The sequence below is a fragment of the Campylobacter majalis genome (assembly GCF_905120465.1).
GTDB classification, from domain to species: Bacteria; Campylobacterota; Campylobacteria; order Campylobacterales; family Campylobacteraceae; genus Campylobacter_A; species Campylobacter_A majalis.
In genome coordinates this window covers 57,672-115,342 of the sequence record NZ_CAJHOF010000006.1, presented here as the reverse complement: position 1 = coordinate 115,342, position 57,671 = coordinate 57,672, and the positions used below count along the sequence as shown (strand labels likewise).

51 protein-coding genes, 6 tRNA genes, 1 other RNA gene and 1 pseudogene (2 of these 59 cut by a window edge) are annotated in these 57,671 nt (G+C 34.2%); 28 read left to right on the top strand and 31 right to left on the bottom strand.

What is annotated here, in order from left to right; translation table 11 throughout:
* The 18 genes and pseudogenes from dapB to LQU93_RS04500 form a co-directional block, all read right to left on the bottom strand.
* On the bottom strand, window positions 1-460 hold the 5' portion of the coding sequence (gene dapB / locus LQU93_RS04585; protein WP_229932704.1) for a 4-hydroxy-tetrahydrodipicolinate reductase. The gene continues 308 nt to the left of window position 1, outside the view; 460 of the gene's 768 nt are visible here — the first part of the coding sequence; the start codon lies at window positions 458-460; its stop codon lies beyond the left edge, outside the window.
* A complete protein-coding gene (gene ubiE / locus LQU93_RS04580; RefSeq protein ID WP_229932703.1) occupies window positions 457-1,176 on the bottom strand; it encodes a bifunctional demethylmenaquinone methyltransferase/2-methoxy-6-polyprenyl-1,4-benzoquinol methylase UbiE in 720 nt (239 codons plus the stop codon). The genes dapB and ubiE overlap by 4 nt, the downstream gene beginning before the upstream one ends.
* 3 nt (window positions 1,177-1,179) lie before the next feature.
* Entirely contained in the window at window positions 1,180-2,514 is a 1,335-nt protein-coding gene (locus LQU93_RS04575) for a CYTH domain-containing protein (protein ID WP_229932702.1), read from the bottom strand.
* Window positions 2,515-2,604: 90 nt separating this feature from the next.
* The gene (locus LQU93_RS04570) at window positions 2,605-3,015 is read right to left on the bottom strand and encodes a Fur family transcriptional regulator (protein ID WP_229932701.1); all 411 of its coding nucleotides are present in this window, start codon (window positions 3,013-3,015) and stop codon (window positions 2,605-2,607) included.
* Window positions 3,016-3,088: 73 nt separating this feature from the next.
* Window positions 3,089-4,915, bottom strand: coding sequence for a 1-deoxy-D-xylulose-5-phosphate synthase (gene dxs, locus LQU93_RS04565; protein ID WP_229932715.1), 1,827 nt, complete (start codon window positions 4,913-4,915; stop codon window positions 3,089-3,091).
* Window positions 4,915-5,748 carry a flagellar assembly protein FliH gene (gene fliH, locus LQU93_RS04560; protein ID WP_229932700.1) on the bottom strand — a complete coding sequence of 278 codons (834 nt, stop codon included), beginning with the start codon at window positions 5,746-5,748 and terminating at the stop codon, window positions 4,915-4,917. Before fliH ends, dxs begins: the two co-directional genes overlap by 1 nt.
* The gene (fliG, locus tag LQU93_RS04555) at window positions 5,745-6,746 is read right to left on the bottom strand and encodes a flagellar motor switch protein FliG (RefSeq protein ID WP_229932714.1); all 1,002 of its coding nucleotides are present in this window, start codon (window positions 6,744-6,746) and stop codon (window positions 5,745-5,747) included. The genes fliH and fliG overlap by 4 nt, the downstream gene beginning before the upstream one ends.
* Before the next feature lie 29 nt (window positions 6,747-6,775).
* Window positions 6,776-8,476, bottom strand: a complete 1,701-nt coding sequence (gene fliF / locus LQU93_RS04550) for a flagellar basal-body MS-ring/collar protein FliF (RefSeq protein WP_229932699.1) — start codon at window positions 8,474-8,476, stop codon at window positions 6,776-6,778.
* Window positions 8,477-8,480: 4 nt separating this feature from the next.
* Window positions 8,481-9,581, bottom strand: a complete 1,101-nt coding sequence (gene hisC, locus LQU93_RS04545; RefSeq protein ID WP_229932698.1) for a histidinol-phosphate transaminase — start codon at window positions 9,579-9,581, stop codon at window positions 8,481-8,483.
* Window positions 9,581-10,657, bottom strand: a complete 1,077-nt coding sequence (gene pheA, locus LQU93_RS04540) for a prephenate dehydratase (protein ID WP_229932697.1) — start codon at window positions 10,655-10,657, stop codon at window positions 9,581-9,583. Before pheA ends, hisC begins: the two co-directional genes overlap by 1 nt.
* Entirely contained in the window at window positions 10,657-11,853 is a 1,197-nt protein-coding gene (lysA, locus tag LQU93_RS04535) for a diaminopimelate decarboxylase (protein ID WP_229932696.1), read from the bottom strand. Before lysA ends, pheA begins: the two co-directional genes overlap by 1 nt.
* A gap of 55 nt (window positions 11,854-11,908) precedes the next feature.
* Entirely contained in the window at window positions 11,909-12,973 is a 1,065-nt protein-coding gene (locus tag LQU93_RS04530) for an LptF/LptG family permease (RefSeq protein WP_229932713.1), read from the bottom strand.
* Window positions 12,974-13,021: 48 nt separating this feature from the next.
* Window positions 13,022-13,570 carry an aminoacyl-tRNA hydrolase gene (pth, locus tag LQU93_RS04525; protein ID WP_229932695.1) on the bottom strand — a complete coding sequence of 183 codons (549 nt, stop codon included), beginning with the start codon at window positions 13,568-13,570 and terminating at the stop codon, window positions 13,022-13,024.
* Window positions 13,571-13,580: 10 nt separating this feature from the next.
* Window positions 13,581-14,117 carry a 50S ribosomal protein L25/general stress protein Ctc gene (locus tag LQU93_RS04520; protein ID WP_229932694.1) on the bottom strand — a complete coding sequence of 179 codons (537 nt, stop codon included), beginning with the start codon at window positions 14,115-14,117 and terminating at the stop codon, window positions 13,581-13,583.
* Between the two features lie 83 nt (window positions 14,118-14,200).
* Window positions 14,201-15,352: a type IV pilus twitching motility protein PilT gene (locus LQU93_RS04515; protein ID WP_229932693.1), complete on the bottom strand. Its 1,152-nt coding sequence runs from the start codon at window positions 15,350-15,352 to the stop codon at window positions 14,201-14,203.
* Window positions 15,353-15,354: 2 nt separating this feature from the next.
* Window positions 15,355-16,350 carry a transaldolase gene (locus tag LQU93_RS04510; RefSeq protein ID WP_229932692.1) on the bottom strand — a complete coding sequence of 332 codons (996 nt, stop codon included), beginning with the start codon at window positions 16,348-16,350 and terminating at the stop codon, window positions 15,355-15,357.
* 207 nt (window positions 16,351-16,557) lie between these two features.
* Entirely contained in the window at window positions 16,558-17,238 is a 681-nt protein-coding gene (locus tag LQU93_RS04505; RefSeq protein ID WP_229932691.1) for an anaerobic ribonucleoside-triphosphate reductase activating protein, read from the bottom strand.
* 52 nt (window positions 17,239-17,290) lie between these two features.
* A pseudogene (locus tag LQU93_RS04500) lies at window positions 17,291-19,552 on the bottom strand (ribonucleoside triphosphate reductase); the annotation flags it as partial.
* Window positions 19,553-19,913: 361 nt separating this feature from the next.
* Between LQU93_RS04500 and LQU93_RS04495 the strand changes: the two are divergent.
* From LQU93_RS04495 to LQU93_RS04455, 9 genes are all read left to right on the top strand, one after another.
* Window positions 19,914-19,989 (top strand) — tRNA-Val (locus LQU93_RS04495).
* A 559-nt stretch (window positions 19,990-20,548) separates the two neighbouring features.
* Window positions 20,549-20,740: a hypothetical protein gene (locus LQU93_RS04490; protein WP_229932690.1), complete on the top strand. Its 192-nt coding sequence runs from the start codon at window positions 20,549-20,551 to the stop codon at window positions 20,738-20,740.
* Window positions 20,741-20,875: 135 nt separating this feature from the next.
* Window positions 20,876-21,028 carry a hypothetical protein gene (locus tag LQU93_RS04485; protein ID WP_229932689.1) on the top strand — a complete coding sequence of 51 codons (153 nt, stop codon included), beginning with the start codon at window positions 20,876-20,878 and terminating at the stop codon, window positions 21,026-21,028.
* Between the two features lie 910 nt (window positions 21,029-21,938).
* Window positions 21,939-22,016 (top strand) — tRNA-Pro (locus LQU93_RS04480).
* A gap of 9 nt (window positions 22,017-22,025) precedes the next feature.
* A tRNA-His gene (locus LQU93_RS04475) sits at window positions 22,026-22,102 on the top strand.
* Window positions 22,103-22,108: 6 nt separating this feature from the next.
* Window positions 22,109-22,185, top strand: a tRNA-Arg gene (locus LQU93_RS04470).
* A gap of 10 nt (window positions 22,186-22,195) precedes the next feature.
* Window positions 22,196-22,272, top strand: a tRNA-Arg gene (locus LQU93_RS04465).
* A 52-nt stretch (window positions 22,273-22,324) separates the two neighbouring features.
* Window positions 22,325-22,409: transfer RNA gene (locus tag LQU93_RS04460), tRNA-Leu, on the top strand.
* 96 nt (window positions 22,410-22,505) lie between these two features.
* On the top strand, window positions 22,506-23,513 hold the full coding sequence (locus LQU93_RS04455) for a bifunctional 3,4-dihydroxy-2-butanone 4-phosphate synthase/GTP cyclohydrolase II (RefSeq protein ID WP_229932688.1): 1,008 nt from the start codon (window positions 22,506-22,508) through the stop codon (window positions 23,511-23,513).
* A 741-nt stretch (window positions 23,514-24,254) separates the two neighbouring features.
* Here the strand turns inward: LQU93_RS04455 and LQU93_RS04450 are convergent.
* Complete coding sequence (locus LQU93_RS04450) at window positions 24,255-25,160, bottom strand: bile acid:sodium symporter family protein (RefSeq protein WP_229932687.1); 906 nt, start codon at window positions 25,158-25,160, stop codon at window positions 24,255-24,257.
* 426 nt (window positions 25,161-25,586) lie between these two features.
* Here LQU93_RS04450 and LQU93_RS04445 point away from each other — a divergent pair, with 426 nt between their 5' ends.
* Complete coding sequence (locus tag LQU93_RS04445) at window positions 25,587-27,023, top strand: DUF1266 domain-containing protein (protein ID WP_229932686.1); 1,437 nt, start codon at window positions 25,587-25,589, stop codon at window positions 27,021-27,023.
* A 597-nt stretch (window positions 27,024-27,620) separates the two neighbouring features.
* Complete coding sequence (locus LQU93_RS04440; RefSeq protein ID WP_229932685.1) at window positions 27,621-27,782, top strand: hypothetical protein; 162 nt, start codon at window positions 27,621-27,623, stop codon at window positions 27,780-27,782.
* 123 nt (window positions 27,783-27,905) lie between these two features.
* On the opposite strand, the gene LQU93_RS04435 is transcribed toward LQU93_RS04440, so the two are convergent.
* The 5 genes from LQU93_RS04435 to LQU93_RS04415 form a co-directional block, all read right to left on the bottom strand.
* Window positions 27,906-28,103, bottom strand: a complete 198-nt coding sequence (locus LQU93_RS04435; protein WP_229932684.1) for a hypothetical protein — start codon at window positions 28,101-28,103, stop codon at window positions 27,906-27,908.
* A gap of 515 nt (window positions 28,104-28,618) precedes the next feature.
* Window positions 28,619-29,137, bottom strand: a complete 519-nt coding sequence (infC, locus tag LQU93_RS04430; protein WP_229932683.1) for a translation initiation factor IF-3 — start codon at window positions 29,135-29,137, stop codon at window positions 28,619-28,621.
* A complete protein-coding gene (gene thrS / locus LQU93_RS04425) occupies window positions 29,134-30,954 on the bottom strand; it encodes a threonine--tRNA ligase (protein ID WP_229932682.1) in 1,821 nt (606 codons plus the stop codon). Before thrS ends, infC begins: the two co-directional genes overlap by 4 nt.
* Before the next feature lie 129 nt (window positions 30,955-31,083).
* The gene (locus tag LQU93_RS04420; protein WP_229932681.1) at window positions 31,084-31,530 is read right to left on the bottom strand and encodes a copper resistance protein CopD; all 447 of its coding nucleotides are present in this window, start codon (window positions 31,528-31,530) and stop codon (window positions 31,084-31,086) included.
* 63 nt (window positions 31,531-31,593) lie between these two features.
* Window positions 31,594-32,028 carry a hypothetical protein gene (locus LQU93_RS04415; RefSeq protein ID WP_229932680.1) on the bottom strand — a complete coding sequence of 145 codons (435 nt, stop codon included), beginning with the start codon at window positions 32,026-32,028 and terminating at the stop codon, window positions 31,594-31,596.
* Window positions 32,029-32,136: 108 nt separating this feature from the next.
* On the opposite strand from LQU93_RS04415, the gene ffs reads away from it, so the two are divergent.
* The 3 genes from ffs to LQU93_RS04400 all read left to right on the top strand — a co-directional run bounded on the left by ffs (window position 32,137) and on the right by LQU93_RS04400 (window position 33,786).
* An RNA gene (gene ffs / locus LQU93_RS04410) (signal recognition particle sRNA small type) lies at window positions 32,137-32,234 on the top strand.
* 83 nt (window positions 32,235-32,317) lie between these two features.
* Window positions 32,318-32,935 (top strand): FAD-dependent thymidylate synthase, encoded by a 618-nt coding sequence (thyX, locus tag LQU93_RS04405; RefSeq protein ID WP_229932679.1) that lies wholly within the window; start codon window positions 32,318-32,320, stop codon window positions 32,933-32,935.
* 143 nt (window positions 32,936-33,078) lie between these two features.
* Window positions 33,079-33,786 carry a CPBP family glutamic-type intramembrane protease gene (locus tag LQU93_RS04400; protein ID WP_229932678.1) on the top strand — a complete coding sequence of 236 codons (708 nt, stop codon included), beginning with the start codon at window positions 33,079-33,081 and terminating at the stop codon, window positions 33,784-33,786.
* A gap of 31 nt (window positions 33,787-33,817) precedes the next feature.
* Here LQU93_RS04400 and metE read toward each other — a convergent pair whose 3' ends face one another.
* From metE to LQU93_RS04365, 7 genes are all read right to left on the bottom strand, one after another.
* Complete coding sequence (gene metE / locus LQU93_RS04395) at window positions 33,818-36,079, bottom strand: 5-methyltetrahydropteroyltriglutamate--homocysteine S-methyltransferase (RefSeq protein ID WP_229932677.1); 2,262 nt, start codon at window positions 36,077-36,079, stop codon at window positions 33,818-33,820.
* A 97-nt stretch (window positions 36,080-36,176) separates the two neighbouring features.
* Window positions 36,177-37,346, bottom strand: coding sequence for a hypothetical protein (locus LQU93_RS04390; protein WP_229932676.1), 1,170 nt, complete (start codon window positions 37,344-37,346; stop codon window positions 36,177-36,179).
* A gap of 60 nt (window positions 37,347-37,406) precedes the next feature.
* Complete coding sequence (locus LQU93_RS04385; RefSeq protein WP_229932675.1) at window positions 37,407-38,054, bottom strand: response regulator transcription factor; 648 nt, start codon at window positions 38,052-38,054, stop codon at window positions 37,407-37,409.
* Between the two features lie 2 nt (window positions 38,055-38,056).
* Window positions 38,057-38,731 (bottom strand): cytochrome c3 family protein, encoded by a 675-nt coding sequence (locus tag LQU93_RS04380; protein WP_229932712.1) that lies wholly within the window; start codon window positions 38,729-38,731, stop codon window positions 38,057-38,059.
* Complete coding sequence (locus tag LQU93_RS04375; RefSeq protein ID WP_229932674.1) at window positions 38,728-39,162, bottom strand: cytochrome c3 family protein; 435 nt, start codon at window positions 39,160-39,162, stop codon at window positions 38,728-38,730. Before LQU93_RS04375 ends, LQU93_RS04380 begins: the two co-directional genes overlap by 4 nt.
* A 94-nt stretch (window positions 39,163-39,256) precedes the next feature.
* Window positions 39,257-40,792, bottom strand: a complete 1,536-nt coding sequence (locus LQU93_RS04370; RefSeq protein ID WP_229932673.1) for a flavocytochrome c — start codon at window positions 40,790-40,792, stop codon at window positions 39,257-39,259.
* A gap of 232 nt (window positions 40,793-41,024) precedes the next feature.
* Window positions 41,025-41,399 carry a RidA family protein gene (locus tag LQU93_RS04365; protein ID WP_229932672.1) on the bottom strand — a complete coding sequence of 125 codons (375 nt, stop codon included), beginning with the start codon at window positions 41,397-41,399 and terminating at the stop codon, window positions 41,025-41,027.
* Window positions 41,400-41,562: 163 nt separating this feature from the next.
* On the opposite strand from LQU93_RS04365, the gene LQU93_RS04360 reads away from it, so the two are divergent.
* From LQU93_RS04360 to LQU93_RS04295, 14 genes are all read left to right on the top strand, one after another.
* The gene (locus LQU93_RS04360) at window positions 41,563-42,903 is read left to right on the top strand and encodes a hemolysin family protein (RefSeq protein ID WP_229932671.1); all 1,341 of its coding nucleotides are present in this window, start codon (window positions 41,563-41,565) and stop codon (window positions 42,901-42,903) included.
* A gap of 762 nt (window positions 42,904-43,665) precedes the next feature.
* Window positions 43,666-44,565: a metal ABC transporter solute-binding protein, Zn/Mn family gene (locus tag LQU93_RS04355; RefSeq protein WP_229932670.1), complete on the top strand. Its 900-nt coding sequence runs from the start codon at window positions 43,666-43,668 to the stop codon at window positions 44,563-44,565.
* Window positions 44,566-44,613: 48 nt separating this feature from the next.
* Window positions 44,614-46,041, top strand: coding sequence for a HoxN/HupN/NixA family nickel/cobalt transporter (locus LQU93_RS04350; protein ID WP_229932669.1), 1,428 nt, complete (start codon window positions 44,614-44,616; stop codon window positions 46,039-46,041).
* Window positions 46,041-46,787, top strand: coding sequence for a metal ABC transporter ATP-binding protein (locus tag LQU93_RS04345; RefSeq protein ID WP_229932668.1), 747 nt, complete (start codon window positions 46,041-46,043; stop codon window positions 46,785-46,787). The genes LQU93_RS04350 and LQU93_RS04345 overlap by 1 nt, the downstream gene beginning before the upstream one ends.
* A gap of 39 nt (window positions 46,788-46,826) precedes the next feature.
* Entirely contained in the window at window positions 46,827-47,624 is a 798-nt protein-coding gene (locus LQU93_RS04340) for a metal ABC transporter permease (RefSeq protein WP_229932667.1), read from the top strand.
* A gap of 87 nt (window positions 47,625-47,711) precedes the next feature.
* Complete coding sequence (locus LQU93_RS04335; RefSeq protein ID WP_229932666.1) at window positions 47,712-48,716, top strand: Fe(3+) ABC transporter substrate-binding protein; 1,005 nt, start codon at window positions 47,712-47,714, stop codon at window positions 48,714-48,716.
* Entirely contained in the window at window positions 48,716-50,278 is a 1,563-nt protein-coding gene (locus LQU93_RS04330; RefSeq protein ID WP_229932665.1) for an ABC transporter permease, read from the top strand. The genes LQU93_RS04335 and LQU93_RS04330 overlap by 1 nt, the downstream gene beginning before the upstream one ends.
* A gap of 1 nt (window position 50,279) precedes the next feature.
* Window positions 50,280-51,191, top strand: a complete 912-nt coding sequence (locus LQU93_RS04325) for an ABC transporter ATP-binding protein (RefSeq protein WP_336245578.1) — start codon at window positions 50,280-50,282, stop codon at window positions 51,189-51,191.
* 247 nt (window positions 51,192-51,438) lie between these two features.
* Window positions 51,439-52,977: a nickel ABC transporter substrate-binding protein gene (nikA, locus tag LQU93_RS04320; protein ID WP_229932663.1), complete on the top strand. Its 1,539-nt coding sequence runs from the start codon at window positions 51,439-51,441 to the stop codon at window positions 52,975-52,977.
* Window positions 52,974-53,909, top strand: coding sequence for an ABC transporter permease subunit (locus LQU93_RS04315; RefSeq protein ID WP_229932662.1), 936 nt, complete (start codon window positions 52,974-52,976; stop codon window positions 53,907-53,909). The genes nikA and LQU93_RS04315 overlap by 4 nt, the downstream gene beginning before the upstream one ends.
* Entirely contained in the window at window positions 53,906-54,733 is an 828-nt protein-coding gene (gene nikC / locus LQU93_RS04310) for a nickel ABC transporter permease subunit NikC (protein WP_229932661.1), read from the top strand. Before LQU93_RS04315 ends, nikC begins: the two co-directional genes overlap by 4 nt.
* Window positions 54,720-55,427, top strand: a complete 708-nt coding sequence (locus LQU93_RS04305; protein WP_229932660.1) for an ATP-binding cassette domain-containing protein — start codon at window positions 54,720-54,722, stop codon at window positions 55,425-55,427. Before nikC ends, LQU93_RS04305 begins: the two co-directional genes overlap by 14 nt.
* The gene (locus LQU93_RS04300; RefSeq protein WP_229932659.1) at window positions 55,427-56,179 is read left to right on the top strand and encodes an ABC transporter ATP-binding protein; all 753 of its coding nucleotides are present in this window, start codon (window positions 55,427-55,429) and stop codon (window positions 56,177-56,179) included. The genes LQU93_RS04305 and LQU93_RS04300 overlap by 1 nt, the downstream gene beginning before the upstream one ends.
* A gap of 126 nt (window positions 56,180-56,305) precedes the next feature.
* Window positions 56,306-57,671 carry the 5' portion of a multidrug ABC transporter permease/ATP-binding protein gene (locus tag LQU93_RS04295; RefSeq protein ID WP_229932658.1) on the top strand. It continues 269 nt past the right edge of the window, so only the first 1,366 of its 1,635 coding nucleotides appear in the window; the start codon lies at window positions 56,306-56,308; its stop codon lies off the right edge, out of view.

The window sequence follows — 57,671 nt, the reverse complement described above, 5'->3', positions numbered from 1 at the left end:
CACTTGGTGCATCTTTTTTGTGTTTATGGTGCATTTCGGTTATTTCTATATCAAATTCTCTAAGCGCTTTTGATGCAATTGCCACTAAGCGATTTAGTACTGCTACACCCAAGCTCATATTTGTAGCGTATAATATAGGCATTGTGTTGCTTGCTTGTGCTATTAGTTCGGTCGCATCATCGCCTAGTCCGGTGGTGCCTATGACTAGTGGCTTTGGATTTGTTCTTGCATAATTTATTAAATTTATTGCACCTTGTTTTATAGTAAAATCAATCACGACGTCGCTATTTGCAAATAATTCATCTAAGTTGTTTGTTACAAGCACGCCTTTTGGCAACTGATATGTAATCTCATCTATTGCGTATGCTATGCTTAGTCTTGCCACTTCATTATTTGCTAAATTTTGTGCTATCTCTTTGCCCATTTTGCCACTTGCACCGTGTATGCCTATGCGTATCATTTTGTTTCCTTTATTTTTTTGGCTATAAATAGTGTTGAAATTTCCATCGAAAAACCTTTGCACTCTATTATCTCAAATCCAGTTTCTTTAAGTTCATCACAAAAGCTCTTTGCGTCCAAAAAGTCCTGTATCGAGCTAGGCAAGTATTCATATGCTTCTTTATTTTTTGAGATAAAGCCACCTATTTTTGGTAGAATTTTTTGCAGATAAAAGTCACGAATTTTGCTTAAAAAGCCAGATTGTTGGCGTTTGGTAAATTCTAAAACTACAACGTAACCACCCATTTTTAGTACTCTATTAAACTCAATTAGTGCCTTTTGTCTTTCTACGACATTCCTTATGCCATAGCTTATGCTTAATATATCTGCACAAGCATCACTTAAAGTTGTGTCATTAGCATATGCTTGTATGAATGTGAAGTTTGGAAATTTTTGTTTGCCAACTTCCATCATGCCAGATGATGGATCTATGCCTGTTAGGCTGTTTATGCTAACATTTTGTTTTTGTGCGGTGCTTTGCCACATACCCATCATGTCGCCAGTGCCACATGCTACATCGACTATGTTGATATTTTGATGTGTGAAATTGTCTAACACTTTTTTACATGCATATTTTCTCCAGCTTATATCAACGCCCATGCTTAAAACGCGATTTGCGACGTCGTAAGTTTTGGCTATATCATCAAACATTTTTACGATTTTTTCTTGTTTTTGCAAAATTTATCCTTGATAGTATATTTTTATTTGATTTGATACTTTTTTTGAAATTTTATCCATTTTAGCTTTAGTTTTTATGAGTTTATCGCGTTTTTTGTGCATTTTTAATATTAAAATTTTGCTAAGTTTTTCATTTTCTTTTAGGCTGTTGCATGCATTTAGACATATTTCGCATTCGCTTAAATTTCTTAAGATGTTAAGTAAAATTTGCGTTTTTTTGATAACTTTTAAGTATGCTTTAAAATCAAAAAAAGCTCCGAAATTTTCATCTATTAAATTTATAGTTTCTAAGATATCTGTTAGTTTATAAAAACTTGTATTTTTGCTATTTTCATCTATATTTTTTAATGCTAAGCGTAATCTTACTAGGCTTGTTCTTAGTGTATAAGCTACGATATTTAAAGTATTTTGATTTGCCTTTTTTCCGTCGTAAAATCCGCTATCTTCGTCCAAAAACATCTCAAAGTCTTTTAAAAATTTTATATTTTCATCAATATATCTTGATATATTGCTTTCTTGTGCTTTGATAGCTAGTGCTAAAAAATCTAATATTTGTGCATTTTTTTTATTATTTTTTATGTGCGAAGTGGAATTTATGAGATTTTTATATGACGAAGTAATATTGCTTAGCTTTTTAAAATTTACAGCAAAAACATCACTTGTGTGCGTGTCAAAAACATCGTTAAAGTTGCTAAAAATATTTGAAATTTCAGCATAATTTTTATTTTTGTAATTTTGATTTAACACAATCTTTAGTGCGTAACTGATATTTATATTTTTTGGAAGGCTTATGTCTAAATCATTTTTTTCTAGCACTGATTTTGCTAATTTTTTATCGATATTTTCGTCTGGCATATTTAGTGTAGCCAAGGATTTATTTTTGTATTTTGGCTCAGCACTTACATCGCACTTAACAAATCCTAAAAGTGGCTGTTTAAGTTTGAAAAATACAGCATATAATTCATCGTTAAATTTAATTTGCAGTATATTTAACCCATGCAGTTCGCCTATATATTCGTCGATATAAGCATCGTTTGCATTGAGTTTAAAGTGATATCTTGTTTTGTGCAAGACATCGCCTATCTTATTTTTTAGTTCAGATTGATACTCGCTAATATCACACAATGTTGTGATTTCATTACAGCTTGTGCCAGTGCCAGATTTTTGAGTTTTAGTGTAGGTGTCATTTTGTTTGCGATATCTTACTTCTGTATTTTTGCTAATTTTTGTATAAAATTGTGAAATTTCGCTGATGTTAAAAACAACGCCACAATCGGTTAAAAATTTTAGTATCGAGTTATCATGAAGTAGAAATTTTCGCCGTATCTCTAAGCTCATAAAACCTCCCTAAAATTTCTCATATTTTAGCAGTTTGTGGCTGAAATTTTGATTTTAGATAAATAAAGCCTTGTTTGACTTTATTTATGTTTAGCGACAATTTTTGCAGCTTTTGACGTTTGCTACTACGTTTAGACGCTCAATTATATTGCTTAGTTTTTTTTCTGGTTTTTCTTGATATTGTGCTAGTTCCGCTTCTTCGTAGCTTAAGTCTTGAACGTGTCCGCAACACTCACAAACAACATGAATGTGTGGGTATTCGTATATGTCATATCTTGGTTTTTTATTTACTATATTTACTTCAACAACTAATCCTTCGTCTTTTAGCGTATTTAGATTTTTATAAACAGTTGCCAATGAGACCGATGGATTTTCTTTTTTGATCTCTTCGTATAATTCATCGATTGTTGGGTGAGTATGGCGGTCTAAAATTCTTAATATGCTTAATCTTTGAGGTGTGACTTTTAGGCCAAACTGCTTTAAAAGCGAAACGTGTTGCATAAAATTCCTTAAATTAAAAATTTTTTAAGCATTATATTAAAAGAAATCTTAAAAAGTTCTTTATTAGATGATATTAATTATCTAATAATATTTTTTGAGAAATTTTATCGACCGTTATGCCAAGTTCATCTTCTATAAGCTCAGTCGCACCATGCTGGATAAATTCATCTGGATACTCAAAACTAACAACTCCTACATCTAAAATATTGTGTTTTTGCAAAAATGCACTTAATATATCGCCTATGCCACCATTTTTACTACTATCGCTTATGATATACCACTTTTTGCTATTTTTGGCTAAATTTAACAACATCTGCTCATCAAGTGGCTTTACAAACACCAAATCCACGAGTGTAGCATCTAAATGCTTTGCTATTTTTTCACGAATTTTGTTTGCCTTTCCGACTGCGTTTGAATACCCAATTAGTGCTACATTACTTGTTCCGTAGTGTAAAATTTCGCCTTTGCCAAGCTTTAAAGGACTCGGTGTAAATTCGCTATCATCTAGTAGATATCCGCCACGTGGATATCTAAACGCCGATACTCCTTGATATTCGTAGGCAAAATTCATGCTATTTTTAAGCATCTCTTCACTTCTAGCAGCAAAAAGCACTATATTTGGTATAGCATTTAAAAAGCTTATATCAAAAACACCTTGATGTGTTTCGCCATCCTCTCCTACTATACCCGCTCTATCCATGGCAAATGTGATGTTTAAATTCATAATACAAGCATCGTGTATGATTTGATCATATGCACGTTGCATAAAAGTTGAGTATATCGCTACAAAAGGCTTAAATCCCTCTTTTGCCATTGCTGCCATCGAAGTGACTGCGTGTTGCTCTGCTATGGCGACATCCCAAAAGCGTTCAGGATAGTTTTGTATGAGTGCATCCATGCCTGTGCCTGTTGGCATAGCGGCTGTTACACCGACTATGTCATCATGCTCTTTTGCAAGCTCTAGTAAGTGTTGGGAGAAAATTTGCGTCGCTGATTTTTTAGCACTGGAATTTTTAATAATCTCACCAGTATTTACATCAAATGGTCCCACGCCATGCCATGATGCGTAGTGTCCTTCGGCTTTTTCATAACCTTTGCCTTTTAATGTTTGCGTATGAATTATAACCGGTTTTTTCATATTTTTTGCGGTTGTAAAGGTTTGGATTAGGTCTTTTAGATTGTGTCCATCTACTGGTCCTATATATTCAAGTCCAAGTTCTTCAAACAAAATCCCAGGTGTTATTAATCTAATGCTCTCTTCTGCACGTCTTGCCATATATGAGGCCGACTCTGGCATATAAGATAAAATTTTCTCAACTCCGCTTTTAAATTTCTGATAAGCCTCGCCAGCCATAATATGACTTAGGTATTTGCTTATGGCACCTATTGGTTTTGATATGCTCATTTCATTATCGTTTAGTATGATTATACAGGGATATTTTCTATCGCCTAATTCATTGAGTGCTTCATATGCCATTCCGGCACTCATTGATCCATCACCTATTAGTGCTATTGGCAAACGATTTTCACCTTTTAGTTTTATCGCTTTTGCTGCACCTACTGCGATGCTTATAGATGTAGAGCTATGTCCTGCTACAAAATAATCATACTCACTCTCTTTTGGCTTGGTAAAACCACATATGCCTTTGTATTGTCTAAGTGTGTCAAATTCTTTCCAGCGTCCAGTAAGAAGTTTATGAGTGTATGCTTGATGGCTTACATCAAATATAAATGGATCGTTTTTGGCATCAAAAACATAGTGCATGGCTACTATTAGCTCTACTGCACCAATGTTTGAGCTTAGATGACCGCCATTTTTGCTGACCACTTCGATGATTTTTTCTCTTATATCCTTGCATAATTTTTCAAGCTGCATTAAGTCCATATTTTTTACATCTATCACAGCAGACCCTTTATATTTTCCAGTCTAGTTTGTAGTGTCGCATCGATATTTCCAGCCTCGCTTATTATAACGACTCCACCCTTGCTTATAGCGTCATCAGATTGTATTTTAATATGTGTTTTTTGGGCAAAATTTTCACTTAGATATTCGCTATCGCTAGGATTTACTCTAAGTGTAATGTCTTTTGCATCAGATAGTGTTTTTAATAAATTTAAGGCTAGATTGTAAGCGATTTTGCTTGAGTTTTGCCCTACTTCATTCATTAGCACTTCATTTGCTATACTTATGGCGGTGGTAGCTAGTTCTTCTTCGTTTTTGTTTATAAATGTGTCTAATTCATCGTATTTTGCTGAAATTTTGGCAATTGATGAACTGAATTTTTCGTTTAAGTCCTTTAGTTGTGTCTCGTATGCGATGTTTGCCTGAGCCAATCCTTCATTTATGCCATCTTCTTTGGCTCTTGCTATTTCAGCTTGTAGTCTTTTATCAAACTCAGCTTCTTGGTTTTCTATTTTCATTTGTAATTTTATAATATTGCTACTTAATTCATCTGTTTTCTTAAGTAGCTCTTCAACAAAATTTGAATCAAATCCACTGTTTATTGGCTGTTCTTGACTTATGTTTTCGTGTATAAAATTTTGTGGCTGATTTGTTTCATCTTGTGCTAAGTCGTTGGCATTTTCAGATATAACATTTGAGACAAAATTTTCAGTTTGTGGTTCATTTGATTTATCATGATTTCTAGGTTCGCTTCCTAATACCTTAAATCTATAGTTTTCTACAAAGTGCTTTGACATTTTGTCATTTGTTATTACGCTAGTATTTCTCATTCTATCATCTCATCTGCTTCGCCAACTTGGAATACACCCTGTTCTGCTAGAGCTTGGACTGCTTCTACTATTCGACGCTGTGCCTCTTCGACATCTTTAACACGAACAGCACCCAAAAATCCCATCTCTTCATTAAACGCGTCTGCTGCACGCTGCGACATATTTGCTAAGAATTTATCCTTAAGTGCTGGATTGCTACCTTTTAACGCTACCATTAAGTCTTTTTTCTCTACATTTTTAAGTATCTCTCTTATGGCTGTTGCATTTAGCGTATTGATATCTTCAAAGGTAAACATCAGCTCCTTGATTGTAGTTGCTAATTTTTCATCGTTTTGTTCAATGTAGCTTATGGTATCTTTTGACGCTTTTTGTCCTAAGCGATTAAGCATCTCAGCAACTGCCCTAGGTCCGCCAACTTCGACTTTGTATGATGTTAGGCTTTCTAGTTTGCCTTCAAGAACAGTTGATACACGTTTGATTACTGATGGACTTATGTCGCCTAAATTTGCCATTCTAATAACCACGTCGCTTCTTAAATCGTTTGGAAAATATGATAATGTTTCAGCTGCACTGGTTGAGTCCATATGCGCTAGTATCAATGCTATGGTTTGCGGATGTTCTTTGACAATAAAATCAGCTAATTGCTGAGGTTTTATTTTGGTTAGATAGCCAAAACTTTTTGTGTTTTCCATTGATTTGGCTAGTTTATCAAGTATCTTTTGTGCTGCTTCTGGACCAAATGTGCGGTATAAAATTTCTTTGGCATATTCTAAACCACCACTTCTCATGTATTGGTTTGATTGCATTAATGCATAAAATTCTTCTAAGATTGCAGCTGCAACTTGCTTGTCTATGTTTCTTGCAGTTGCAATGTAGCCTGATATGTCGGTTATAACATCTACATCCATGTGAGAAAAAAGCAAACTAGTGCTTTCTTCTCCAAGTTGTATAAGCAAGATTGCTATTTTTTCAGGCATTGATAAATCATCATATACCATTTTTTGTTGATCTGTTAATTTTATAGCCACTATAGCTCCTTGCGAACATTAAATTCACTATCGTTTTTAACCATATCTTGTAAGAGTATAGAAATCTCTTCATTTCGTTCTTGCACTATTGCTTTCATCTTTTCAAGCAATACGTCGTATTTTAACTCATCTTCATTAAAGTCGCCAGTTAAACCTAACTGTTCTTCTACTTTTCGTTTTGCTGCTTTAAATTTCTCAAGTGTGTCTTCATCGTCTATATCTATGCTCTCAAGATGTTCTAAGTCAAGCTCGTCTTCATCGTCTTTGGCATCTTCAAGCATTTTTTGCATGAATGGCACAATAACTTTTTTATACAAGATATATAGCAACAATAATGCAAATATATATTTTAATAAAGGCATCAATGGCATCACATAATCTTGCATAAATCCATTTACTTTTTGACTAGTTGATAAAATTTCGCCTAAATTAAACTCAAAACTATCTAGTGTAACTTCATCTCCACGACTAGCATTAAAGCCTATAGCTTGTTTGATGAGATTTGTTATTGATGCTTTTTGAGCTTCGCTAAGTGGCACAAAGACGACTTCGTTTGTATCATTGCCATTTTCATCTTTTTTTCGCTCATATTTTCCATCAACAACAACAGCAGCACTAACTCTGTTGATAGTGGCAAATTGTCCTTTGATATTTGTTATTTTACGCGAAATTTCATAGTTTGTTTGCTGTGAGCTTTTGGAGTATTGCTCTTGAAGTGAGCTATCGTCTAGACCCTCAACTGGACCTATGTTGCTAACTGCACCAGGAACACCTTGTATCTCATTTGGACTTCTTCCTTGGCGACTTTCTTCAATATTACTTTCGCTTCTAATTACGTTATTTGGGTCATATACTTCGCTTTGGCTATCTTTTTTGTCAAAATCAAAGTCAATATTTACCTTTGCTACAACCCTGCTTTCGCCACCTACAATTGGGGCTATGACATTTATGATTTTTTGTTCATAATTGTTTTCAAATTCTCGTTTATAGCGAATTTGTTGAGCTATCATATCGCTGTCAAACCCACCATCTTCTTCGCCAAGTGCAATTCCGTCTTGATTTACGATTTTGACATTTTCTGTGCTTAAATTTGTAACGCTTGCTGCTACTAAATTTTTGATACCAAAAATTTGCTTTTGACTAAGGCTTCCACCAGCTTTTAACTCCAAAACAACAGAAGCTGTTGGTAAAGTTTGTCTTTCGGTAAAAACAGTCTCTTTTGGAAAGGCTATTCTTACTATTGCTTTTTGTATAGGTGCTAAGCTTTGTATAGTTCTTGCCAATTCTCCTTCGACTGCACGCTGGTATTTTACGCGTTGATCCGCATCTGTGGCACCAAATTCTTGTTTGTCAAAAATTTCAAAACCAATCTTACTCTCTTTTGGTATTCCAAGTGTTGCTACGGCGATACGCTCTTTATAAACATCTGCAGTTGGGACTAAAATCGTGCCTTCGTTTGCGAGTTTATAGCTTACGCCATCTTTGTTTAATTGATCTATAATTAAGGCAGAGTCGTTTGGACTTATGTTTTCAAATAGCACACTATAGCCTGCGTAACTTTCGTGTTTTGATTTAAACATCGTTAAAAATACTAAAAATCCGACAACTACCACCACGGAAGTGGCAATGACTATTTTTTGTTTGTTTGTAAGTTTTTGGTAAAGTCCTGCTATTTGCTGTAAAAGTGCCTTAAAATCCATATTTTTACTTTAAAATTTCCCTTAATTCATCTATAACTTTGTCGTTTTGCTCACTTTTTCCTATGGTAATACGAATAGCATTTAAACCATAGCTTTTTAAATCACGTAAAATTATACCTTTTTTTAGTAGATTTTGGCATATTTGTGAGCTATTTTCTTTATTAAATTTAATTGTAATAAAATTTGTGTAGCTATTAATGTATTCTAAACCAAACTCTTTTGCAAAATTTTCATACTTTATCATCTCTTTAAAGTTATTTTTCATCGTTTTGCTTACAAAACTCTCGTCGCTTAAAGCTAAGATTGCAGCCTTTAAGCTAAGCGTAGTGATGTTAAATGGGGCTCTTAGTTTTGCAAGTTCTGATATAACGCTACTGTTGGCTATTGCATATCCTACACGCATACCGCCTAGTCCGTATGATTTAGAAAATGTCGCTGTAAAAATTGCATTTTGAAAATTTTTAATCAAATCATCTGGTTGTATTTGCATTTTGGTATCTTTGTAGCTTGCAAAATCCATATACGCCGCATCAACTACCACCATAACATCTTTGTCTATTGTGGCGATAAAGTCATAAATTTCATCTTTGCTTATGCACTCACCCAATGGATTGTTTGGCATACATAAAAATATGATTGAAATTTCATCTTTGTGCTTGTTATAAAGCTCTTTAAATTCATTTAAATCATGTGTTTGAGATGTCGTTTTTATCACTTTTGCGCCAACTTGTTTTGCGTATATTTCATACATGGCAAAGGTCACACCAGCGGTTAAAATGGCACTATTTTCATTTGCTTTGGCATGAACGCAATACTCAATTACCTGATCACTTCCTTGTCCTATTAGGATATTTTTTACATCTATGTTGTATTTTTTGGCCAATGCATCTTTTAGCTCAAAATAACTATCATCAGGATACAGATGTGCTTTATTTGAAATTTCAGCTATGCCTTTTGATACAACTTCACTTGTGCCAAATGGATTTTCATTGCTTGCTAGTTTTATGACATCTTTTTCATTTATGCCGTATTCACGCACAACTAGCTCGATTGGCTTTCCTGCTTCGTAGTTTTTTAAATTTTGTAAGTTTTTATTAAATTTCATCACTCATCTCCATCTAAATAACTACCTAGCCACATTATTTCATTCCCCGCTTCTTTGGCTAAATTTAGAGCATTTTGCACTTTTTCATCATCAATATGACCTATAAAATCTATAAAAAACATAAACTCAAAGTCACGCTGTTTAAGTGGTCTGCTTTCTAATTTGGTTAAATTTATATTTTCATCTTTAAAAATTCTTAATAAATCAGACAAGCTACCTGGTTTATGACCTGCTTTTGCTAAGATTGATGTTTTTGTACCACTTGTTTTACCTGTTTTAAAATCACTAAGCACAAAAAATCTAGTGCGATTTGAAGCATTGTCTTCTATTGTTTCAAATAAAATAGGTACATTATACAACTTAGCTGCGATTTTAGAGCAAATTGCAGCTGTGTCTAAGTCTTGAGATGCTAGATACGCGGCTTCTGCAGTTGATTTTGTAGGGATGAAATTTACATCTGATAGCATGTGACTATCTAGGAAATTTCGACACTGATTGTAACCTTGTGGATGAGAGTATATTGTTTTTATGTTTTTTAAATTTTCACTTAGGCTAACAAAGCTATGATGGATATCTAGATACATTTCAGCTACGATTTTTACGTTGTCAAATTTTGCTAGACAATCAAGCGTAACACCAACCGCTCCTTCTGTGTTGTTTTCGATCGGGACGACGCCATATTTGACCTCTTTTTGTGATAATTTGGTAAATACAGATTCTATCGTGGCTAGTGGCAAATACTCGCTCATCGCACCAAATCTACTCTCTGCAGCTTGATGCGTGTATGTTCCTTCAGGGCCTAAATAGGCTATTTTTTGTGGCATTTCTAGGTTACGAGATACGGCAAAAATTTCAAGATATATCGCTTCAATAGCGGCTTTATTTAATAATCCACCTTTGACTGATTGTAAGCGGTTTAATATGGCTCGTTCGCGTTCTGGACGGTAGATGCTCGTGCCACTTGCTTGTTTTAATTCGCCTATTTTTTTGACATATTGCATTCTTTCGTTTAATTTGGCTAAGACAAGATCGTCTATCTCGTCTATGCTTTTTCGTATTTCATTTATCTCTTGCATTATAAATAGTCCTTTTCTAGTGCAATGATATCTTCAAAGCTTTCACGGCGACGTATTAGCCTATCGGTGCCGTTTTGTATTGCTACTTCTGCGGCTCTTCCTCTTGTGTTATAGTTGCTACTCATGCTAAACCCATACGCACCAGCACTTTTTACTACTAAAATATCTGAGTTTTGCAGTCTAGGAAGCTTTATATCTTTTGCTAAAAAATCACCACTTTCACATATCGGACCTACTATATCGCAGTTTGATTTTTCGCCATCTTTTAGCGAAATTATCTCATGATGTGCCTCGTATAAACTAGGGCGAAGTAGGTCATTCATGGCTGCATCTACTACCACAAAACGCTTATCTTTATTGAATTTCTCATATAAAACACTTGTTATTAGTGTGCCACAATTTCCAACGATATATCTGCCAGGTTCGCATACTATCGTGACATCTTGACCACCAAGGGCTGCAAGTATGCCTTGTGCGTATTCATATAGATTTACTTCGTTTTCGTCTTTATAAACTATGCCAATTCCGCCACCAACATCAAAGAATTTAATATCAATCTCAAGTGCTTTTAGCTCACGCATTAATACGCTTACTATATTTGCAGCTTCTATTATGCTTGAAATTTCAGTGATTTGAGAACCAATGTGAAAATGTATGCCAATAGGCTCTAGGTGGTTAGAGTTTTTGGCTTTAAGATACATTTTTTTTGCTGTATTTATATCTACTCCAAATTTATTTTTATTTAAGCCTGTTGATATATATGGGTGCGTTTTGGCATCTACATCTGGATTAACTCTTATACTTATACGAGCCTTTTTAACAAGCATTTTTGCTATCATTTCAACTCTGTCTAGTTCGCTTTCGCCTTCTACGTTTATCATTAAAATTTCATTTTGTAGTGCTTCTTTGATCTCAGCATCGCTCTTACCAACTCCGCTAAATATCACTTGGTATGGCTTAGCGCCAGCCAATAATGCACGCTTAATCTCACCTATACTAACACAATCAAAACCTGCTCCAAGAGTGGCCATGTGCCTTAAAAGACTAAGATTTGAGTTTGCCTTTACTGCATAACAGATGAGAGATTTTCGTGCGTTAAATGCTGATTTTAGTGCATTGTATCTAGACGCAATATAATCAAAATCATATACATAAAGTGGGGTTTGGTATTTTTGTGAAAGTTGTAGATAGTCCATAAATAGCCTTTTTTAAAAATGGCTAGATTTTACAAAATTTATACAAAAAATTCGCTTAACGATGGGCTTTTAAAAGATATAAGGCGTATGATAAAATACAAATGACTGGTAAAACTATGCCAAGTTCAGCCACGATAACACCAGTGGCAGAAAAACGTGCAAGCACGAATAATATACCCCAAGTTATTAGTGTGATTAATACATATATAAAACTAGCGAGAGCTAGGTTAAAAAATCTACCAGTTGTTGGCAAATGATAGTATATAATAAGCAACAAAAACGGAGCAAAAAACGGAGCAATTGTAAGTGTGTAAAATGCGACTTTTGCACTATTTATGGATGCTCCTTCATTTTTAAACGTTAGCATAAAATCAAATGCATCACCTATGCTAAGTCCTACTTTTTCATTTTGGTTTGCACTTTGGATACTTTTTGGGCTAAAGCCTTTTAGTGTATTTAAATGGTCTTTGTTTTGTAATATCAAGCCATCGTTTCCGACTTTAAAAATTTTAGGCAAAGTAGTTATATTGGCGTCTATTAAATCCCAAGCATTATCTTTAAAATAGGCACTTTTGGCAAATGTTACGCTGTTTAATTCAGTTTGATTTACATCGAAAATTACTATATTTTTTATATCTTTTTCTAATGGATTTAACTCTTTTATGTAGATAAATTTACCATCAAATTTTAAAAAACTATCTGTTGTGGCACGATTAAAATTTACACCATTAATTATACCTTTTTGATAATCATAAGCATAAGCAAATGGTGTAAAATTTAATCCCACATAGATACATGTGATAAAAAGTGCCATAAAAAAAGGCGTAATTATGACGTTATTTTTACTAATTCCAAGTGCATAAAAACTAACAAGTTCATTTGAGCGAACCATATTTATGTGAGAAATTATTATGCCAAATACAAGAGATATAGGAAGCACATATGACACAGCAGTAAGGGCGGTTAGTCCGATATATAAAAGCTGTAAGTTTGCTGAGCTTGGGATATCTTTTAAATTTGTAAGCAGATCAATGCCAACGTAAAATAATTCAAGTGATAAAAAAACTATCAAAAATGATTTTAAATAGAGCCATCCAGCGTATCTAGCAAATAACTTCATGCTAAATCCTGATAAATTTTGCAAATCTTAGCCAAATGTTTAGTTTTGTCATATTTGTATACTCTTTTTTAAGCTAAATTTTGCCGAAATAGTTGTAATGTCACTTTCTAAAAGCTCGATTATGGCATTTTTGCAATGAGATAAAATTTCATCTAAGTGTGTTTTTTCGTTATCGCTAAACTCGCCAAGCACGAAATTTGCAGCATTTCCTTTTTTGCCGATGCCTATTCGCACTCTTTCGTAGTCATTGCCGATTAAGTTATCGATTGATTTTATACCATTATGTCCGCCGCTACTGCCACCTTTTTTAAACCGAACTACGCCAAATCCAAGATCTAAATCATCATGCACGACAATAATGCGTTTTGGTTTGTAAAAATCATTTACAGCCTTTACGCTGTTTCCAGATAGGTTCATAAAAGTTGTTGGTTTAAGTAGTAAAATTTTTCCGTATTTAAAGAGTTCACCTTGAAATTTAGCTGAACTTACGTCTAAGAAATTATCGTCTTTAAGCAGGTCTATAAGCATAAATCCGACATTGTGCCTTGTATTTTCGTATTGTTTTGTGGGGTTTCCAAGCCCCACTATAAGTGTCATCAAATGTGCCTTATCTAGCTTTAATGACTCCAAGAACCGCAATGCGATCAGCATCAACCATAGTCACACCAGCAGGAACAACTAGATCACGGACTAAAATAGTATCGTCAATATCTAGTTTGCTTACATCTACATCAAATGAATTTGGTAAATTTTCAGCTGTGCATTTTACAGCTACACGGCGTTTAGATTGTATTAAAACGCCTTTGTTTTTTAAACCAACTGGAGTGCCAAATGGTTTAACTGGTATTAGATATTTTGATACAACTCCAGGTAGGGCCACTTTTAAATCAACGTGCTTTAATTCATTTGTAACAACATCTCTTTGGTAATCAACGATAACAACGTTATATACCTTTTCGCCAACTTTTACATCAAATGCAAGGGTCTCTTTCTTTCTAGCTTCTTTGATAAACTCATTTACCTTAAAAGCTGCTGAAACATTCTCTAATCCCTTACCGTAAATGTTTGCGATTAGATAACCATCTCTTCTTAAAGCCTTTGCAGACTTTTTACCGATACTCTCTCTAACGATACCTTCTAACATCGTCATCCTTTCATAAAAAATAAGTGCCGAGTATAGCTAAAAATTTATAAATTTAAGCTAAACTAGTTTTAAATTTTATTAGTTTAGCTTAAATCTTTTAGGGCGATTATGTCGTTGTGTATAGAATTTTTGAGTGTGAGATTTTTAATTTGTATTTTTAAATCATTCGCTCTTGTGGCATTTTTAAGTGCCTCATCGGCATTTATCGTGCCATTTGCAAACAGCTCAAGCAAATGCATATCAAAAGTCTGCATTCCGAAGAAATTTTTGCTTTCTTGCATGACAGAAAATAGCTCATGGTCATTTGAATTTAAGATAATATCTTGTGTTCTTGCATTGTTTATTAGTATTTCTATTGCGGCAGTTCGTTTTTCATTGATGGTTTTTACTAGCCTTTGAGAGATTGTAGCTACTAGTGTAGATGCTAATGTAACACGAATGCGATTTTGTTCATTTGTGTCAAACATTGACACGATTCTATTAATGCTCTCTTTTGCATCAATAGTATGCATGGTGGCTAATACCAAGTGGCCCGTTTGGGCAGCACTCATAGCCATCTCAATGGTTTGTAAATCTCTCATCTCGCCTACTAATATCACATCTGGATCTTCACGTAGTGCCGCACGTAATGCTTCGGCAAAATTTGCCACATCTTGACCGACTGAGCGTTGATTTATTATGCTTAAATTGTCTTTGTGTATAAATTCTATCGGATCTTCGATTGTGATGATATGACGTTTTTGGGTTGCATTTATGTGCTGTATCATGCTAGCTAAAGTGGTGCTCTTGCCACTTCCTGTTGGACCTGTGACTAATACTAATCCACGATGAGTATTAGTCGCTATATTTTGAATTGTTTTTGGTAAATTTAGCTCTTGCATGGTTGGTATATTAGTTGGTATCGTGCGAAATACTGCTGATACGCCATCTACTTGAAAAAATACATTCACACGAAATCTAAAATTTTCATCTAAATTATGGATAAAATCAACACTTCTTTTTTCAACAAGTTCTTTAAAATTTGTTCTAAGTAGCTCTTTGGCTAGGATTAGCATGTCGTCTTTGCTTAAAATTTTATCGCCTAAAATTTCAACTTCGCCGTTTATGCGTCCGCGGATAAGACCATTTGCCTTTACATGCAAATCGCTTCCATTGCGAGAAATGAGTATTTTTAGATACTCATTTATCATGTCTCTGATTTTAAAATCCAGCTTACTTACATCTACATCAAACATTATTATGATAAATTTCTCATGATATCATCAAAAGCAATTTCAAACGCCATAAGCCCATCACTTAAAAGCTCTTTGTAGGCAGCTTCGATGTCAATTTGTGCATTTTTAACGACTTGAAAAAATGCATTTATGTTCTCTTTTGAGCTTGGTGTTTTTGGTTGAGTTTTTTCTTTGATAAATGCTTTTATGGTATCAAGTGGAGCTGTATTTATAGAGTTTGCAAACATTAGCTCTCTTACGTAATAATCAGCTCTTAACTCATCGCCCTTTACTCCTGTGCTAGCAAATAAAGCACGGACATTTGGCAGGTTTTGATCTTGTATGATATGATAAATTTTGGTTGCATTCATTATGCCAATTTGTGCTGTTGGTAGATTTTTAGATGCCATTTTGGCATCGAGCAATCTATCAAATCGGCTTACAAATATACTTATTACGCCTTTTGGAAGTGGTGTATTTGGGTAGCGTTTAGCGTAAATTTCGCTACCTTTTTTAAATGCATCAAGACAACCTTTGGCTTGTTCTGGAGAAAAAATGAGCGTAGCGTTTATGTTAATTCCTTGTGAGATTAGTTCGCTCATCGCATCAAATCCTGCTTTTGTTGCTGGAATTTTTATCATTACGTTTGGCATTTTGATAGAGTTGTATAGTCTTACGCCTTCGGCTATGGTTGCTTCTGTATCATTTGAAAGCGTGGGATCTACTTCGATGCTAACAAAGCCATCATCGTCATTAGCATAGTTTTTAATAAGCCTTGTTGCGGCTATTTTGATGTCTTGTGTCGCTAGAATTTCATAAAGTGTCTTTGGATGTCTTTTGTCGCTATTTTTTACTGCAGTTTTGTATATCTCAGTGCCAAATGCACTTTTGAAAATTGCAGGATTGCTTGTTGCACCATTGATGATTTTGTCATTTACTAGCTCTTTAAATTCGCCATCTAAAAAATCCCTTTGTATGAAGTCACACCAGAGCGAGAATTTTACGTCATTGTTATACATTTTTCATCCATTGTGATAAATTTTTGATACAAGTTTGCATCAAATGTAATCTATTAGAATACAACTTTGTAGTTTAACATACCATAAATTTTTAAACTTGATCTAATCAGTGCCAGATATTTGTGCTAGTCTAAGTTAGTCAGTAATCAACAAAGTAAAATTTAGGCTTATTTTGTGGTATTTAATATTTATTGTTGAGATTTTATTTTAGAAATTTCTAAGTTCTATTTTAAGAGGCGAGTTGATATCGCTTATATTTAATATCTTTGTTTGTTCTTTTAGTGATCCAAAATGTTCTTTGGTGTATAAAAAATTTTGTAAATAATATGTCTTGTCATAGCCGTATCGCTTTAGCATACTAGCCATTTTGCTTATATCGCTTTCATCTAATAACTTGCTGTGTATTGTTGTGCGAACTTCAAACTCAACATCCATTGATAGTAAAAATTTTAAAGTTTTTATAAAATTTTCATATAGATTGGATGCCGTGATTGCGTGAAATTTTTCTTTTGGTGCCTTAAAATCAAGTGCGATAAAATCAACTAAATTTATTATTTTTTTTAAAATTTCTGGATTTGAACCATTGGTGTCTATCTTAAGCTTAAAATTTCTAGATTTAACTTCATTTGCTAAATATTCAAAACTAGGGGTAAGACTACACTCACCACCACTAAAAACCACTGCATTTAGCTTACCCTTGCGTTTGTCTAAAAACGCCAAAAACTCATCATTGCTAACGCCATTAGTGTTTGAAAATTTGGCATTTACCACCGCAGTATTATAACAATACGCACACCGCATATTGCACCCCATAAACCACACTACGCAAGCTAAATGCTCTGGATAGTCCATCATCGTAAATGGAGTGATTGAGTAAATTTCGTTCATTTTTGCAGTGTTTTATGCGTTTGTAATGCGTGTTTTTTGTAAAAATTAATCATTTTTCGCGAAATTTCACCCTCTCTTTATGCTCACCTTTTTTGCCTAGATTAAAGCTCTCAACTGGCCTGTGATAACCCATAACACGAGTATAAACTACGCATTTTGTTCGTTTGCTCTCATTTTGTTTTAAAATTTCAGTTGCATTCATTTTTTATCCTTTTTAGTTGTTGTCTTGTGTATTTTTTAAAATTTCTGCATCACATATTGGGCAATACTCATGCTCTCCGGCGATATATCCGTGTTTTTCGCATACGCTAAATACTGGCGTGATGGTGATATATGGCAATGTGTAGTTTGTGATGATATTTTTTACTAGAGTTTTACATGCCGCCGCTGAGCTGATACGCTCACGCATATATAAATGAAATACAGTCCCACCTGTGTATGCAGATTGAAGTTCGTCTTGCAAATCAAGTGCCTCGTATGCGTCATCAGTAAAGCTTGCTGGAAGTTGGGTTGAGTTTGTGTAATATACATTTTCATCAAAACCAGCTTGCATTATGTCATTAAAGCGTTTTTTATCCTCTTTTGCAAAGCGATAAGTCGTGCCTTCGGCTGGTGTTGCTTCTAAGTTGTATAAATTTCCTGTACTTTCTTGAAATTCCCTAATTTTAGATCGCAAAAACTCAATCATTTCAAGTGCAAACTCACGTCCGTATTCGGTCGATATATCGTCATTATCGTTTGTAAAATTTCGTAAAAGCTCATTCATTCCATTTATGCCGATGGTGCTAAAGTGATTATTAAAGTGCTTTAGATATCTAGCCGTGTAAGGATAAAGCCCTCTATCATACATCTCTTGGATAAATTTTCTCTTTTTTTCAAGTGTTGATTTGGCTAAATTTAGTAAATGTGTCAAGCGAGTGTAAAGTCCTTTTTTGTCGTCTTTATATAGATAGCCCAAACGAGCCAAATTTATCGTTACAACGCCGATACTTCCAGTCATCTCAGCACTTCCAAACAGCCCTCCGCCACGCTTTAAAAGCTCTCTTAAGTCAAGCTGAAGCCTACAACACATAGAGCGGACATGCCCTGGCTTGTAAGCATTGTCGTTTGGTATTTTGTTGCCATTTGCATCTATTTTATATTGACTTCCGACAAAATTTTGAAAATAGCTTGAACCCATTTTTGCCGTATTTTCAAATATCACATCTGCCACTTCGCTATCCCAGTCAAAATTTTCGGTGATATTTATAGTTGGTATTGGGAACGTAAATGGCTGAGAGTTTTTATCTCCTGCTGTTAAAACTTCGTAAAATGCTTTGGTAATACGTCTCATTTCTGGTTCAAAATCTCCATATGTCATATCACAAAGTGCGTTTTTGCCACGCTGTTTTGCCTTATTTATTAGATTTTCGTCATTTAATCCACTAAATAAATGTATATCGTTTGATGTTGGAATTTGTGACTTTAAATCATCAGGGCAAGTGATATCTATCGTGACATTTGTAAATGGGCTTTGCCCCCATCTAGCTGGAACATTTAGATTAAAAACAAAGCTTGTAATTGCTTTTTTAATCTCAAAATCGCTTAAATCGTCTTTAAAAACATATGGTGCTAGATATGTATCAAAGCTTGAAAATGCCTGTGCCCCAGCCCATTCAGACTGCAATATGCCTAAGAAATTTGCCATTTGATATAGGGCTTCTCTAAAATGCTTTGGTGCTTTGCTTTCGACTCTACCTCTAACCCCATTAAAGCCCTCATTTAGCAAGGCTCTAAGCGACCATCCAGCACAGTATCCAGTTAAGCAATCAAGATCGTGTATGTGATAGTCTGCTTCTCTATGTGCCAGACCCTCTTCTTTGCTATAAACAGTGTCAAGCCAGTAGTTTGCGATGACTTTGCCTGCTGTATTGTTGATAAGTCCAGCATTTGAGTAGCTAGTGTTTGAATTTGCTGAAATTCTCCAATCTGTGCCATTTATGTATTCGTTTATTGTTTGTGTTGAATTGATGTAAGTTGTATCTTCGCTAAGCCCTAAAATTTGCTCACGTTGCATTTTGTGTGTGTGGCGGTATAGCATAAAACTTTTTAAAACATCAAAATAATTTGCCTTAAAAAGCTCTTTTTCTATTGCGTCTTGTATCTCTTCAACGCTTATTGTATCGGTATTTTGAAAGACATTTTGTACTACATTTGTGAAAATTTTCTCATCATACTTTACGTTTTCGCTTTCAAATGCTTTTTTTATAGCATCTACAATTTTATATGCTTTAAACTCTTGTTTTTTGCCATCACGTTTTAAAATTTCTCTCATTATGGACCCTATTTTCGGTATTTAGCAAAGCATTTGTTTAAAACTAAAAATCGCTTTTGCTGTTTGTATGGTTTGATTTTAAACTTGTAATTATAAGAGCTTTTGCTTGATAATTAGCTTAAAATTTTGTATTTAAAATTTAAAATTTATGATAACAAGTATCGAAAAAACAAATAAATTTCATTTTAATTTTAAGTTTATAAAGTATATTATTGCTGAATTTATAGGTATAAAATTTAAAATTTCAAATTTATTATAAAATTAAAATATTAATTATTTTAATTAAGATTTTAATGTGATTAAAATCTTAATTTCTTGCTAAAGTTTATATTAAAGTTTTTATAAGTATAATACCCATTTTGGTCCCGTAGCTCAGCTGGTAGAGCACCACCTTGACATGGTGGTGGTCGATGGTTCAAGTCCATTCGGGGCCACCATATTATTTATTTCTCACTATTTTTAAGCCATTAAACACCCAAACAAAAATATTAGACTGAAGTTATAAGAGCAAATTTAAGTTCAATGTTAGAAATGATTGTTATAAATTTTAGATTAAAAAGTAAAACAATTAGCGTTGCACTGAATTTATGCCTACATATTAAGATATTTATAAAATTTCTTAGGTGAATTTAGAAAACTGCTCACAATCTTTTTAGGCAAAAAGAGTTGCGAAACCATGTAGAGAGCAAAATAGGTATAATAAATTTTAATAAGAGAGACCAATGAACGTAAATCAAATTTTTGAACTAAAATGAAGATGTTAAAGAATTAAACGAAAATTTTACACTGTTTCCAAGGCAAAAGATATTTTTGTGGCAAATTAAGCATGGCTAAAAGAGCATTTTTGCCATTAATTACGATCGATTTAGCAAAATTATCGCCTGAATTAAAAGCATAAAACTGCATATGCTAAACCTAGTTGAGCTTTATTGAAGTGGCGACCAAACACATAAGTATCACAATGAATTTACAGGCGAAAACTATTTTGCCTTTCGTTTGAGTGAAGATAATTGCTATGAGTTTTTAGCAAATGAAGAGTATTTTTTAAAACTGCGGTTAGTCATTGGGGTTTTAATGGCGAAGATGAAAAAGAATTTTGGCAAAGTATGTTTAATGCTCTTGAAAAAAGCAAGGAAAATTTTGCCAAATACGGCTGTTTGGTTGATTTGTGTTATCTTAGAGGCGTAGAAGGACTTAATAAACAAAATTTTAGATAGAGTAGTGGCGGTTTTATGTATGCAAACTAGACAGAAAGTGTAGAGTTGCCATCAGCCCTTAAAATGAATTTATCAAAAGATTTCGATGAAATGCAAAAACTTTTAAATGACGGCATCACTTATAAAAGAAATCCGTTTTTATTTTATCGCCGAAGTTACGGGGTATGATTATTATGAGAATGGAGCTGATGCCATTGTTTTAATGTATGAGCCGATAAGCCGCACTGTGCTTTTACTTTTGATTATATTTAAAATTTAATAAAGGCAAATGATATGAATTATGATGAAAAAGTAAATATTTAAGCTATTTACAAAGAAATTCGTGATGAGTTACAAAAAATATCGCCCAAAATAGGAGCTAGTTTTAACAACAAAGCCACTGAAAGTGAAATTTTAGAATTAGAAAAAATGTCTGGAAAAACTTTACTAGAATTTTAAAAATTATTTACGTCTTTTTAATGGGCAAAATGATACAGAGATATGCTTTTTGGATACAATTTTCTACTCTCAATTAAAAATAATAGAATTTTATCAAATGCAGATGGAAAATTTTGGTGATAAAGAAGAAATTAGCTTTATAAAACCTAATAAAATTTAGCTAATGATTTTGGCTAAAGACTGGTTGGCTTTTGCTAATTTTGACAATACAGGGCAACAGCTTATTATTGATTTAAATCTTGCACAAAATGGCACTTATGGGCAAATTATAGCGATGTGGGTAGGTATGGATTATGTGTGGCTATTTTATGTTCATTTATGAAGTTTTATCAAAAAATTCTTACTATTTTAAAGGAAAATAATTACGCTGTTTAATATGATATTATCGTGCAAGATTTTATTTAATGAGTAATATATGTTGCAACTATAAAATAGACATCAAGCATGGTAAAATTTGTCTATGATAGAAAGTTTTTGTTAAAATTGATATTGCTGAATTTAACGAGTAAAAATCCAAAAATAAAAATGGGTCAATTTAATAAGAGTTACAAAATTTTATAGTTTTTATACATTATTATTTAAGATATGCGATTTGTGTTGAGATTTTGGCTAGGAAATTAAAATATAAATTTTAATTAAATTTTTGATTAATTAAAATTTTGCTTGACATTTAATATAATTTTGGATAGAATACCGCTTTTTAATGAGGTAGTGGCAGATAACTCACGCTACGGGGTGTAGCGCAGTCTGGTTAGCGCATCTGGTTTGGGACCAGAGGGCCGAAGGTTCGAATCCTTTCACCCCGACCATTTGATATGGTGAGTGTAGCTCAGTCGGTTAGAGCATCAGATTGTGGTCCTGAGGGTCGTGGGTTCGATTCCCATCACTCACCCCATTTTGGGCGCTCGTAGCTCAATTGGATAGAGCGACAGACTTCGGATCTGTAGGTTATGGGTTCGACTCCTATCGGGCGCGCCACTCAAACTATGCGCTCATAGCTCAGCTGGATAGAGCAACAGCCTTCTAAGCCGTAGGTCTCAGGTTCGAATCCTGATGGGCGTACCATTTTTTGGTTTATTTAAGCTTAGTTTAGATAAACTACGACTTCTTTTTTGTTGCGGATGTGGTGAAATTGGCAGACACGCCAGACTTAGGATCTGGTGCTTCACGGCGTGGAGGTTCAAGTCCTCTCATCCGCACCACCTTTATTTTAATTTCTATTTTTATAATCTTTTAATCAATATCTCATAAAATAATTATTATAATTTCGCTTGTTTAAATTAATTCAAGGAAAAATTATGAAATTTCAAAAAGTAAAACAGGCTATTGAAGATATTAAAAATGGCAAAATGATAGTAATGGTTGATGATGAAGATAGGGAAAACGAGGGTGATTTGATATTTGCTGCGGCACATAGTGATGTGCAAAAGGTAAATTTTGCCATATCTGAGTGCAGAGGAATATTATGCTTGGCAATGGATGTTGATAATGCAAAAAGGCTTGATTTGCCACTCATGGTTTCGTCAAATACGTCGTGTCATGAAACAGCCTTTACGGTTACAATTGATGCCAAAGAATGTAGCACAGGCGTGAGTGCGTATGAGCGTGACATAACCACCAGGTTAGCAGCTGATCCATTATCAAAACCTGATGATTTTGTTCGTCCTGGGCATGTTTTTCCCATTATTGCAAAAAATGGCGGAGTTTTAGAGCGTATAGGACATACTGAAGGCTCTGTCGATCTGTGTCGCTTAGCTGGTATTACGCCTATGGCTTGTATATGTGAGATAGTTAAAGAAGATGGGCAAATGGCTAGACGCGAGCATTTGGAAGAATTTTGCAAAAAACATGGATTAAATATGGTGGCGGTGTCTGACTTGGTTGAATATAGACTAAATAGCGAGAGTTTGATAGAAGTTAATGAAGGACAGATGGCTCATGTTGCTGGTTTTAAGGCAATGAAATATGAGATAAAAGACCATAAGAATTTAATCCACACGGCGTTTGTATTTGGCAATGTCAAGGGCAAAACGAGTGTGAAATTTCAAAAAATCACAAAAGACCATGAATTGCTTAGCTCTGAAAAATTTAATGATTTTATTGACGGCGTTAAATATCTGAATGAAAATGGTGGAATTTTGGTATTTTTAGATAGTGATAAAAACGAAGCAAATGCAAAAGATTTTGGCATCGGAGCACAGATATTAAAGTATTTTGGAATTAGTGATATTGAATTGCTTAGCACAAATAAAAAAGACTTTGTTGGAATTAGCGGATTTGGGTTAAATATTGTATCGTATAGATAAAATTAAATCACGATATTTTGTTTAGTTGCTGTTTTGCTTTGTGGATTTGCAAAACCAACTAAATTCTATGCCATTAGTGGCGGTTAAGTTGCCAAGACCATATTTATTGATAAATTTTAGAGCATTTTTTGTTTATTCTTGAGCGATTTTAATGAGATAAAAATTTTTGCCCAATTTAACCCAGTCATATTTTCTCTTATTGATTTTAATAAAATTTATAAAGATTTTCTAGATCATTAAACCAGCCCACTTCATTCTTAACTACAAGCAAGACGCACTCCTATAAGCTATCTTTTATCACTTTTTAAAGAGACAAGCACAAGAAATTTATTTAATCTATACTTTACAAAGCAAAGAAATCATTTGTTTGTCTATCTGCGTATAGGCTTTGATGTTTATACAAATTTATTTTAAAATTTTGTATAAACTAGATTCTAAAATTTCACTGACTTTATTAGCTTTTAAATTTTAGTTTTAATAAAAATTAAAAGTAACATATTTTTAAGACAAAATTTTATAATCACAAAATATTATGAAAATTAAAACTAAACAATCTCGCAAAGAATTTAATCTAGCTAAAAACAAGGCGTGGAGTGACGAGTTCCACACCTTAAGTATAGGGAGAAAATAATCAAGATAATTATTTCATAAAACAGATGCAATTATAAGTCAAAATTTCTTAAAATATATTAAAATATACAAATAATATCCTAAAAATTCAGCTTAATATAAAATTTTATATTATAGATTTTTGTTTTTAGTATTGCAAATTCCAGCAAATAACGCACCAGAAATATTATGCCAAATACTAAACAATGCACCAGCAAGTGCTGAAATTGGCGTAAAATATTTCATTGCCATAGCAACACTAAGTCCCGAGTTTTGCATAGCAACCTCAATTGCCACAGTTCTTGCTGTTTTTTCGTCAAACCTGCAAATTTTGGCACCAAAATATCCAAGCAAAAGACCGCAAATATTATGCATTATAACCGCAATAACAACGATCATGCCAATATCTTTTAAATTTCGAGCGTTAAGAGATACGATTATTGCAATTATTAAAATAATCGCACTAATTGACACGATAGGCAGTACTGGTCTTATGGCGTTTGTGAAGCGTTTGGCAAACGTATTTAATACTACTCCGATGCTAAGCGGCACAAGAGTAATTTTAACCAGATCAATTAGCATACTAGATATAGGCAAATCTATCCTGGCCCCAACATAAAAATACATTAAAAATGGCATAGCAAATATCGCAATAAGCGTTGAGACAAGTGTCATACTCACAGACAAGGCCAAATCGCCTTTAGCAAGATATGTGATGACGTTTGACGCTGTGCCGCCAGCACTTGTGCCTACAAGCATCATACCAATAGTGAGTGCATCATTAAAATTTAATGCCCTTGAAATCACAAATGCTAAGAATGGCATTATAGCAAACTGCATAAATACGCCAAAAATCACGGCAAACTTCTTGTGCCAAATATTTTTAAAATCATTTAAGCTAAGTGTTGCCCCCATACCAAGCATGATAATCATCAAAAGCGGTATAATAAACCCTTTAAGTGTGATAAAAATATCGCTAAACATAAACGCAACAAAAGACATAATAACAGCCAAAGCTGGAAAAACAAGTGCTTTCATAAAAATCCTTTAAAATATAAAATTATATTTAAAATTTGCATTTTTTACAATTTAAATTTAATGAAATGCTTAAGATTAAGTTTTGTTTAATGCAATAAACAGTATGTTTATTGAGAATAAAATATCAAATTGCAAATTATTAGCAAAATAGTCTAACCATCTTAATTAAAAAATATAGCAAATAAAACTTTACGCTTTAAGTTTAAACTCTAACAAAAAAGCTTATTTAAATAGTGCATAAAATAAGGAGCTAGAGTTTAAAATTTAAAGGTAAAATTTTAGTTTGCCTACTATTATTGGGTAAATTTAATATATAATAACTAAACCTTAAGTTTATTGGCAAAGTGAAATTAAAATAGCGTTTTACAAAGTATAAAAAACCGATAAGATCAAAAAGCAAAATATGCAAAATTTAAAGGAGTAAAAGTGAATATAAATTTTAGTAATACAAACATCTTTCAGATGATTTATCGTGCCAGTGGGCTTGATCTTTTGTATTTTTCAGATGAGCATTATAAGGAGAGGTTTTTTAGTATTGTTGAAAGTTTTAGCCCTGAAAAACTTCAAGAGATAGCACAAAATTTACATGAGTATTATGGCGTATCTAGCAAGGATGATATTTTTGAGTTTGAAAACACAGCACCACATTTAAGCATAATTTACAGTGCATATTCTAGTCTAGAAAGTGCGTTTTTTCAGATGAAATTTGATGAGTTTTCAAACAATTATTTAAGTGATGATAGTATTAAGGAAGCTTTTAAAATTTTTAGCATCGATACTAGTGCTGATGGGTTTTATGACGATTTTAGAAGCGAGATAGCTGGATCGTTTTATGATGAAGCGGGTGTGTGTAACGAAAGGCTAAAACAATACCTTACTCAAATGCAAGATATTTTTGCCTATGCACCAAAAAGCACAACATATGCCTTTGATATCGCTAGGATGCTTCAGATTGCTACAAATTCATTTGCTCTAGGCTATATAGACTACGATGAGTTTTGCGAGTTATATGATAAATATACAAAAAGTGCGCTTGATGTTTTTGGTTCGTTTGATGAGTATGCGGCTAGTTGTTTGCCTGGCAGGGCATTTATGTTTTTAGATGATAAAACGAGCTTTAAAGAGAGTGTTTGCGAGCATGCAAAGACATTTTATATCCTTGCAAATGCACCATTTGATGTATTTAAAGCAAGTGGCATATGGGCTGAAAATTTAGACAAGCAAAAGCAAAACATCATAAAAATCACACAAAATTTCATAGACAATGCAGAAATAGATGAGCTAAAAAAATCAATGCAAGAGCTTTATGAATTTGCTAAAGATAGAGTTAGTCAATACGGCTTTGATATGCAGATGCTTAAAGTTTGTCTTGATGAGTATTATCAAAATTTCCACTTCATTCTTAAGCAAAATGCTCTTGATAGTTTGGCAAGTGGTTATGATGTATATACTCCGCTTCGTGAGCTTAGCGACGATGATGACACATTTTTTAAGCGTGTAAGAAATTTTTGCGATAAGGCGAAGCTAACGCTTGCAAGCGATGAAGTTCCGCTTTTGATGCTAACGCAGCTGGGTGATTATCTGATAACAAATAAGGCAATCTATTCGTTTAAGGGTGTTTTATTAATTTTTGGCAAAAAGCTAGTCGCAACGCCGTGGAGCAAGGTTGAGCTTGATGCGGAGTTTGAAGATAGCTTAAGCGTGGTGTTGCGTTATAGCAAAAACCCTGATTTAAAGCTTGACTTTGATACCGCAGAATACTCAAAACAGCACAATCTAAGCAAAAGCAATAAAGATGAGATTTTATATATTATGGATACGGTAAAATCGGCATTTGCTAGCTTAAAAAAAGCATATGCTTAGGCGTTGCAAGTTTTTAAAAAGGGCTTAATGTAGCCCAACTTGCTTTTGGTGATGGTTTTGTTTTGCTGTTTGCGTTTTAAAAAATAAGGGTCAATTTAACTTAACAGGATTTTCTCTTATCAATTTTAATAAAATTTGCAAAGAAATTACCACAATCAGCTCAAAATACAACAAAACTTACAAAATTATAGATTTAGTATAAGTTTCGTTGCAAAATGAAAATAAGACTGGATTATCTATTTAAAAACTCGCTTATGTCGATTGTGCTGTTGGCATTATGGTTTTTAATAGTGCTTTTGAGTTTAATGTATCATCTTGTATAACTTGAGTAAAAATATCAAATTTCTCATTTTTATTAAAATTTTGCACATCAATACCTAGCCATTTTGCAAAGCTTTGTGGAAAATGGCTTTGATAACTCTCATTTTTGATAAAAGTGCGTTGTCATCATCGCTTGAGAGCTTTATCAAAGGAATTTGCAAATGCTCTTTTGCAACATTGTCTATAAAATTTAAAGAAATTTAACCGTGTTTTTTGATATGGCTTAGTCCGTGATTATTAAAATATATCATATAAAAGTTTGTTGCAAGTAATGAGATGAGAGCCTATAAAATGCAATATAAAAAGGCGATTTTTTCGCTTGATTTTTGCAAATTTTGCGTAAAATCAGCCACTAACTCCCTATCGTGTTGCCTTGGTCTTGGATTAAAATACAAGAAATTTGCCCACTTTGTCACAATCGTTGTAAGCCTATCATAATAGCCCAAATAACCATGATTTAAAAACCAAAATGCTCAAAAATAGCCAAATTTGCTAAATCGATGATGTTTAAATTTAAATCTCTATTATAATTTAAAGTGCCGTTTAGCACTGGTATTGTATTTATCTAAGTGGCATAAAGCCATCGACAAAACGCCATTTACCTTGCTTAAAAAGGATTATTTTGATAGTATAGCCGTAAATTTCTTTATAATTGTGCCTTGCATTCTCACTAATAACAAGCATATAATTTTTATATTTTGGGCTTACATTTGTGATTGACCACTGCGGAACGATAATAGTGTTGTTATAAGGTTTCATATTCTTTATAGGACTTGTTAAAAATTTTATAGCTTTAAAATATGAGCTAGTGGGAGCTATACCCTAACTTTTCTTGTTGCTATAACTAATATCAAAATTAACCAAATTATAATGTTTTGATTTTGCGTAAAGCTATATTTTGGCAAAAACCAAGCCCGCAACACAAAAAATTAAAAAAATTGATAAATATATATTTTGCAGGAAGCACTGCAACAAATTCTTTCGCCTTGCTTGAATATGTCACAAAAATCGCCATAGCAAAGCTTCATTAACCGCCACATTTGTAAGCCCAACTGGTGCATCAAAGCAAGAAAAAGAAAAATATCAACCAAAAATATATCTAAAATTTAAAAAAGTAATTTAGTAAAAAGAGATAAACTACATTAACGTATAGTTTGTGTCCTTATATGCCAAATACAAGATATGTGCTAACGCCAAGCAATAAAGCACAAATAATAAACCTATAGTCCTTATAAAATTTGTATTTTGTATAAAAGGGGCAAAGCCCCTTAAGACTATGCTTTTTTGGGAGTTACTAGCATATTGACATAGCGACCTTCGATTAGTGGCTCTTTGTCACGTTCAGCACTCTCTTTGATCATGTCCCAGACTTTGTTTAGCATAACCACGCCAGCCTCTGGACTTGCCATCTCACGACCTTTTAGAAATACGCGAAATTTTACATGTTTGCCATCTTGTAGGAATTCTAACGCATGTTTGACTTTATAGTTTATGTCATTTTGTGCGATTTTGATTGAGAGTTTTATCTCTTTGACTTCGATTACTTTTTGCTTTTTCTTAGCCTCTTTTTGCTTTTTTTCTTGTTGGTAGCGAAATTTCCCATAATCCATCACCTTGCAAACTGGTGGTTTTGCGTCAGGCGCGATTAATACCAAATCAAGCCCAAGTCTATTTGCTATATCCAAAGCCTCAGTCCTAGAGATGACACCATACGTCGTGCCGTCATCTCCCACACATCTAACCTCATTCGCTCTTATATCTTCGTTGAGCAATACGTCATTTTCTCTACTCAAAAATGTACCTCACTAAGTTTCTCCTTCGTTAATTTTACAAAATCCGCTAAGCTCATCTGGCTTTGCGTTCTAGCCTGTCTGTCGCGTAAAGCAATGGTTTCATTTTTTACTTCTTCATCGCCTAGCACAACTATCATAGGCACCCTTTGTTTTTCAGCTGTTCTAATTCGTTTATTTAAACTCTCATTTTTATTTGCTATTTCACTATCTACATTTATCTTTCTTAGCTCGAGTGCTATCTTCTTAGCGTAGTCATTATGAGCATCACTAATAGGCACTATAACCACCTGTGTAGGTGCTATAAAAAATGGCAACTCACCAGCTGTATGCTCTAATAAAATTCCTACAAATCTCTCAAAGCTTCCAAGTAAAGCACGGTGTAACATCACAGGGCGTTTGCGTTCGTTATTGCTATCAATATAGCCTAGATCAAATCTCTCTGGCAGGTTAAAATCTACTTGAATTGTGCCACACTGCCATTTTCGTTTTAATGCGTCTGTGATTTTTATGTCTATCTTTGGTCCATAAAATGCACCACCACCCTCATCGATACCGTATTTTATGCCGTTTTCATCAAGAGCGTCTTTAAGTGCTTTTGTAGCAACGTCCCAAATTTCATCATTGCCAATGGCTTTTTCTGGTCTAGTTGAAATTTCAATATCATAGGTAAAACCAAAGCTTTTCATTATGGCATCATTAAAGCTTAAAATATCAAGGATGTTTTGTTTAATTTGATCTGGCATACAAAAGATATGTGAATCATCTTGAGCAAACTCACGCACCCTAAAAAGCCCATGCAAAGCACCACTAAGCTCGTGACGATGCACCACTCCATACTCGAAAAATTTAAGTGGCAAATCACGATAACTGCGAACATCAGTCTGATAAACCTTAATGTGACCAACGCAGTTCATCGGCTTTATGCCGTATTCAGTCTCATCAATCGTAGTAAAATACATATTTTCTTTATAATTTGCATAGTGTCCTGATTTTTTCCATACATCAGCCTTTAAAAGCTCAGGACCACGCACTGGCTCATATCCACGCTCACGATGTGCCCTGTAAAGTAGCTGTTCTAACTTAGAGCGAAGTCGTCCGCCATTTGGCAACCAAAGTGCTAAGCCACCACCTACTTCTTCGTCAAAATGAAACAATTTCATCTCAACGCCAAGTTTGCGATGATCGCGTTTTTTGGCCTCTTCAATCATTTGAAGGTAGTCTTTTAAGCTCTCTTTGTCAGCATAAGCTGTGCCGTAAATTCTATTTAACATCTCGCGTTTTTCATCGCCACCAAGATATGCACCAGCCACTCTCATTAGTTTGAAAAATTTTAAAAATTTTGTATTTGGAAGGTGCGGACCACGGCACAAATCTTCAAAATCACTTTGTGAGTAGCTCGATACTTCGCCGTCTGGTATGCGTTTTAAAACCTCTTGTTTTAAGTCATCATTTGCAAATTTTGCAACCATTGCAGCCTTTGTTGAGCAGGTTTTTATGATATCGTTTTTTTGCTCGGCTAGCTCTTTCATCTTTTTTTCGATTGCTTTTAGATCTTCTTCGTTTAGTTTTGTGCCATTTTCATCAACCCTAAAATCATAATAAAATCCATCTTCTACATTTGGTCCAACGAAAAATTTTGCACTTGGGTATAGACTTAAAATCGCCTGAGCCATAAGGTGGGCACAGGAGTGACGTATGACATTTAATGCATCTGGCGAATTATCAAAATATATTGGAGTTGCTTGGCTTTCGCGACCTGCGATACTTTGTGTATCGACTATCTCATTGTTTAGTTTGTATGCGATTATCTCGCTCATATGTTTCCTTTTTACTGAATATGTCTTTTTTACATTAAAAGAACGAAGTTAGATTTTATCTAAATGGTTTTTAAAGCTTTCTTAAGCTTATACAAAGAGAGACTAAGTTGTGAAATTTCGAGTGAAATTTCACACAAGATACATGATTTTAGCAAATAGCACAATGAAAAAACCAAACAATAATGCTATGTGATGTATATAGTCTTTTATAAATTTTACTGGCTGTTTTTTAAATATAATTTTCATACTAAGCGAGTAAGATACAAGCACAAAAATCGCAAAAGCCAATATAACCTTTGCCATAAAAATTTGCTGAAGTGAAGTCTGAAAATACCCACCAGCCTTAGAGCCAACCCAGCTACTCATCATCATTCCACCTGTTAGTATAAGTAAAAGTAGCATAAGTGGCATTATCTTAACTGCTTTTTGTCCGATAGCTTGTTTTACTCTATCAAAATCATCGCCCAAAACGCCCCTTAAACGATTAAAAATAACAACATCAAAAAAGATGTAGCCCAAAAGCACAATAGCACAAAAAAGATGCACAATTAACACATACGGATAGATATTTTGCATGATTTTCCTTTAATTTTTGATGTGATTTTATCTATAAATTTTGCATCTTTTCAATGATGTTTATCAAGATTCTCCAAGTATGGTTTTGACTTCAGTTATCAAAAACTCATAAACTCGCTGTTGCACTAATATCTCGTCTTCGCAACCAGTCAAAAAACGTCTAAGGTGTGAAAAATCTATTTTTGAAGCGTATCGCTTGTGTGCTTTTAAATCTTTATCTATGCTTAAAAGCAACGCATCAAGTGTAAGATGATCCTTTTTTTTGACCTTTGCAACATACTCTTTTGTCGCTTTGACTAAGAATTTTTTCCTAGTTTCATCATTTTCGTAAATGCTTCCTGCTATCTCGTAAAGCAATTCAAAATCCTCTTCTTTTGGATCAAGTTTAGCTCCTATCATCGCAGCAAAAACCTTAGCTCTAAACTCAAGCGATTTATGATGATAAACCAAAAGCTCACGAAATATCGATAAACATGTTAATTTAAAATTAAATGGCATTGTTTTTCCTTAGCAAATTTAAAATTATACAATGAAAACATAAATTTCAGGCAAATTTATACATTTACTAAAATTTAAGCAATATTTTAGTATAATCCGCTTCGCTCCTTCTTAGACCTGTGCAATGCTATTTATAAGCACCGCTTCAGGGTGGGAACACAGCAGAGCACTTGTATATGGTGTGTGCCGCAGTCATCTGAGAAGGGGTTTAATATATTCAACTAATCACAAATTTTATCCCTTAAAAAGCAACAAAACGTTAAAATATACAAAAACTTAAAGGCAATTTATGCAAGTTACACTACTTAATCATACCCCATTAAATATATGCTCACACGCAATACGCACATGTTGGCAAAGCTTTGAGCGTGGAGATAATGGTGGCGAAAAAGATATTGAATTAATCGATAGAGTTGGCAATAAAAACAAACATGCAAGCACACTTGAGCACCTTTATTATAACTTCTATATTCAAGGAATTTCACGTGCCTTGCTTCAAGAGTTAGCACGTCATAGAATTGCAAGTTTAAGCGTGAAATCAACCCGCTACACACTAAAAGAGCTAAAAAATGAAGCAGAATTTAAAGATGGTGATTTTTTAAATGCAAGTCGCTATATTGTTTTAACCAACAACGAATTAATCGATAATGCAAGTGTAAAAGCACTAGAAAACCTGCGTAAAATTCTAAGCACAACAACGACAAGTATAGATATAGTAAAATATTGCCTTCCGGAGTGCTACAAAACAGAACTTACATGGAGCGTAAATGCTAGAAGTTTGCAAAATTTCATATCTTTAAGGTCTAAAAAAGCAGCATTGTGGGAGATACGCGATCTAGCACATGCCGTATTTGAGGCATTGCCAAACGAGCATAAATTTATATTTAATGATTGTTTGCAAGACTAAAGTAATCAAAGGTAGTTTTACTACTTTTGGTTTTGATATTGGATGTCTATGTATTAAAATTAACAAAAAATGTAGTTAAATTTATATATTTTAAATTAATTTTAAATAGCCTTTGATAAAATAAGAGTAAAAAGGCATTTTAAATGAAACTTAAATTTCTAAATACTTATGATATTATTATTTTAGCTACTATAATGTTTGCTACAGCAATCTATCAGTCCACCTATGCATTTTTTACGGATTTTGATAGCACTCAAGATGTTTTATTTGGCGTCAATTTAGACACTATTGCGGGTGGCGAGTATAGGCTTATGATAGAAGAGATACTGTTTGCACTGTTGGCATTTTTATATTTAAAATTTCGTAATTTTGATTTTTCTCAGTGGCAATTTAAAATAACGCTAAAAGATAGCCTAATAGCACTTGTAATGTTTTGTAGTGCGGCACTAATTATGGATATTTTTTTATATGTGGCCGAGCTTGTAACCCCAACACAACAACAAGAATACGATATTGCAAATTACTCTTTGCCAATTAATATAAATATTGAACTTATACTAGTTTCTATCATAAATGCAAGTTTTGAAGAGCTATTTTTTATAGCAATTTGCATGAGTGTAAGTAGTGAAAAAATTCGTAAAATTTTACTTTTCTCGCTTATCATTCGCATTAGCTTTCATACGTATCAAGGGATATACTCAGCACTTGGCATTGGTTTAATACTTGGTATTTTTTATTTTGTGATATATCAAAAGGGTTATAAAAATTTATACGGATTTTTTCTATCTCATGCGTTAGCTGATATTTTTGGACTTGGTTTGGTGAATTTTTTATATTTTGAATTTCAATAAAGTAAGCCCACGATATGTGAGCTTACGAAATTTATAGTGAGCGCACTATCTTGACAGCCTCTGTCATATTTTTAAGGCTCGGTTTTACTTCTTCCCATTTTCTTGTTTTTAGACCGCAATCTGGATTTATCCAAAGCTGCTCTTTTGGCAATACCTCAAGAAGTGCTTTGATCTGTTCTACTTGTTCTTGAACACTTGGAACACGTGGGCTATGTATATCATAAACACCAGGACCTACCTCTTGCTTATAGCCTACTGCTTTGAAAATTTTAAGCAGTTCATTGCCAGAACGAGCCGTTTCTATCGAGATAACGTCTGCATCCATCGCTTCGATGGTTTTGATAATGTCGTTAAATTCAGAATAGCACATATGTGTATGAATTTGCGTTTCAGGACGTGCAGAAGCAACTGAAAGCTTAAAGCAATCTACTGAGAATTTTTCGTATGCAGGTATATTTTCGGCTCTTAACGGATACCCTTCTTTAAACGCTGCTTCATCAACTTGTATGATTTTTATACCAGCATCTTGAAGATCTGCTATCTCATCATATATACAAAGTGCAAGTTGTTTTGCTATCTCAGCACGAGGCTTATCATCACGCACAAATGACCAGTTTAGGATAGTCACTGGACCTGTTAGCATACCTTTCATTATCTTATCGGTTTTACTTTGAGCATAGCTTATCCACTCTACAGTCATCGGTTTTGGACGACTTACATCGCCAAATAAAAGAGGTGGCTTAACACAACGGCTTCCATAGCTTTGCACCCAGCCATTTTCACTAAACGCATAGCCCTTTATTTGCTCACCAAAATACTCCACCATGTCATTTCTCTCAGGCTCACCATGCACTAGCACATCTAGCCCACACTCTTCTTGAAATTTCACGCAATCATCGATGTATTTTTTGATATCGATCTCGTAAGCATCTTTGCTAATTAGTCCTTTTTTAAATGCGTTTCTTACCTGTCTTACTTCGCTAGTTTGAGGGAAGCTGCCTATCGTTGTAGTAGGCAAAATTCCATAATTTAAAGTCTGTTTTTGCACTTTAATACGCTCATCAAAGCTCATATCACGCTCAAATTTAGTTAAATTTGCTACACGCTTAGCGACAGCTTCATCGTGTATCAAGCTTGAGTTTGAGCGAGAGTTTGCACTTGCTTTGTTTTCAGTGTAAATTTCGACCTCTTTTTCGTTTAGCTTCTCGTCATTTACTAATTTTGTGATAATAGCAATCTCACTTAGTTTCTCAACGCCAAAACTTAGCCATGATTTTATCTCAGAATTTAGCTTGTTTTCGTATTTTAAAGTGTATGGCACATGAAGCAACGAGCAACTTGAACCTATGTAAAAATCTTTGCCACCAAGCTTAGATGCGATATCTTTTACAAGTTCTACTTTTTTATCAATGTTTGATTTCCAAACGTTTCTACCATCGACTACGCCGGCAAAAAGCACCACATCTGATTTAGCCAAAATCTCAAGTGCGGCTAAATTTTTCTCGCCCCAGATAAAATCAAGTCCAAGTCCGTAAATTTTAGTTTTTACCACTTCATTTACAGCTTTTAAGGCATGTTCAAAATATGTCATAAATATAACCTTTATGCCTTTTACGCTTGTTAATTTTTCATAAACAGGAGCTATTTTATCAACTAAACTATCGCCTTTATCTGTAACAAAAATTGGCTCATCAAACTGAACTACAACTTCGCTATCAAGCTTAGAAATTTCATTAAGTAGCTTAGTATATTGCTCTAAAACACTATCTAGATGAGCAAACGCACAACTGTCATCTGTCGTTTTTGATAGTGCTAAAAAGGTTATAGGTCCTATTAAATTTATCTTAGTTTTTATGCCGTTTGCTTTTGCTTCATTGTATTCAGCTATGATTTTTTCGCTATTTAATGAAAATTTGCTATTGGCATTTAACTCAGGCACAATATAGTGATAGTTTGTGTTAAACCACTTTGTCATCTCCATAGCCACAGCACTATCAGCACCACGTGCCATAGCAAAATATAATTGTTGTCCGCTAAATTTTGCAAAACGCGTCGGAATAACTCCGAGTGCAAAAATCATATCTAACATCAGGTCATAAAAAGAAAAGTCATTGCTTGAAATGAGATCTATACCAGCATCTTTTTGGTAGTTCCAGTGGCGTGTTTTTAGCATCTTTGCCGTAGTTTGCACCTCTTCAGCATTTACCTTGCCACTCCAAAAATTCTCAAGCACTTTCTTAAGCTCTCTTTGCTCACCAATACGTGCAAAACCCGTAACGTAACTCTTTACCATTTTTATCCTTTAATGTTAGAAATGTGCGTGGGATTATACTTTGTTTTTGCTTAAATTCTTATGTTTTTTGGCATAAATGTAAATTGTATGTAAAATTTTACGAAAATCCCATCATTTTAGCCGTCATAAGTTCAGAGCTAACGACTGCAATTTGCATATTTATAGACATTTTTTCGCTATTTTTTGCCTTTAATAGTTGTGATTGCAAATTAGCCAAGCGATTTTCTAAAATTTTAATCAAACTTGATTTTGGATTTATATCTAGCTGCTCTTGTTTTGGTAGCTCAACGCCCAATCTTGTTAGGTTTTGTTGAGTTTCTTTTTTGACAACATCGTCTTTGTTCTTTGAAATTTTAGCAAAATCCATCTGTGCCATAACACCAGCATTGCCATTTTCAAATAAGAAAAATCCGCTTCTTTTTAACTCAGCCAAATTTGCGTTATCATCTAGTGCTTTATAGCTATGCTGCGAAGATATAGAGCCTAGAAAAATCGCACCTATGCCAACCTCGCCAAGCGATAACAATCTCTTGCCATCCTCATCGTTTTGCCAAATACGAAGTTTATTAAAAATTTCATCATTTTCATCTATCCAGCCGTTGCTATCTTTATCATACTTGGTCAAATCCGCATACCCATCACCGCTTTTTGCACCAAACAGCTCATTTGCATCATCAACAACGCCATTTTCATTTAAATCTAGCACCAAAAATGCCGAGTTTGCACCAAGCCTACTTATCTGATCTTTTCTGCCATCTGCATCTATATCAAACTCTATTGTATTATTACTAAGTGTTGGCATAGCACCATCTAGCGTGATCACAAGCGGATCATACATCTGTCTTACTTGAGTAATGTGCGTTAATTGAGTAAAACTACGCGACAAATTTAGCTTTAAATCGACATCTATCATCTTGCCATCGGCTTTGATTTTTGCTTTTGTATGCACTTTTGTGCTTTCTTTCTCGCTATATGTAGCCACCATGTTATTATCAAATGAAGCGGGAGTAAAATCTCTTGAGTTTTCCTCTTTTATGCCTTTTAAAAAATCTATTGTTTTTTGAACAGTTTTTGCTAGCATCTCCATGTTTCTTATGAAAATTTCAGTGCTTTGATCACCTATTTTATAAGTTTTTTCAGTGCCGTTAGGGTCATTTTTATAACTTGCACTCATTGTTGAGTTTTCGATATAAGAACCACTACGAAAATCTTGAGAGCGAAAATCTCTGTTTGAAAACATATCTATATTATAGCTTTGTATTTTCATAACAAATCCTTTATCTATGAAGCTTTAGGCTATATCGGCAATATTTTAAAATTTATTTAGTTATTCTATCTTGTATCCAATGCCACGAATTGTTTTAATCTGCAATTTTGGCACTTTTTGTCGTATCTCTCGAAGAATTGAGCGAATTCTGTCTTGCGAGACATTTTCGCCATTATAAACGTAATGTTGTATCTCGTTAAATGTCACTACGTGAGGAGAATTTTTTGCTAAAACTTCTAAAAATAGACCTTCTTTTTTACCTAGTGAAATTTCTGTATTGTCAAATTTCACGCTCAGGCTAGTTTTATCAAATAAAATATTATTTTTAAACTCAAATTTCGTCCCTAAAAGAACATTTGTGAGCTTAAAAATATGAAATAAAATTTCATCCATCAAAAACGGTTTAACGATAAAGCTATCAACTTTTGCATAATAAATTTTTTTAAAATTTTCGGCTATCGCTTCATCTAAAATTAACATAATTGGGGTGAAATTTTGTGCATCTCTGATTGATTTTATCAGCTTTAAGTCAAGATCTTTTGCTTTCATCTCAAACAGGTATAAATCATAGCTGTTTAAACGCTCTATCTCATTTAAAAATTCTTTAGCAGTTGGCATAGAGCTAACCCTAAAATTAAACCTATAAAGAGCAGCATTTAGGTTAATTTGTAAGTCAAAATCGTCTGAAAGCAAAAGTATCTTTTTCATAATTAATGTCCTAAATTTTTAGAATTTTTTTGTAAAAATTCTCTCTCATCGTCGCTAAGTTTATAGTTGTCATAAAATTTTTGCTTACTTTGTATCTTTTTTTCCATCATTTTTCGCTCATATATCTTATATGTTGGCTTATAATACTCAAGATAATTTCTTAATTCGCCACCATGTCCAACTGTGACGTGACAACTTACACACTTTATCTCTTTATCAGTATTTAGCAGCTTGGCGTAATGAGCGTGCATCTTTTTAGCTTGTTGTGATGAAGCTGTTGTTGTAAGTATATCTGTATGACAGCTCATGCAACCATTATCAAAGACATAATTTTCTTTGTTTTTGCGATTTTTATGCCAGTCAATGCTATCAGGATCGCCAAAAAAGTGAATATAACCTTCAACTATGCCATTTTTTGCCTTTGTTAAGACATACTTTGCAAGATTATCATGTGGTATATGACAATCCACACATTTGGTTTTAATGCCATTTGCACCCTTGCCGCTATGAATGTCGTGTTGATAACTCATAACCATAGGCTCCATTTCATGACATACCACGCAAAATTTATCCCCACTTGTCTTATCAAGTGCATAATGAACAGGCAATACAACCATAAAACCAATTATACCACTTATAAATACAATAAGTGCTAGAAATTTTTTAGAAATTTTCATGGTGTTACCCCCATCCATTGTGGAACCTCGTGCTCGTGACACTCGATGCACATATTAGTTGATTGCTGATGTTCAAAATGGCATTCATCACAATAAAGCGTAGGACCGTCATGCACTGAGTTGTGTGGATTTGCCTTTAGTGTATCCATAAATTTTAACCTTTTTGCCATAAACTGTTTAGACTTATGGCAACTCATACAGCCATTATCGCCGATATTTTTAAATTTACTTGGATCATCGCCTTGATTTACGTGACAATCTACGCAATCAAATGCTAAATGCTCGTGATGAGACTTTATAGGGTATTTTACTCTCATCTCATCTGTGATGATGACTTTTTGTATATTTAAACTACCAGTTTTTGTATCGCTACCAAAAGATAGTGTTATACAGGCAAAAAGTGTCAATAATAAAACTTTAACTACCTTCATGTTTTTCTCTATGTTAAATTATCGTATAAAATGGTATTAATATAAACACTATAAATAAAACGTAGCGATAAACTATACCGCTACGTTAAAGTGTTTAGATATTTTCTCCAGCTATCATGCCAAAAACTACACAATCCGTAACCGCAACCGTTCCTAAACGACTAGCGCCATGTGTTCCACCAGTAATCTCACCTGCTGCATAAAGTCCTGCAATAGGCTTGTTTGTCTTAGAAGAAAGCACTTGTGCTTTTTCATTTATCTTTAATCCGCCCATTGTATGGTGTGGTTTTGGCGATAGGCGAACTGCATAAAATGGTCCTGCTTCGTTAATCGGCTCAAGCCCAGCTACTGGTTTGCCAAGCTCATCTTTTCCAGCTTTTACACCTTCGTTATACTCTTTAACAGTCTGCTTTAGTGCATCAGCTGGTATGCCATACTTACTAGCTAACTCATCTAGTGAGGCACATACGCCTACTAATTTACCGCTTGACATACCTTTATCAATCACATCTTGGCTTAAATCTCTAAAGCACTTGTCATCGCCAAAAGTTACTGGATATTTGCCAGGAGCCTCTTTTAAAATTTTAAACTCTGCATCTGCACGGCGTTTTCTATCGGCTAACTCGTTCATAAAACGCTTACCATTTCTAACATCAACCGCGATACCATACTTAAATGTGCCTTGTTGAGTTAAGATAGGTCCTGTGCCAAATCCTCTCTCATCAGGACTAGCCCATGGTCCAAACTGAATCCAATCAATCTGCACTGGAAACGCACCAAGCTCAAACGCTTTTAGCATCGCACCAGCTGTTGCACCAGCGTGATTTGTGCTATCTGCATCATCAGCAATTCTTGGATCTTGTAATTTTCTAAAAATTTTATCATTACCAAAGCCACCACTTGCTAAAACAACACCTTTTTTGGCTTTTAAAATTTTCTTAGTTCCACTTGTATTTTCTAAATCATCGCTAAATAGTTTATTGTCAAACTTATAATCTTCGCGAATTACAACACCAACAACCCTATCGCCATCAACAACAAAATCATCAAATTTTGTCCTGCGTGATAGCTTACAACCTTCAATCTTTTCAAATAACTCAACCATTGGCTGAACTATGGCTGAGCCTGAGTCGTTTGCAGTTAGGACAGATCTTGGCACTGAGTGACCACCAAAGTGAGCACAATGCGTTGTTTTAAACTGACAACCACACTCTTGCAAAAATTTAAATGCATCTGAACCACGATCGGCTAATGTCTGAAGTAGCTCTGGGTGATTTATCTCTAAACCAGCCTTTAAGCAATCTTGTATAAATAGCTCTTTGCTATCCTTTATACCTGTTTTGGCTTGGATTTCATTTACTGGGACACTCATGCCGCCGCCGTTTATTACTGAGTTGCCGCCTACACGACCCATTTTTTCCAAAATGATTACTTTGTTGCCTTTTTGGGCTGCCTTAATCGCAGCTGATAGACCAGCAAAACCTGAACCTACAACTACAACGTCCCACTCTTCGTCAAAAGTAACATCGCTAGCATTAATACCAGCATTTGCATTTATGCTACTTATAGCTAAAGCACCAGCACCAACCATGCTCATTTTAAGCATATCGCGTCTTGACATATTTTGCATTATGTTCTCCTTTGTTTAAGTTTGGCTTGGATAATTATATAACAAAGGATATGTGATTAGCGTGAGAAATCTGAAAAATAAATTTTCATAAAATTTACTTTAGAAATGGCTAAAAATAGGGACTTTTAAAGAGTTAGTAATATTTTTGTGACATAAAATTTTATAATTTTATTAAATTATTTAATAAATTTTAAATATTAAGGGTAAATAGGTGACAAACTGCCACCTTAAATTATAAACTTGCAATACTTTCTATCTCAACAAGGGCATTTTTTGGAAGAGTTTTTACCGCTATTGTGCTTCTAGCTGGAAATTCTCCATCAAAAAATTTCGCATATATCTCATTAACTTTTGCAAAATCATCCATGTTTGCAAGAAATATCGTAGTTTTTATGATATTTGACATATCAAGATCAGCTGCTGCTAATATGGCTTTTATATTTTTTAAACTCTGCTCAGTTTGGGCTTCAACGCTATCTCCAGCAAACTCACCATTTGGCAAAACACCAAGCTGACCTGAAGCAAACAAAAATCCATTTGCTAAAACAGCCTGAGAGTATGGTCCTATCGCTTGTGGTGCGTTGTTTGTGTGAATTATTTTTTTCATGCCTATGTCCTTTTAATATGAAATTATTTTATTATTTTACATTAAAATTTTAAAAAAAATTATTAAATTTATTAAATTTTTGATTTACTATGTCTATTAAATTTGTTCTAATCTTAAATTTTTGCTATAATTGCCAAAAATTTAAAATATAAGGATTTATGTCTTGTACCCCAGTAGCGACAACTCGCTTTTAATGATCGCTTTAGCGATATTTTTTATCTTGCTTAATGCCTTTTTTGTTCTGTCAGAATTTGCCCTTGTTAAAGTGCGTAAATCTCGTCTTGAAGAATTAATTAAAGAAAAAACTCCAAATGCCAATTTAGCCTTTGATATGTCAAACAAACTTGACACATACTTATCAGCTACTCAGCTTGGCATTACACTTAGCTCATTGGCACTTGGTTGGATAGGCGAACCAGCTGTTGCAAGATTGCTAGATGAGCCACTTGCGAAGTATTTTAACGCAAACGAGATAGTGCTTCACAGCGTAAGTTTTGCCATCGCATTTACTATAATAACGCTACTTCATGTAGTTGTTGGTGAGCTTATACCAAAATCCGTAGCCATAGCAAAAGCCGAAAGCTCAGTGCTAAAGATAGCCAAGCCTTTACATTTTTTCTGGTTTATTTTCTCGCCTGTTATTAAAACATTTGATTTTTTAGCCGGACTTGGACTAAAAATGCTTGGCATAAAACGAGCCAAAGAGAGTGATATCGCACACTCAGAAGAGGAGATAAAAATCATCGTTGGCGAAAGCTTAAAAGGCGGTGTTCTTGATAGTTTTGAAACAGAGATGATAAAAAATGCCGTTGATTTTAGCGATACAGTAGCAAAAGAGATTATGACGCCACGTCGTGATATGGTATGCATAAACAAACAAACAAGTTTTGATGAAAATTTAGCCGTGGTCTTTGAGTCAAAATATACTCGCTATCCATATATAGATGGTTCAAAAGATGTGATTTTAGGCTTTATTCATATACGTGATATACTAGAGCTACATTTTATGCGTGATGATGAGAGAAGTTTTGATAGTATCGTAAGGCAATTTTTAATAATCCCAGAAAGCCTGTCTATATCTAAAGCGATAACTATGATGAATAAAGAGCAAATTTCAGTCGCACTTGTGGTTGATGAGTATGGTGGAACATCTGGAATGCTTACAATGGAAGACATCATGGAAGAGGTGCTTGGAGATTTAAATGACGAGCATGATGAAGCACACGCTGAATATAAAAAGATAAAAGAGCATATATATGAATTTAGTGGTCGTGCTGATATAGAAAGTGTTGAAGAGGTGCTTGATATAAATTTTGACGACGAAACAGATCAGGTAACAATTGGCGGATATGTGTTTAATCTCATAGGTCGTTTGCCTGTGGTTGGTGATAGAGTAGAGGATGAAAACTGTCACTATGAAGTTCGCAAAATGGATGCTTCAAGCATACTAAGTGTAAAAATACGTAAAAAAATAAACAATGAAAGTGACGAAAATTTAAATTAACTTTGATTAGTGAAATGTAAGATTATGGCTAAGGCTTGATAAGTGCAAAATTTAAAATTATATCTCTTAATAATATTAAAACTTACAACAAGATGTGAAAAACTAATATAACGGACAAAGCTATAGGTTGTTTCATACAAGTCAAGTAAATACAAGTATGATATACTTGTATTATAATTTGTGCAAAAACTTTTAAAAAATTTAATTGTTAATTGCAATGCAAAAAACACAAAAGCTTTGCTATGATTGTTACTTTATAATAAGCAAATGAAAATATCGCCAAATAAAAAGTTGCCCTTATTTTGCTTATGATCATCGCACAATAGACTATTGCAAAGACAAAATGGTAAAATTTAGAAGTATTAAGAAAAAAATTCATTTTGTATCTAATGGTATAAATTTATCAAAAAATCTATTGTTTTGATTATAATTATAACAAAGATGAAGTATAAATTTTTAAAAAATCAACAAAGAGCTTGCAAAATAATAAGACAAAGATATAGTCAAAACTGACTGAGTTAAATTTGCTCAAATGTGCTTACTATGCATTATCATAAAGTAATTTGATATCTTAATATTTTTTGTGTTTTAATGCTATCGTATATACTCTGCTTTGTTTAATTAATGCTTAAAACGACTTTATAGATCACTTTTTGGCAAATTATCATCATTTTGATGTAGTTTTAAATTTTAAGTGGCAACTTAGTTGCACTTGGCTATACTTTTGAGTTTCAATTTCAAAATTCAAATCAAGGATTAAAGATGAAAAAAATTCTATCTTTGTTGGCAATTTGTGCTAGTCTGACTTATGCTAAGCCGATAGTTACCGCATCTATACTACCTACAAAATACTTTGTTGAGCAAATAGCTGGTGATAGCGTGAGTGTAAATGTGATGGTTGAAAAGGGTGCCGATCCACATACATATGAGCCAAAACCAAAGCAGATGAAAGAGCTTGAAAAATCTGAGCTTTACTTTGCTATAGGGATTGAGTTTGAAGATGTTTGGCTTGATAAATTTCGTCAAAACTATCCAAAACTACAAATCATAAACACTCAAGATGGAGTTAAAAAAATCATGATGGATGAAGAAGATGAAAAGCATGGTATTCACCACGATCACGATGACGCTCATCACCACCACGACGGCGAAGGCGGATGCTCTCACAGCCACGGCGGACTTGACCCACATATTTGGCTGGAGCCTGAGCTAGTAAAAACCCAAGCTACAAACATAGCTAAGGCACTAAGTCAAAAGTACCCACAAAATTCTAAAATTTACGCTGATAATTTGGCAAAATTTTCAGCAAAACTTGACGAGCTTGATGGGTATATAAAAGATAAATTAAAAGACATCAAAAAACGTGAGTTTGTAGTGTATCATCCATCATGGGGATACTTTGCTAACCGTTATGATTTAGTGCAAGTCTCAATAGAAATGGGCGGCAAAGAGCCAAAACCAGCGCAGTTAGCAAAGCTAATCGAAAACGTTAAAAAAAGTAGAATCAAAGCGATATTTGTAGCACCACAGTTTTCACAAAAATCAGCAAAAGCAATAGCAAAAGAGAGTGGTGCAACAGTAACTGAGATAGATCAGTTGCCATACGAGTGGTATGAAACCATGAAAAAATCAGCTGACGCAATCGCTGATAGCTTAAAATAAATATTTTTATAGTAAAATGGCTATCTTTTTTACTTTTAAAGGACGATTTTGAAAGCATTTTTAATAAGCATAGCCATTTTTATAAACTTAAACGCATGTGCTTTGTGTGCGTTATATAGCCCAACCTCGCACGTTACAACCGAATATGAAGTAAGAGAAGACAGGCTTAGTGGAGTTAGCTTTACTTGGGCTTTTTCTGAAAATTTCACAGAGATAATGCTGCAAAGCTTTGATATAAACTACGATAGATATTTGGATCAAACCGAGCTTAAAGAGATACTTCGTGGGCTTCTTGATTATCTAGTGCCAAATGACTTTTTGACAAAAATTTCATACTACTACGACGACGAAGAGGCAAAAGATGTGCTTATAAAAGTGCGAGATTATGATATGAGTTTTGATGATAATCGCTTGAAATTTCGCCTAGATATCGACTTAGATATAGCCATAAAAATGGGGCTTGTTATATCAACTGAGATGTTTGATAAAAATGAGTTTTTCTACTTTACATTTATGGATGAAAAGTCTCGTGAAATTACACCAAACATATATCTAACTCAAAATGCAAATGGCAATATTAATTTTTTTAAATTTACAACCTATGAAAATGCCAAAAAAGATGATAATAAGCCACGCTTAAGCGATGTGATAAATCCACAAAATGAGTATGCATATATCGACGAAATTGATGCTGCTAAATTTGATCAAATTTCACAAGCAAGTCTTAGCTTTTTGGACAAAATAAAGCAAATTTTTAAACAAAACAAACAAAATCCAAGTGTCTTTTCGCTGTTTATGATACTGTTTTTTTCATTTGTATATGGATTTTTACACGCTGCTGGTCCAGGACACGCAAAGCTTTTAACTGGATCATATTTTTTAGCAAATGGCGGTGGCTATACCAAGGCATTAGCCTTTGCTTTAAAGGTTGGATTTTTACATGTTTTGGGTGCTTTTTTAATGGTGCTTAGCGTATTTTTTACACTAACGCAAACGGCACAAATTCTATCCAAAGACGCTGCTAAAATAAGCACTTTTGTATGTGGCATAGCTGTTATTATAATTGCTTTGTTTATGATGTATAAAAAACTTCAAAAACCAAAAATAAAATGGTCCGCTCACGCACCAAGCTGTCAATGCTCTAGCTGCAAAGCACTAAATGCTCCAAAAAACAACAAAAAAGAGTGGTTAGTAGCGGCTAGTTTAGCCATCGTGCCATGTCCTGGCGTAATACTTGTGTTTATACTAGCTTTTGAGCTTGGTAGTTATGTAAGTGGGATTTTAAGTGGCGTATTTATGGGGCTTGGCATGAGTTTGGTTATATTTTTGGCTGCAATTTTAGGACAAAAACTAAACCAAAATATACTTAATAAATATAAAAATTTCAAAATTTATGTTGAAATTTTCGCTCTTTTAATTATGATAATACTTGGAGGGTTTATGATTTATACCTCATTTAACACTGGAGTATTTTAATGATTGATATAAGCAGTTTAAATTTTGGATATGATAACGAAGCGGTATTAAAAAACATCAATCTTAAATGTAGCAAAAACGACTTTTTAGTCATTATTGGACCAAATGGTGGTGGCAAAAGCACTCTTTTAAAAATTATGCTTGGTTTGCTTACGCCAAAAAGTGGCAAGGTTGAAATTTTATCGCAATCACCAAATAAAGTTAGTGAAAAAATAGGCTATGTCCCGCAGGTATTTTTGCCAAATTCTAATTTTCCAATACGCGTTGTTGAGGTTGTTTTAATGGGGCTTATAAATCAAAAACGTTTTGGATTTTACACAGCTAGCCAAAAGCAACAAGCCATAAAAGCCTTAGAAATGGTAAATATGAGCAATTATGCCAATCACAAAATTTCACAACTAAGTGGCGGACAAAAACAGCGTGTTTATATAGCTAGAGCATTGTGTGCAAAAAGTGAAATTTTAATGCTTGATGAGCCAACGGCAAGTATCGATGCAAAAACACAGGCTGAAATTTACGCACTTCTTAAAAATTTAAACGAGCAAGGTGTCGGCATAGTGCTAATAAGCCACGATGCAAATATTGCACTTAGCTTTGCTACAAAAGTAGCCTATGTCAATAAAACTTTGCATATTCACGACATTACGCCAAATATAAACAAACAGGAATTTATAGCTCATTTAGCAAAAGAACACAGCCATTTTTGTGATGTTGAGATTGCATTGCAGTCGTGCTCTTGCAAATAAAAGTAAATTTAGATTAACTAGTTTAGCAAAGGATGAAAAGTGCTAGAAATTTTATCGATGAATTTTATGCAAAATGCACTACTTTCTGGAATTTTAGTAAGTGTTGCATGTGGGATTATAGGCTCACTTGTAGTTATAAACAAGATGGGTTTTATAGCTGGAGGCATAGCACATGGTGCATATGGCGGCATAGGCATAGCATTTTTTCTAGGCTTCTCTCCGCTTCTTGGTGCTTCGGCATTTTCGCTACTTTTAGCAATTATTATTGCATATATCACACTTAAAGATAAAAATAAAATAGATAGTGTAATAGGGGCAATTTGGGCATTTGGTATGGCATTTGGTATCGTTCTTATTGACCTTACTCCGGGATATAATGTCGATTTGATGAGCTATTTATTTGGTTCTATTTTAACAGTTAGTGATATGGATATTTTATTTATGCTTGGGCTAGATATATTTTTTATAGCGATTACTACACTGCTTTATAGACAATTTGTTGCGATTAGCTTTGATATGGAGTATGCCAAATTAAAGGGCATAAGGACAAATTTTCTTTATTATGTTATGGTTTGCATGATGGCGCTTTGCGTTGTAGCAACTATCCGTGTAGTTGGGCTGATTTTGGTTATTGCACTACTTAGTATAGCACCACTTATCGCTGCTGGTTTTACAAAACGTCTTGGTTCTATGATGGTTTTGGCATCTATTATTTCTGCGATATTTTGTATTTTGGGACTTATGCTTAGTTATTATTATGATTTAACAAGTGGTGCAAGCATTATACTAATAGCATCAATTTGTTTTTTTGTTTTTGCATTTTTAAAACGTGTATAATTAATTTTTACAAAATTGATAATTAATATTGCTATAAGATACTTTTGTTACAATCCTGAAATCCAAATTTCAAAACAAGGATTACAAATGAAAAAACCCATTTTGGCACTTTTGGCACTTGCTTCTTTTGCACTAGCAAATGGCGAGGTAAATATCTACTCAGCACGTCACTACGACGCTGATAACCTATTATACAAGTTGTTTGAAGAAAAAACAGGCATAAAAGTAAATGCCACACAAGCACGTGGCGGAGAGCTGATTAAAAAGCTTGAAACTGAAGGTGCAAGCTCACAAGCTGACATTTTCATCACAGCTGATGCTGGGAATTTCCACACTGCAAAGCAAAAAGGCGTTTTACAGCCGGTAAAATCAGAGGTGCTAAACAGCATAATCCCTGAAAACTACCGCGACGATGAAGGCTACTGGTATGCCATCTCAAAACGTGCTAGAATCATCGCATACGATAAGCGTGACTTTGACGCGAGTGGCATTAAAAACTACGAAGATTTAACAAAACCAGAGCTAAAAGGCAAATTGCTAATTAGAAGCTCAACCGCTCCATATAGCAAGTCACTTCTTGCTACGATCATCGAAAATGACGGCAAAGACGCAGCTATCGCGTGGGCAAAAGGCACACTAAACAACCTTGCACGTGATCCAAAAGGCGGCGATAGAGATCAAGCTAAGGCAATTTATGCCAAAGAGGGCAAAGTGGCTGTGATGAACACTTACTACATTGGACTTTTACTAAACTCACCAAAACCTGAAGATGTCGAGGCGGCTAAGGTTTTGGGCGTGATTTTCCCTAATCAAGAAAAGTCAGGCACACACGTAAATATCAGCGGTATTGCTCTTACAAAAGCGTCTAAAAACAAAGAAAATGCGATTAAATTTATGGAGTTTATGGTAAGCCCTGAAGCTCAGAAAATTTTCGCAGGTATCAACTACGAATACCCTATCAACAAAGAGGTTGAGCCACACGAAGTTATTAAAAATTTTGGCTCATTTAAAGAGGACACAACTCCACTTTATAAAAGCGTGAAAAACACTAACGAAGCGATCAAAATTTACGATATGGTCGGCTGGAAATAGTGAGAAACTTTGGCATAAAATTTTGGGCGATACTCATCGCCCTTATTATTTTAATCCCCATTTTTAGCATATTTTTTGAAGTCGCACTCGGCGATTATTCGCTACTTTCGCACTTCTTTGAATATTTATTTTTAAGGTATATCAAAGATACTTTTATAGTAAGCATTGGTGTTTTAAGCCTTAGTATCGTTATCGCTACCATTTCTGCGTGGCTGGTAGCAAACTATCGCTTTTTGTTTTCGAGGTTTTTTGAATATGCCTTAATGCTCCCACTTGCCATTCCGGCTTACATTTTTAGCTTTTGCTATGTTGGCATTATGGAGCATGGTGGATATTTTCACCAAATTTTTGGCACTCGGTTTGATTTTATGAACGTTTATGGGGCGATTTTCGTGCTTTCGCTCTCGCTTTATCCATACATTTATATGTTTGCCAAAACATCTTTTAAAACGCAGTCTCAAACACTTTTTGACACTTGTGTAATCTATAAAATTTCACCATTTGCGATGTTTTATAAAGTCGGTATTTTCATCTCGCGCCCTGCCATCATCGGTGGTGCTATGCTCGTGCTTATGGAAACTCTTAGCGATTATGGTACGGCTGCGTATTATGGGGTGCATACCTTTTCAGCTGGGATTTTTAAGCTCTGGTTTGATCTAGTGGATAGTTACTCAGCGTCATTTCTAGCCGGAATGCTGATGATTTTTGTATTTATCTTAATGATAATTGAGCATATAAATAAGAGTAAAAAATCATACAGCTTTAACACTCACAACACCTCATCCTTCACTCAGCCAAAAACTCTAAGCAAGACAGCTGAAATTTTTGCCTTTTTGTGGTGCTTGGTGGTGTTTTGCTTGGCGTTTTTCTTTCCATTTATGTGGCTACTTTACTGGTCTGTGGCGACTATTGATAGCTTTAGCTTTGAGTTTGTTAAGATGGCGTTAAACTCGCTTGGCTTAGCCGTGCTTGCCGCGGTTTTAATCACAGCCGTTAGCTTTTTCTTAGTCTTTGCAACTAGGATCATAAAAAACAAAAACTTTAACACATTTTTACTCAAATCAACCTCGCTTGGATACGCCTTGCCGGGTGCGAGTGTGGGGCTTTGTATCATGATAGTTTTTGGCTATTTTGATAGAAATTTTAGCACAGGATTTTTAGCAAGTGGCTTTTTTGTGCTGATTTTTGGCTATATCGTGCGGTTTTTAGCCACCTCAGTTTATGCACTCGAGAGCGGTTACGCAAAGATACCAAGAGTGATAGATGATGCGAGTTTGCTTATGAATAAAAGTAAGTCAAAGCTCTTTTTTGGTGTGCATTTTAAGCTTTTAAGGCACTTTTTCTTTTTATCATTAATCGTGGTTTTTATAGACATTATCAAAGAGCTTCCGCTCACGCTCATACTAAGACCGCTTGGCTTTGAAACGCTAAGCATTAGGGCGTTTTTTTACGCTTCGGATGAAAGGCTTTATGCGGCTGCGTTGCCGTCGTTTTTGATAGTGTTTTTATCGCTAATCGCCGTTGTTTGGCTCGAGCTTATATCTAGGAAAAAATATGACTGAAATTTTAAAAATATCAAATTTAAACAAAAGCTTTAACGCTCAAGAGGTGCTAAAAGATGTGAGTTTAGAGCTAAAAGAGGGTGAAATTTTAAGCATTTTGGGCGAGAGCGGATGTGGTAAAAGCACATTGCTACGCATAATAGCTGGGCTTGAGGTAAGTGATAGCGGACAGATCGCAGTCAAAGACGGCGTCGGAGTTGCTATGATGTTTCAAAACTACGCTCTTTTTCCACATTTAAATGTGCGAGAAAATATCGCCTTTGCCCTGCATCAAACGCCAAAAAGTGAGCGAAACGTTGTCATAGATGAGTTACTTAATAAATTTCAAATCACGCAGATAAAAGATAAGATGGTTGATAAAATTTCAGGCGGACAGGCTCAACGTGTCGCATTTGCAAGGGCTGTGGCAAACAAAGAGAAGCTACTTTTGCTAGATGAGCCGTTTGCAAATCTCGATCACAACCTTCGCCACACTTTAAGGGTAGAGCTAAAACAGATGATAAAGCAAAACGGCATAAGTGCCATAATGGTGACGCACGATAAAGAGGACGCTTTTATGTTAAGCGATAAGATAGCCCTTATCAAGGCTGGTAAGGTGCTTGATGTAGATACGCCAAAGAAACTGTATTTTCATCCAAAAAATTTAGAAGTGGCGAGATTTTTAGGGCAGATAAATCACGTAGATAATTGTGAAAATTTACCGCATGAGTTTGCACAGTGGCTAAAGGATAGAAATTATATGTTTCGCCCTGAGCAAGTCATAGCTGGTGATAGATACGAGGCAAAGGTGCTAAGTGCTAGATTTTTAGGAGCATTTTACGAGCTTGAACTTGAGTTTATGGGTGTTAAATTTAAAGCGTTGATTAATTCAAATTGTGAAATTTCAGATACATTTAAGTTTGACTTGCTTTGAAATTTAAACTAAGCAAAGTCGTAAATGTAAATTTAGCCACCACTTGCAAATTTACCTATCTTTGTTTGTAGGTGGTTTAATATATCGCATAAGTAATTAATGTAAATTTATCGCTAATCAAAAAGTAAAACTCATATTTTTTAAACAAAAGAATAATAAAAAATGTTAAATTTTATTGACAAATAATACTAATTTTATTAAAATAACACGAAACAAACTTTAACATTCTTATAATAAAGGATAAACAATGATTAAAAAAATTGCACTCTCTTTGAGTCTTGGTGTTGGTGTGCTGTTTGCTAGTGAGCAGCTAAATTTTGTCATGACAAAAAATGTAGGACCACTAAATCCACACCTATACTCTCCAAATGAGATGTTTGCACAAAACATGCTTTATGAAGGACTTAGTAAATATGACACAAACGCAGAAATAAAGCCTCATCTTGCCAAAGGTTGGGAGGTGCAAAATGACGGCAAAACATATGTGTTTGAGTTGCGTGATGATGTGAGTTTTACTGATGGTGTGAAATTTAATGCCGTCGCAGTCAAGGCAAATTTTGATGCCATACTAGCTAACCGTGAACGTCACAAATGGCTAGAGTCAGCAAATCTAATTCAAAGCGTTGATGTGCTAAGTGAATACAAAGTAGCAATTAATCTAAGCAAACCATACGCTCCACTTGTAAAAGAGTTAAGCCTAATTCGTCCATTTAGATTTGTCTCGCCAAATTCTCTCATAAATGGCGATAGCAAAGATGGCATAAAGGCACCAGTAGGCACTGGCACATACAAGCTAGAAAGTTCTGAGCTTGGCGTAAAAGATACCTTTGTTATAAATGAAAACTATTGGGGCGAAAAAGCAAAAATTAAAAAAATAGTTGGCAAAGTTATCCCACATCCAAATACAAAAGTGATTGCTCTTAAAACTGGTGAAGCTGATTTAATATATCAAAGTGAGCAAATTCCGCTTGATGTTTTGGCTGATTTAAAAAAGAGCTTTAATGTTGAAATTTCAGAACCTATAAATACTTTAGCATTAGCTATAAACTCAAATAAGGCACCAACGAGTGATTTAAGTGTGAGAAAAGCACTAAATTTAGCCGTAGATAAAGATGCTATTGTTAAATCTGTATTTTTTGATACTCAAAAAACAGCATCATTTTTATTTGCTAAAAGCTTACCGCATTGCGATATAAACGCAAAAGAATATGCATATGACATAAAAATGGCCAATGAAATTTTAACATCTGATGGCTGGATAAAAGCAAAAGATGGCTATCGTTATAAAAATGGTGCAAAATTAAGCATTGAGCTAACATATATCGGCACGAATGCTATGTATAAATCGATAGCTGAAATTTTACAAGCTCAGTTTAAACAAATCGGGGTAGAGTTAAACTTAAAAGCAGAAGAAAGTTCAATCTTTTACAAAAAACAAAGAACTGGCGATTTTGGTATCACTTATAATAGAACTTGGGGCATACCATACGATCCAGAGATATTTTTAGGCTCTATGAGAAGTCCGTCTCATGCTGATTATCAAGCACAGCTTGGACTAGCAAACAAATCTAAAATAGATGAGAAAATCACAGAAATTTTGGCAACTTTTGATGATGATAAAAAAGACAAGCTCATAAAAGAAGTGCTAACAGAATTGCATGATGAGGCTATTTATCTGCCGATATCTCATGAAACAAATATCGCAATAAGCTCCAAAAAGCTTGATGGCGTTAAAGCACTAAATCTTGCAAATGATATTGAGTTTAACAAAATGAAACTAAAATGAAAAAATATATTTTTAAGCGAACATTGCTAGCGATACCGATACTTTTTGTGGTATCGCTTTTTATATTTTGTATGCTTAGGCTAAATGGAACTGATGCGGCGATGAGCTATCTAAACGCATCTGGTATCACGCCTACTAAGGAGAGTTTAGCACATGCAAGAGCCGAACTAGGGCTAGATAAGCCTATTTTAACACAATATGGCATATGGCTTAAAGACGCCATAAAGCTAGATCTAGGCAAATCGTATATAACTGGCAGAGATGTTAGCAAAGATATAGGTTATTATTTTTCAAATAGCATAAAACTTGTGCTATTTGGGTTATTTCTTACATTTTCTTTATCGCTTCTGTTTGGAATTTTGGGTGCGATGTATAAAGATAAATTTATTGATTTATTGGTTAGAATTTTTGCGTTTTTGGGCGTATCTACACCAAATTTTTGGTTAGGTTTTATATTAATTAGCATTTTTTCAGTGCATTTTAGTTTGCTTCCACCATTTGGAAGTGGGACGTTTATGCACCTTATCATGCCTGGATTTGCAATTAGCTTTATGTCAATTGCTATAAATGCTAGATTTATACGTGCAAACATGCTAGAAAATATCAGCTCACGCCACGTAATGTATGCTAAAATGCGTGGAGTAAGCGGTTTTGGGCTTATACTTAAGCATGTGCTTAAAAATGCTCTTTTACCGGTTATAACCGCCATGGGCATGCACTTTGGAGAGCTTGTTGGCGCAGCGATAGTAGTTGAAAATGTCTTTGCTTATCCTGGCATTGGTAGTTACATTATCACAGCCATCATTAGCAACGACTATCCAGTTATACTAGCTTTTATGCTACTTTTTAGTGTAATTTTTATCATATCAAACCTACTAATAGACATAAGCTATGCCTTTATAGATCCGCGTATAAGGCTAGGTGTAAAATGAAAAAAATTCTACTTTTTAGCAGTTTAAGTATCATTTTTGTGCTTGTTTTTGTATCTATTTTTGCAAACTACATAGCCCCTTTTACACCAGATGAGATAAACTTAAGCAATAAATTTGCTCAAATCTCATCAACGCATCTTTTAGGCACGGATCATTTAGGACGAGATGTATTGTCAAGGCTAATTTATGGTGCTAGAATTTCTCTTGGTGCTGTTTTTGTTACGCTATTTTTAATACTCTCTTTTGGCTTTTTGGTTGGGGCTGTGGCTGGGTTTGTCGGCGGTAAGACGGATCAGGTTTTAATGAGAATTTGTGACGTATTTTTTGCACTTCCTACGATTGTATTGTCGCTATTTTTGGTAGGAATTTTAGGCACAGGATTAGTAAATGTCATCATAGCTATAGCTATAACTCACTGGGCATGGTATGCTAGGATTATTCGCTCGGTTGTGCTAAATTTAAAAAACAAAGAGTATGTGATGATAAGTAAAATTTCAGGCGCATCTGGGTTTAAAAATTTCACTCAAAACATGCTTTATCCAATAATTGCTCAATGTATTATAGTCGCAAGTTTAGATATAGGACATATCATGCTTCATATCTCTGGGCTTAGCTTTTTAGGGCTTGGCGTAAAAGCACCTGAGGCTGAGTGGGGCATAATGATAAGTGACGCAAAAGAGTTTTTATTTACAGCTCCAGAGCTTATTTACTATCCTGGATTTGCACTATTTTTAGCCGTAATGAGCTTTAATGTGCTGGGGGATTATTTGCGTGATAAGCTTGGCAACAAAGCAATATTAAAGGATGAAAATGTGCAACCTTGATGTAGCCATAAGCATATATAATAATAAGAATTTTTTACTTAAAAATGTCAATTTTACACTATCGCATTCGCATATAACCGCACTTATAGGAACAAGTGGCAGTGGCAAAAGTCTAAGTGCGATGGCGATATTTGGCATGACACCAAACGGATACAAAAGCGATATAAAAATAAGCCAACCAAAGGAAAAAATAAGCATAATTATGCAAAATCCAAGAACGGCATTTAATCCACTTTTAAGTATTCACACTCATGCTAAAGAGAGCATTAAAAGTGGTACTAAAAACAAAGATGAGCTTATTAAGCAAGTTTTTAATGATGTTGGGCTAGGGTTAGAAAACCTTAAAAAGTATCCATTTGAGCTAAGTGGCGGTATGCTTCAACGTGCAATGATAGCCTTAGCACTGCTTAAACAGCCGCATTTTATAATTGCTGATGAGCCTACGACTGATTTGGATTTAATTACTCAAAATACTATTTTGGAGCTTTTGCTTGAGTTAAAAACGAAAAAAAATATCGGCATTTTGCTAATCACTCATGATTTTGGTGTAGTTAAAAAAATGGCAGATGATGTGCTTGTAATGAGTAATGGCGAGATAGTTGAGCGTGGAAATATTAATGAAATATTTAATCATGCAAAACACAGGGCTACTCAAAATTTACTAAATGCATATAGCATCGTAAGGAACGCATAATGAACGCACTTGAGATTTCAAACCTAACTTTTGGTTATGAAAGCTACTCGTTTTTACGTGGCAGTAGATACGAAAAAGTCTTAGATGATGTAAATTTTGAGATAAAAATAGGGCAAAAAATGGGGCTTATGGGGCTATCTGGATGTGGCAAAAGCACTTTAGCTTCAATCATCATGGGACTAAACACACCACAAAGCGGAAAGATAAAATTTTACAATAAAACGCATAAACTAGATACACTAAGCAAAAGGCGTGAGTTTTACAAAATGGCTCAAATTGTCTTTCAAGACCCAATTAGTGCGATAAATCCAAGCTTTAGCGTTAAGCAGGTGCTAAGTGAACCGCTAAATCATTTAAGCAAGTTAAATGAGCGTCAAAAAGATGAGCAAATCATGCAAATATGTGAAAAAACTCATATCAAACACGAGTATTTAAACAAACCTGCATTAAGCTTAAGCGGAGGTGAGCTAGGTAGAGTAAATCTGGCTAGGGCTTTAATAATTAAGCCTAAATTTCTTATTTTGGATGAGAGCTTATCGGCGTTTGACTTGCCACTTCAGGCTGAAATTTTAAAACTACTTGATAGCTTAGAGGGGATGAGTTATTTATTTATAACGCATGATTTTCGCTTAGCACGTGCGTTTTGTGATGAGATAATGCTTATGCAAAAAGGCAAAATAATAGAAAAAATAGGCAAAAATCAAGATTTTAGCTCAGAGCTAGGAGTATCGCTTAAAAACGCAATTTTATAGCAAATTTTGCCAAGTAAAACGCTTGGCAAATTTAAAATCCTCTTTAAATAAAACATAGCTCATAAATTTATAACTCAAAAAGTAGGCTTTTGATATAATCTACTAAAATTTACAAAAGAAGCGAAAATGATAAAAAACTTACTTAAAAAAAGCATACCTCACCTAATCAAAATAGTCATCCTAACACTCATTTACAGTGGTCTTGGCATAGCCACATTGTCATTTATAAACTCTAAAATTTTAACCATAACTAAATTTGATTTAAGTGTGATTTTGCAATTTATTACACTACTTTTAGTGTTTTTGTCGGCTTCAATTTATGCAAATATTACATTGGCTAAATTTGGGCATAATTTAGTTTATAATATGCGAAAAGAGCTTGTAAAGCGCCTACTTGACACGCCAAGCTATCAAATAGAACTAATTGGCAAAGCAAAAATAATCGCTAGTTTAAATAACGACATTAGAAGTATATCGTTTGCATTTATGTCAGCACCTGGACTTATTCAAGGGCTTGTTTTTATCATCGCAGTTAGTATCTATTTACTTGTAATATCGCCTAAACTTTTTGTTTTTATTTTTATATGGATTGGCGTCACGCTTAGCGTTGGTACTTATTTTATGAGTAAAATTCATCACTATTTCAAACTTGCACGTGCCAGTGATGACGCACTTCAGGCTAGTTTTGAGGACTCTGTTGAAGGGCATAAAGAGCTTATGCTAAATAGAGCAAGAGCAGAGCTTAGTTTTGCTGAGTTTGATGTCGTAGCTCAGCAAAAAAAATACAATCTAATTCGTGCTGATATCTACCACTCTATAAGCGATAATTGGAGCAATATTATGCTTCTTGGATTAGTTGGGATGTGTATATTTTTATCCATATCGCTAGAGTGGGCAAGTATGCAAACAGCCGTAACCGTAGGGCTTACTATACTATTTTTACGCGGTTCGTTAAACGCACTTGTTAGCTCAATACCTACAATGCTTGCGGCTAAAATTAGTTTTGAAAAGATTATGGCACTAAATTTTGTTGATTTTTCAGATGGTTTTGATGTGCAAAATAGCTTAAATAACGACTGGAAAAGCATTAAATTTCAAGACATAAATTTTAAATACAATGATAAATTTGGATTAAAAAATCTAAACTTAGAACTAAAACGTGGCGAAATAGTGTTTTTAATTGGTAAAAATGGTAGTGGCAAAAGCACATTTTGCAATCTACTTTGCGGCTTGCTGCAGCCAAGTAGCGGTAAAATAATGCTAGATGATACTGAAATATCACATAAAAACTTACGCGATTATCAAAGTAAAATTTCAGCAATTTTTAGCGAGTTTTATCTATTTTCGCAGGTTATTGATAACCAAGGCAAAAGTTTAAGTGAAGATGAGGTTAAGGATTTGCTTGTTTTGCTTGATATTGATGAAAAAGTAAGCGTAATAGATGGAAAATTAAGCACGACATCGCTATCGCAAGGACAACGAAAACGCCTTA

Excerpts from the sequence above, each read along its gene's own strand:
- LQU93_RS04575 (WP_229932702.1), bottom strand. The coding sequence starts at position 2,514 with ATGAGCTTAGAGATACGGCGAAAATTTCTACTTCATGATAACTCGATA.
- LQU93_RS04570 (WP_229932701.1), bottom strand. The coding sequence starts at position 3,015 with ATGCAACACGTTTCGCTTTTAAAGCAGTTTGGCCTAAAAGTCACACCT.
- fliH (WP_229932700.1), bottom strand. The coding sequence starts at position 5,748 with ATGAGAAATACTAGCGTAATAACAAATGACAAAATGTCAAAGCACTTT.
- fliG (WP_229932714.1), bottom strand. The coding sequence starts at position 6,746 with ATGGTATATGATGATTTATCAATGCCTGAAAAAATAGCAATCTTGCTT.
- fliF (WP_229932699.1), bottom strand. The coding sequence starts at position 8,476 with ATGGATTTTAAGGCACTTTTACAGCAAATAGCAGGACTTTACCAAAAA.
- hisC (WP_229932698.1), bottom strand. The coding sequence starts at position 9,581 with ATGAAATTTAATAAAAACTTACAAAATTTAAAAAACTACGAAGCAGGA.
- pheA (WP_229932697.1), bottom strand. The coding sequence starts at position 10,657 with ATGCAAGAGATAAATGAAATACGAAAAAGCATAGACGAGATAGACGAT.
- lysA (WP_229932696.1), bottom strand. The coding sequence starts at position 11,853 with ATGGACTATCTACAACTTTCACAAAAATACCAAACCCCACTTTATGTA.
- LQU93_RS04530 (WP_229932713.1), bottom strand. The coding sequence starts at position 12,973 with ATGAAGTTATTTGCTAGATACGCTGGATGGCTCTATTTAAAATCATTT.
- pth (WP_229932695.1), bottom strand. The coding sequence starts at position 13,570 with ATGACACTTATAGTGGGGCTTGGAAACCCCACAAAACAATACGAAAAT.
- LQU93_RS04520 (WP_229932694.1), bottom strand. The coding sequence starts at position 14,117 with ATGTTAGAAGGTATCGTTAGAGAGAGTATCGGTAAAAAGTCTGCAAAG.
- LQU93_RS04515 (WP_229932693.1), bottom strand. The coding sequence starts at position 15,352 with ATGTTTGATGTAGATGTAAGTAAGCTGGATTTTAAAATCAGAGACATG.
- LQU93_RS04510 (WP_229932692.1), bottom strand. The coding sequence starts at position 16,350 with ATGTATAACAATGACGTAAAATTCTCGCTCTGGTGTGACTTCATACAA.
- LQU93_RS04505 (WP_229932691.1), bottom strand. The coding sequence starts at position 17,238 with ATGAACGAAATTTACTCAATCACTCCATTTACGATGATGGACTATCCA.
- LQU93_RS04485 (WP_229932689.1), top strand. The coding sequence starts at position 20,876 with ATGACGGCATCACTTATAAAAGAAATCCGTTTTTATTTTATCGCCGAA.
- LQU93_RS04455 (WP_229932688.1), top strand. The coding sequence starts at position 22,506 with ATGAAATTTCAAAAAGTAAAACAGGCTATTGAAGATATTAAAAATGGC.
- LQU93_RS04450 (WP_229932687.1), bottom strand. The coding sequence starts at position 25,160 with ATGAAAGCACTTGTTTTTCCAGCTTTGGCTGTTATTATGTCTTTTGTT.
- LQU93_RS04440 (WP_229932685.1), top strand. The coding sequence starts at position 27,621 with ATGAGAGCCTATAAAATGCAATATAAAAAGGCGATTTTTTCGCTTGAT.
- LQU93_RS04435 (WP_229932684.1), bottom strand. The coding sequence starts at position 28,103 with ATGAAACCTTATAACAACACTATTATCGTTCCGCAGTGGTCAATCACA.
- thrS (WP_229932682.1), bottom strand. The coding sequence starts at position 30,954 with ATGAGCGAGATAATCGCATACAAACTAAACAATGAGATAGTCGATACA.
- LQU93_RS04420 (WP_229932681.1), bottom strand. The coding sequence starts at position 31,530 with ATGCAAAATATCTATCCGTATGTGTTAATTGTGCATCTTTTTTGTGCT.
- LQU93_RS04415 (WP_229932680.1), bottom strand. The coding sequence starts at position 32,028 with ATGCCATTTAATTTTAAATTAACATGTTTATCGATATTTCGTGAGCTT.
- thyX (WP_229932679.1), top strand. The coding sequence starts at position 32,318 with ATGCAAGTTACACTACTTAATCATACCCCATTAAATATATGCTCACAC.
- LQU93_RS04400 (WP_229932678.1), top strand. The coding sequence starts at position 33,079 with ATGAAACTTAAATTTCTAAATACTTATGATATTATTATTTTAGCTACT.
- metE (WP_229932677.1), bottom strand. The coding sequence starts at position 36,079 with ATGGTAAAGAGTTACGTTACGGGTTTTGCACGTATTGGTGAGCAAAGA.
- LQU93_RS04390 (WP_229932676.1), bottom strand. The coding sequence starts at position 37,346 with ATGAAAATACAAAGCTATAATATAGATATGTTTTCAAACAGAGATTTT.
- LQU93_RS04385 (WP_229932675.1), bottom strand. The coding sequence starts at position 38,054 with ATGAAAAAGATACTTTTGCTTTCAGACGATTTTGACTTACAAATTAAC.
- LQU93_RS04380 (WP_229932712.1), bottom strand. The coding sequence starts at position 38,731 with ATGAAAATTTCTAAAAAATTTCTAGCACTTATTGTATTTATAAGTGGT.
- LQU93_RS04375 (WP_229932674.1), bottom strand. The coding sequence starts at position 39,162 with ATGAAGGTAGTTAAAGTTTTATTATTGACACTTTTTGCCTGTATAACA.
- LQU93_RS04370 (WP_229932673.1), bottom strand. The coding sequence starts at position 40,792 with ATGCAAAATATGTCAAGACGCGATATGCTTAAAATGAGCATGGTTGGT.
- LQU93_RS04365 (WP_229932672.1), bottom strand. The coding sequence starts at position 41,399 with ATGAAAAAAATAATTCACACAAACAACGCACCACAAGCGATAGGACCA.
- LQU93_RS04355 (WP_229932670.1), top strand. The coding sequence starts at position 43,666 with ATGAAAAAAATTCTATCTTTGTTGGCAATTTGTGCTAGTCTGACTTAT.
- LQU93_RS04345 (WP_229932668.1), top strand. The coding sequence starts at position 46,041 with ATGATTGATATAAGCAGTTTAAATTTTGGATATGATAACGAAGCGGTA.
- LQU93_RS04335 (WP_229932666.1), top strand. The coding sequence starts at position 47,712 with ATGAAAAAACCCATTTTGGCACTTTTGGCACTTGCTTCTTTTGCACTA.
- nikA (WP_229932663.1), top strand. The coding sequence starts at position 51,439 with ATGATTAAAAAAATTGCACTCTCTTTGAGTCTTGGTGTTGGTGTGCTG.
- LQU93_RS04315 (WP_229932662.1), top strand. The coding sequence starts at position 52,974 with ATGAAAAAATATATTTTTAAGCGAACATTGCTAGCGATACCGATACTT.
- nikC (WP_229932661.1), top strand. The coding sequence starts at position 53,906 with ATGAAAAAAATTCTACTTTTTAGCAGTTTAAGTATCATTTTTGTGCTT.
- LQU93_RS04305 (WP_229932660.1), top strand. The coding sequence starts at position 54,720 with ATGTGCAACCTTGATGTAGCCATAAGCATATATAATAATAAGAATTTT.
- LQU93_RS04300 (WP_229932659.1), top strand. The coding sequence starts at position 55,427 with ATGAACGCACTTGAGATTTCAAACCTAACTTTTGGTTATGAAAGCTAC.